Raw genomic sequence first — 57,671 nt, 5'->3', positions numbered from 1 at the left:
ATAAGTAGCGAGAAAACGCTCTCCCAATCCTTCGAACTGAGTTACCGATTCATCAAAACCGTATTCCGTAATAAGCGGAGCTTCTCCCACATCGCGACCGCCACCCATGTGCCATTTGCCAATATGTGCGGTGTAATAGCCTGCAGCCTGAATATTCCGGGCTACCGATGGAGCCGACAAATCGAGGTAATTTTTCATTCCCCGGTTTTCATTTGCTTTACGGTTGTCGATGTATGACGTTATTCCCCAACGCGCCGGATATTGCCCGGTTGTAACCGCTGTGCGCGATGGAGAACAAATTGGCGAGTTCACATAAAACTGGGTAAATAAAATCCCCTCTTTCGCCAAACGATCGATATTGGGAGTATGAACATCTTCGCGGCCATAACATCCTAAATCGGCAAAGCCCATATCGTCGATAAAGACAAAAAGTATGTTTGTTTTTTTCTGCGCCCAAATACTATTAATGCTTAAAACAAGAAGAATGACAAATGTTAATCCTTTAAATCTCATATCAGGTTTAGTTGGTTAGGTAATATTATTTTTTCTGTTGAGGGAAAATGCGTTGATACTCTTTCGCCCAAATCGCTGTCATTTCCTCAACCTTTTCAGGCATCTCTTCTGCAAGATTATTGGTTTCAGTGCGATCTTTTGCCATATTGAACAGCTCCCAACCACCTTTGCTTAACGACGATATTTTCCAGTCGCCGATACGTAATGCTTTACCTCCCTCGTGTTCCCAGAAAAGAGTATCATGCGTTGTAATAATTTCATTATTTAACATCGGCAAAATTGAATTACCTTCAATTGGAGTGGTTTCCAAACCATTCACTTCGGCAGGATATTTTGCGTCAGCCAATTCCAAACAAGTTGGTAAAATATCGATAACATGACCAACTCCCTGATTGATGGTGTTTTCTTTTCCTTTTAGTCCGTTAGGCCAGTGCACAATAAAAGGCGTGCAATTACCACCTTCGAACGACTCTTTCTTCCAATAACGGAACGGTGCATTAATTGATCCGGCCCAGGCAACTCCCAAATATCCCCAAGTCAATTCTGCGCCCGGATGTTCAAAATTATCGTAATCTATTTCTACGCCTTCACGGTTGTGTCCCGGACGATCGAAACCGGGTATGTATCCACGCTCGGGTGATGCACCATTATCTGCCAGAAATAGAATCACAGTATTGTCGTATTCCCCGGTTTCTTTCAGTTTCTGAATCAAACGCCCAACTCCCTGGTCTAAACGGTCTACCATTGCAGCATGGGTTTCCATATGATTAGCTTCCCACTCTTTACGTTCGCAATCGGCCCACAATTTTCCCGATTCATTTTTAGCCAGTGGAGCAATAGCCGGATCTACAATACCTTTTTCAACCAATCCCTGGTAACGTTTTTCGCGCAAAACATCCCAACCTTCATCGTACATACCCTCATATTTTTCAATATCTTCAGGCAATGCGTGCAATGGCCAGTGCGGTGCAGTGTGCGCCACATATAAAAAGAAAGGTTTATCATCTTTTTTGAATTCATCAATCATTTCAATTGATTTATCAGTAACAAAATCAGTCATGTAGAAATCATCCGGAACTTCTTTGATGGCTTCTTCGTTGTGCACCAGGCTAAACGGATCGAAATAATCAACCACTCCCCAAATTACACCCCAGTGTTCTTCAAAACCACGGTTTGCAGGATAAGATTCCAGCGGAGCAAAAATGCTGCTGTCTTTTCGGTGCGAGAGCCATTTCAACTGATCTTCTTTATTCGATAAAGCTTTGGTACGTGAAAGGTGCCACTTGCCCGCCATCCCGGTGTGGTAACCATTTTCTTTTAGCACTTCGGCTATTGTTGCGGCATTTCTTGAAAGTGTTTGTCCGTTTCTGTCGAGGCCAACCTGATGCGGATATTTTCCGGTAAGCAATGAAGCTCTTGTTGGGCAACATCTGGCCGCATTGTGAAACTGGTTAAAGCGAACACCATCAGCCGCCAAGCCGTCAAGATTAGGCGTGTGTATTTCTCCTCCGTAACATCCAATATCAGAATAGCCCAGATCGTCGGCCATAATGATAACAATATTAGGACGTTCTTCCTGTTTATCTGAATCCTGCTTTGGCGTACTTGTGCAGCTTATAACTACCAAGGCTGCAAAAAGTAAAACTAAATTTTTCATATATCTAAAATTATTTATTCTCCTATTTTCTTCTCTTTCCTTAGAGATCATTTGTTATTTCTCCGGTGTCCAGTTTTTAATTACAGACCCTGCTAAGTTTTCTTTATCCGGATAACGAGGATTCTGATGTTCCACTTTATTTCTATAAAAATGCTCTGCTACGGTTTGTAAACTCAAAACAAGCTCTTTGTTTTGTTCGGCAATATTAACCGATTCAATTTTATCCGTATCAATCCTATAAAGTTCGGTCTTTTCAAAGGGGCTGGTATTATCCCCGGCATTTCGCTCCCAAATTAGTTTCCATTCATCTGTACTCAGTGCCAAACGCTCGATCTTTTCTGATCTCTGATCAAAATAGGTGAACCAGTTGCGGTCTTCTAGATTCTCTCCCCTCATAGCATCTAATACATTAATTCCATCCAACTCATTTTCAACTTGCCCTTCATAACCGGCAATCTCCATCAATGTAGGAAGCACATCGATATATCCCATTCTTTCAGTAATTTTTTCTCCTCCTGAAATATTACCGGCCGGCCAGCGTGCTGCAGCAACAACATTAATTCCTCCCTGGTAAGGAGTAAGTTTCCATCCTCTTAAATCTCCATTACTTGCAACCCGCTGCACTCCTCCGTTATCACTGAAAAATAAAATAAAGGTATCGTCTACCTGTCCTCTTTTTTCAATACAGTTCAATATTTTTCCAATATTCTGGTCCATACAATCGATCATTGCTGCATAAATCTTTTTATCACCTGTCCTCTCCGGGTATTTTGCAATATCTTCAGTTTTTGCTTGAAAAGGCGAGTGAGGTGCGGTAAACGGCACATACAAAAAGAACGGCTCAGTTTCCGGGACTGAATTTATAAAAGTAACTGAAGCATCACCAACCAGATCGGTGGTGTAACCACTTTTTTCAGACGGTTTATCAAGTTCATGCCAATCCTGTTCACCTTCTCTTTCCTGGGTAAAATAATCGATTGCCCCATTGTAGCATCCTTCATAAAATGTGAAGCCCTGATTTTCGGGTAACCATTTTTTTTGCCGGTGGCCAAGATGCCTCTTTCCAACCATTCCGCGGTGTTTGTACCCGGCCTCTCCCAGCATTTCAGCTATTGTGAATTCCTCCGGAGGCATACCATATTCGCGGTACGGCGGTATTACTGCCCGCATTAATCCAAAACGATTTGGATAACGGCCGGTCATTAACCCCGCCCGGGTTGGAGAACACATCGGGCAAGCATAAAACTGGTCAAGCACAACTCCCTCTGCTGCCAAACGATCAATATTCGGAGTTTTAATATCGCTACCATGAAAACCCACATCTCCGTTTCCCAAATCATCAGCAAGAATGATAATGATATTCGGTTTCTGAATAGATCCGTTTCCTGCAAATGTTGATAATTCGACAATTGCAAGCAGGGCTAGAAGTATTATTCTGACAGAATACCGATTTTTCATCTTTTGATTACATGTTTACTTTTCCGCGTTCTTCTTACGGTATAACTCTTGAACCTGGTTCCAGGGAAGCACGTGGTTAGTCTTCGCCCAATTGTCATACATAGCAGCCATCTCCTCTACCTTTTCGGTTTCAGAAGAAGCCAGATCATGCATCTCTGAGCGATCGGTTTCCATATTGTATAATTCCCAGGTTGTTTCCTGCGCTGAATTCCATTTCGAAACCAGCTTATATTTGCCTAGTCGTACTGCTTTATTGCCTTCGTGCTCCCAAAAAATAGGTTCGGTATGAATGCGTTTATTTTCGCCTTTGAAAAGCGGAACCAAACTTTTACCGGGAGTAGAAACAATAGTATTTCCATCGTATTCTTTCGGATACGCTGTTTGAGCAACATCAACAAAAGTCGCCATTAAATCGGGCAGAAAACCATACTCCGAAATCATCTGACCTTCTTTTTCTTTTGGGATAACACCCGGCCAATGAACAATAAACGGCGTTCCAATCCCTCCTTCGTGCACCCAGTGTTTGTATTCGCGATACGGCGTATTTGAAGCATTCGCCCATGCTCCGCCATAAGTTAGGAAATAGCCTTCTTTTGTTACTAATTGGCGAGCCGGCCCGCCGCCTAATTCTCCTCCTTCGGCGCAGGCACCATTATCATTTAAAAATATGATCAATGTATTATCAAATATATTCTGCTCTTTTAAATGGTCAACCAGCTTCCCTATATTTTGGTCCATCCGGTCAACCTGTGCTGAGTAAGTGGCACGACGCAGGTCCATTTCTGCTTTCTTCTCCTCAGATAGAGAATCCCATTCTCTCCAATTCTGCGGAGAAAGGTCCCACCCCTGATCCACGATACCAATTTCTTTCATTCTTGCATAGCGGGTTTCCCTAAGTTTTGTCCAGCCATCCATGTAAGTTCCTTTGTACTTTTCAACATCCTCTTGCGGAGCATTTAAAGGCCAATGCGGCGCAGTGTAGGCCAGATATAAAAAGAATGGTTTCTCGCTATTCTCTGATTTGGCTTCGTCGATAAACTGAATAGCATAATCGGTAAATGCATCGGTTGTATAATAGTCTTCATCGGTAACCGAAATGGTGTCGTTCATATAAGTGATTCCACGCGGATAAACTGGTTTGAAAAAGTTACTTGCCCCTGGTATGAGCCCGTAAAATTTGTCGAAACCACGTTGCAAAGGCCATTTTGATTTATCGGAAATTCCCAGATGCCACTTGCCTGTCATCAGTGTTGTATAACCTGCATCTTTTAAAACTTCGGCAATGGTGACACAGTTTTTATTCAGGAATCCACGGTACTCCGGAATTCCAAGATCGTGCTGCGAAAAATCAGCAGGCGTATTCGTCATGTGGCCAATCCCGGTTTGGTGTGGGTAACAACCCGTCATTAAACTTGCTCGGGTTGGGCAGCAACGAGCTCCGTTATAAAACTGGGTAAACCTTAATCCATTTGCCGCCAGCGCATCAAGGTTGGGAGTTTCTACTTCGCCTCCATAACATCCCAAATCGGAGTACCCCATGTCGTCGGAAAGAATAAGAATGATATTTGGAGATGCTGATGATTGTGCACCAGCGTTATTATCTTTTCCGGCAGTACAACCGCTTAAAAGAAGTATTGCAAATGCAAATAGGCTTATTATTTTCATTGTTCTTTATAATAGGTGAATTCTGCCTCCCGATTTTGAGAAGCAGAATTCATTAATAATTAAAACACTAAATCACAAGTATTCATAACTAAACACTAATCTAGCAGTCCGGCTTTTTTATGAATTTCATAAAGTTTTTCCGGATCAATCTTCATTACTTTCCTATCATATGTAATCAGTCCATTTAATTCGCCCTCAACATCGGTAGTCTGAGTATATACACCGGCACTAATTCCTTTCTTTCTCAGTTCACCCAGTATTTCACAACTTTTGACGTAACGATCAACATACTCTTCGTGTGTTTTGGGTAATCCTCCATAACCCCAGTTATCTTTATTGGTATCCCAAATGTGATCTTCAACTGCCCAACCGTGGCCGCCAAATTCACCAACCACTTTTACGTAATCATCGTAAAGCTTCACATCCAAAGGAAAATCAGGGTGTGGATATTGATGCTGATCGGCAATATCCCCCACTTCAAAGAAATTACCTCCGCTGGCAATATTTAAAAGTCGCGACGGATCATAAGCTTTCACCCAGTTTCCAACTTCCATACTGCGATGTTGTCCCCAACGTTCGTTAAATGTCGTCCAGATTACGATTGACGGGTGATTGTATAGTACGTCAATCATTGTTTTCAACTCGTTTTTGTATAAGTCGTGCGCCCAATCTGGCCAGTCGGCATCAAGTGCATCTCCCTTTTTCCATTGTTGTGGCCTTTCTGCAACGTAATCCTCACGCTCCATATGCAATCGCTTCCATTTTGGCCATTCGCTGCCTCCACTTCCTCCCGAGGTCTGGTCTTGCCAAATAACAAATCCCATACGGTCGGCATGGTAATAATACCTGCGAATTTCAGCTTTTTTATGCTTACGAATCATGTTGAATCCTGCCTTTTTCAGAAAATCCATTTCCCAGACAATGGCTTCATCAGAAGGAGGTAACAGAAAACTTTCGGGCCACCAGCCCTGATCGAGCGGACCTAAATGAAATATTTTTTCACCATTCAAAGTAAATTGCCAGTTTCCATTTGCTTCACATTCCTTTCCCACGGTTCTAAAACCTGTGTATGAGGAAACTTCGTCCAGAACATCGCCGTATTCTCCAAGCAGCTCAATCTTTACATCATATAAGAAAGGTGATTTTGGTGACCAGAGTTTTGCATTTTTAACGCTTAGCAATACATTATCGGCTGTTCCTGTTTTTTCGGCAACAACTTTCCCTTCGTCGAGTAAAGTCACCTTAAGTTGCGTGTTCTGTTTTAGCCCGCCGGTGCATGCTTCAGCTTTTAATTCACCATACATATCGGCAAGTAACTTTATCGATTTAATGTAGGTTTGAGGTACAGATTCTATCCAAACCGGGGCCCAAATTCCTGATGACGGAGTGTACCAAATTCCTCCGTTATCGCGTTTCTGTTTACCTCGTAGTTGGTATAAATCAGGATCATCGGTTCCGTCAATTACCCTGAGTTTTACTTCATTTTCACCAGATGTTACCAAATCAGTTACATCAAATGAAAAAGGAAGATTGCCGCCAATATGCGATCCGGCTAATTTACCGTTTACCCATACCATACATTTATAGTCAACGCCTTCGAAATTCAATAATTGACGCTCATTCTCTTTTGCAGTTAACTCAAAAGATCTTTTATACCAGATCACCTCATTCGATTCAATTCTTCTTGCAACACCTGAGAGTGGTGTTTCCAGTGCAAAGGGAACCAGTATATCTTGTTCCCAATTTTCGGGTTTAACCGCGCGGTTAGATGTTACTGCATATTCCCAAAGCCCGTTTAGGCTTTGCCATTCCGATCGAACCATTTGCGGACGCGGATATTCTTTCCATACGTTCTCGGGAGTTACTTTTTCCGCCCAACGGGTTTTTATTTTATCACCGGCAGGTTGCCAGTTTTGTGCAAAAGTTGATGCGCTGATCAGCAACGCAAATAAAGTAAGTTTAAGTTTCATTCTGTTTTTCTTCTTTAAAAATATGGAATTACAATGTTATTATATTGAATGATTTTGGAACTGGAAATCCTATTAGAAAAAGGGTAAAATGATTCAGTTTTGTAGTATTAGCGGTCAAAAGGAGTTTCCAGCGTTGAATACTTATTTATTCTCTAACATTTTTATATAATATCCTCCAACGACTGAGCGAGCCTGAAAACCTACCTGCTTTGCATCGGGCGTTTCATACCAATCTGACATTGGAACACGATCAGGAGTTTCCGTCACAAAACCATACAAAGGATCAATAAACTTTTGGAAAGTATCTTTATCATCCGCTAAAGTAGCCGTCCAGATAATCCAGTCTGATTTTGTATATGTTCTGCGGTTATCAAGCGGCAAACCATATTTGTTTTGTGTAGTCAGATAATAGGCAATTTCCTTTCGAGTCACTTCTTTCGGAAATATACCAAGGTCAAGCAGCTTATCCCAAACAATATTGTATTTCTGGCTCCATGTTCCAGGCTTGTCAAAAGTCAAACGATAGTGGTCTCCATCGTCCGCCATTTTCATCCACTCCTTCGCCATACTTTTCGCTGCTGAAGTATATTTTTCTGCTACATCAGTTTTTCCGAGCATTTCGGCAAGTTTTCCGTAACCTGCAATTCCCATAATAGCTTTTGCAGAAAGGTTCACATTGTGTGCAAAGTGTCCGGCAAAATCGTCGGTACATAATTGATTTTCCGGATCAAGTCCATTCTCCAACAGGTAATTTGCCCAGATTGTTAGCACATCCCAGTGTTCAGCAGCGTAATCAGCATTTCCTTCAACAGTAGCAATGGCAGTAGTCAGAATCACCATGTTACCACATTCCTCAACCGGCATATCTCCGCCGTAGGTTTGGCCATTGGCTTTCGGATAAGTACCTACATCATGTGCTGCAAAAGGTTTCGTCCATTTTCCGCTTTCCGAATAATAGAAGATTGGATTCAACATTCCTTTTAAAAGTTCTGGATTGTATTTAAGGAATAAAGGAGCAGAAGGGTAAGTAACATCAACCGTTCCGATTGAACCGTTACTAAAGTTTTCTTTTGAAAGAAAAAGCGTGTTGCCTTTGGTGTCTTTTACTAATTTGTGTGCAGCAATCGACTGACGATAAGCAAGTATACACAAACGTGCATAATTTTCGCCTCCTGCAGCCAGTGCTTCTTCATATATTTTTGCATCGGTATCATCGCAACGTTCCATTACATCCTGGTAATTTTGAGTAGCAGAAGTTAATGCCTCATCAAAACTTACATGACCATCTTTTGTCCACCATGCTTTTAAGTTGTCTCCAAAATATTGGATGGATTCAATATCGTTGTATGCCAACATTATATATCCATTTGCTGGTTTTGCAGAAACTTTACCAATGACATCGGAGAAAACCAGCACCGGCATTGATTTCGATAAAACAGCTGTGGTTCTTTCTTGTCCACCTCCAACTTTTCCGCTCTCAACAAAAGCTTTTTTCATGCCTGTAAAATCACCGATTGCCATTATCTGATTTTCTTTTTCAGGCGATGCCAGGTAAAAATATCCCCAGTCTATGCGTACATTGTCACCTTTCTTTTCCAGAACGGCTTGTTCGGTTGTTCCTGTTTTTATGAAATTGATGTTGCCTGTTTTTCCACTTGTGACTTCCACTTCCTGATTTAATTCGTTAACAGCCCATTCAGGTGTCGCTTCGAAATAAACCTCCACATCGTGGGCTTTGCCATCGGTTGATAAAACTTCATAGTTAATGTAATTTACCGGACGTGAAAGTAAATCCAGATCATCCATTAACAACGGTGAAACAAATTCAACGTACAAATCTACAGGTCCACAGCTAAAATTATACTTGGTTTGGGTTGCAGTAATTTTCACACTGTTCTGGACGGCTGTCTGATCAAAAACAGATTGAATCTCTCCTTCTTTAAAAATACCAAAATCAACATAAGCTAAACCTCCGCGATCCCAACAATGCGCTGCAATAGTGTTTTTTCCATCACTATTCAATAAAGCTTTATCAAGTTTTAATATTGCCTCGCTTCGGGCACTGTTACCCGTGTTTATAATTTCTATTCCATTCAGATATAACTCAAAATCATCGTCGTGTGAATAAACCAGATACAAATCACTTTCGCTACTTACCTCAGGCATTGTAAACTCGCGACGTACCCATATATGCTCTGTTTCCCAGGAAGTAGTTGCCTGAAAAGTATTGGGTGTACCAAAAGCTGCTTTTCCGCTCTTCCAGGATGAATCGTTAAAATCTGATTTTTCCCAACCCGAAGCAGGTTTTTGGGTAAGGTATTTTCCTTCCCAGGTTTCGTATTTGGCATTTGGGACAACCGGTTCGAAGGGTATTTCTTCTTTACCCATAAAACGATAGGTCTTACCATCAACGCGAAGGGCACCAACCAGCGAGTGATTTTTTCCGGTCCAGTGTTTTACAGGTGTATCGAATAAGTGATCGGACATTGACCATGCACTGGTATAAGGATCAATGGTAACTAATGGATAGGCTGGTGCACGAAATTCCTGCCCCGCTTCTTCTTTTTGAATTTCAGACTGTGCACCGCAGGAAAAAAACACTAAGCCTAGCATTATAAATCCCCAAAAATTAGATATAAAATACTTATTCATAAAAGGTATATTATTATTATTGAATCGATTATTTATATCGAAGGGCAACATGATTCCACAATTATCTGTTAGCATTTACTCTCGTGCAGGATTGGCACGATCAGGAGTAAGAACAGGTAAATACATCCTCCAGGTAATCAATTTTTGTTTTAGGTCATTAACTAAATCCGGATGTTCTTCCGCAACATTTGATGTTTCATAAACATCGTTTTTCATGTCATATAACTCAACGTTGTTACTCTGATAATTCATTAATAATTTCCAGTCTCCTGAACGTATGGCCAAATTAGGGCTATGGTCTCGACCTTTTGGGTAGTTAAATGCATAACTATTCCGCCCATACTCCCAATACATATCCTTTTCTCGAGGAGAGTATTTTCCCAACAAAACAGATTCCCTATTTTCACCGTCGCCTTTATAATCTGCAGGTAAACTAGCAGAAGCAATTGACGCAAGAGTTGGTAAGAGGTCGGTACCATTTAACACTGAGGTACTATCCGTAACACCTTCGGGTACATGTCCTGGCCATTTTACAATAAAAGGCATGCGGATTCCACCTTCGTAAAGTGAAAGTTTAGTACCTCGGAGGCCTCCTGCACGGCTACCCTTAAAACTGGGTAATGGACCATTATCACTCGTAAAAATTATTATCGTATTGTTCTCTATACCTAACTTTTTAATTCCGTCAAGCAAACGTCCCATCTGGTTATCATACTCCTGAAGAACCATTTTAAATGATTTCTCCTCTTCGGGATTCATAGGATACTGACCAGTATAACGAAAGTCTACCTCAGGCACCCAGGGTGTGTGCATATCATCAGGCCAGAGGTTGACAAAACAAGGTTCTCCCTGATGCCGTTTCAGAAAATCCAATGTTTTATTGACGAAATACTTTGTTCTGTCCCATCTTTTTATACTATCTTCATTCGACCATATCCAATCTGTAGATGTTATTATAGAATCAGGATCGGGGCTTTCATAAGTACTGATATGCTCGTCAAAGCCATATTTATCAAAATTGGGAGCATTTTTAATATCTCTTCCTCCTCCCATATGCCATTTACCAAAATGGCCGGTAGCATATCCTGCAGACTTCATCACCTTGGCCATCGATGGTGCATTAACATTTAGATAATTAGCTTGTTCTGCACGAGCGTTACTTCGACGATCATTTAAAAAAGTAGTAAAATTCCATTCGGCAGGATACATACCGGTTAAAATACCAGTGCGTGATGGGCTGCAAATTGGTGCAGCGCTATAATACTGGGTAAACTTAACGCCTCTTTCAGCAATTCTGTCAATATTAGGTGTTGGTACAAAGTTTCCTCCAAAGCAACCAATATCACTATAACCCATATCATCTGTCAAAATCAATATAATATTAGGCTTCTCCTGGGCATGTACTCTTGTTAATGCAACTATGCTCAAAACCATCATTATCACTATTGTATTTCTCATCATCATTTTAGTTTTGTTTTTAAAATTTAGTGTCTGAGTGTATGAAGTTTGTCTCGACATCACCTCTTAACTGGCATTGCCATATCGGACTTGGAAGAATTTTACCCGAACCGTTAAAACGTAAAAATAGCAAGCTCAAGCATTCTTAAACTCTCATTTTTCATTCCCAACAGACTGAAATTAAATTTTTCTAATAAAAGGTGACTGGTTTTATGCCAGTCACCTCACTTTATTATTGTTTAATAACCAGGATTTTGTTCCAATAATGGATTTGCATCAATTGCTGATTGCGGAATTGGGAACCACACATGATTAGCTGTAGCATTTGTGATACCTCTGCTTTGAGCATTTTCAATGTACTGTCCCGTACGGATTAAATCTCTTCGTCTCTTCCCTTCGTACCAGAATTCCCAAAGACGTTCATTTAGGATTTGTTCTCTTAAGAGATCTTTCGATCCTAAATCTGTTAACGATTTATTTTCCAGTCCAGCTCTGGTACGAATTTGGTTTACAAGATCTACGGATTCCTGGGTAGGACCATTCAGCTCATTCAAAGCTTCAGCCCTACTCAACAGTATCTCTGCATAACGGATCATAGGCACGTCATTCCCATGTGAACTTCCCGATGCGTCAGGATCAGGAGGATATTTCATTGCCCGGGTACAATCAGTATAATCCAACAAATTAACTGTATTTCCCTGGGTATCAATATAACGTGTAAGAATTCTGCCTTTTCGCTGATCATTCGCTTCAAAACTGTTATAAAATGAATCGTATAAACGATAGTTGGATGCAAAATTTGACCATTTTTCATTTACTACTCCTTCTAATCCACCATCTAGTCCTTCCTTATAAACAGCAGGGAAAGATGGAGCTGCTGTTGCCCAGAGTGTATTGTTGTTGCCAGCATTCGCCAATTTGGTTTTTACAAGAATAAATTCTTCATTCTGCTCATTTTCCAGTGCAAACATGTCATTATAATCAGGATATAAACTGAAATATCCATCGGAAATAATATCCTGAGCAATATCGGCACAATTTTGCCATTGATGGGAATTTAAATACCAAATGCAAAGCAGTGCCTGAGCTCCCCCTTTATGGTGACGACCATAGGCCGGCTCATCTCCAGGTTCGGGCAGAATGGGAATGATTTCCTTTAGCTCAGCTTCAACAAAACTCGCGAATTCTTCATTTGTAGCACGAGGAAGCTCTAATTCATCAGCCTGACTTTTCCTTAACGGCATAGGACCATATTGATTCCATAGCTGATAATAAGACCAAACTCTTAAAAACCGGGCTTCTGCAACTATCTGGTTTTTATCCTGTTCATTATTAAAATCGGATACGTTATCTACACTCTCAAGAATAATATTGGCATCTCTAATCACCTGCCAATAATTCATCCAGTCAAAAGCCTCTAACGTACTGGAAGGATCCCATCTAAATCCAATTAAAGGTGCTGCAGTTCCATTCTCTCCACCTCCTGATTGCCATAAAATATCAGCGGTCATTTCTTCCCGTTTGACAACATCTCGGGTCATAATTACATTATTATTCCTTGCATAGGCATCAGCCATAAGTGATTCAATACCTTTTTTAGTACTTAAGAGGTTTTCCGAGGCAAATTGCGATTGAACAGGTTCTTCAAGAATCGACTCGCAACCATGCAACAACAAGATTGCAATGAAGGCGATTAATATATTTTTTAATTTATATAATGTTTTCATTTTTAATTACTTTTTAGTTTAAGATTAAAAATCAAGTTTTACTCCAAATATTAAAGTCCTTGCGGTTGGATAGGCATTAAAGTCGATCCTAAAATTGGCATTATTATTTGGGTTTACAGCCGGATCTAGTCCTATATAATCCGTTATGGTGTATAGGTTCTCGCCCGTAACATATACCTGTCCAGACTTAATAAATTTATTTATACGAGGTAAATTATAGCTCAATCTTACGGTTTTGAGTCTTACATAAGATGCGTCAAGCAGCGTATTCGAATTCGCTACTTTTCTACCAAATTTTAAAGGATCAACAAAAGAAGGATATTCATTAGTTGGATTATCAGGAGTCCAACGATTCAGGTATATCTCGGCAATTTTGTTCCTTCTGAAATTGATAGGGAAATAATTATCAATTACGTTTCCGTTCAACATGTCTACACCTTGTACTCCTTCAATAAATACGAATAAGCTAAAATCTTTATAATTAAAGGTATTACCCATTGACCATTGGAAATCGGGAAATGAATTCCCTAAAACAACTCTATCCTTATCAGTAATTACACCATCTCCATCCTGATCAACATATTTTAAGTCTCCGGGCTGATAATCCTCGGTAAACTGACTATAATCGTCTCCTACCTGCCAAACACCATCAACTTCATAGCCGTAATAAGAGTTAAGAGGTAAACCCGGTTTAATAATAGCAACCTGCTCTACGTGTGTATATCCTGCACCAACAATAATTTCAGAAATTCCTCCCAATTCCTTAACCTCATTTTGCATTGTAGTAAACGTAAAATCTGTTCTCCAACTAAAATCCTGAGATGTTACATTAACTGTGTTTAGCGACAATTCCCATCCTCTATTATCAATTCGACCTACATTTGATAAAATGCTGCTAAATCCTGTAGATTGTGGAATTGGTAAATAAAGGAGCATATCTGTTGTCTTTTTCCTGAAATAATCAACACTTCCATTTACTCTGCCTTCAAAAAGGCCAAAGTCTACTCCAAAATCTATTTGCTCTGTAGTTTCCCATTTTAGATCAGGGTTTGGGATTCGAAGAGGTGCTGTTCCGGTTACCTGACTGCCATTCCAAATTGCGGTTCCACCTTCACCAAAGGTACTCAATGAAGGGAAATTACCAATTTCCTGGTTACCTGTTTGTCCCCAGCTAGCTCTTACTTTCAGATTACTTATATAATCAACACTCTTAATAAAATCTTCATTAGAAGCCTTCCATGCAAATGCAGTTGATGGGAAATATCCAAATTTATTATTTGTTCCGAAGCGCGATGATCCGTCAGCACGAATGGTTGCTGTAAGAAGGTATTTATCATTCAATGAATAATTTACCCTTCCAATATAAGATGCTAGCCTATTACCAGTCAAGAAGTTACTAATTTCAAAGGTTGATTGGTCTCCAATTCCAAGGTTATTAGCTCCCAATGATTCATTTGGAAATCCTTTAGCCACATTACTCAGACCATTCGTAACGAAGCGTTGATAGGTTGTTCCTGCCATTGCACTGATAGAGTGAATATCAAACGTTTTCGAATAATGAATCGTTCCTTCAACCAAGTAATTGCTTTTCTCAACATTTTGATTTGAGGCTACTCCTCCATTATTGCGGCCTTCTTTAGTAAGACCGTTAATAAAGCTTTTACGACTTTCATTTACAAAATCACCTCCAATATTCAGTTTTGCATATAAATCAGAAGTAAAATGATATTCTCCATACATAGAAGCCATCATACGGTTCGTATTTGACTCTGAACTCATACCTTCAGAAACGGCAACGGGATTATCTACCGTTAAGAAAGGAGATAGTGCATAGTCTCCATTATCATCGAATACCGGTAAAGTTGGGTCGAAATTATAGGCAGAGTATAAAGGTCCGGCATGCTCATTTATTCCAAAACCATTTGCAATAAAGTGATCCTGTGTGTATGTCCCAGTTGCATTAAAGCCAATATTGAATTTGTCTGTAAGATCCGATTTCAAATTAATTCTTGCACCGTATCGGCTAAAATCGGTATTCTTCATAATCCCTTCCTGATCCATATAGTTTAAGGATATATAGTATGAAGTCTTTGGGGTACCCCCAGAAAATGAAAGTTGATGATCGTGTACCAAAGCATTTGCGTTATTGATCTCATCCTGCCAGTCCGTGCCTAAACCGCCATTGGCAATATCTCCTACTATCGATTCCTCATTTCCTCCTCCGGCTGCAATAATTTCATTCATTACTGTTTTATATTCTTCAGCGTTCAATAAGTCAAGTTTCCGTGAACGATTTTGAATTCCCAGGTAGCCCTGATAACTAACTTTCATATTTTCATTCTTCCCTGATTTAGTTGTTATCATTATAACTCCATTAGCTCCTCTTGATCCATAAATAGCAGTAGCAGATGCATCTTTTAATACCTCAATAGATTCAATATCTGAAGGGTTAATTGAAGCTAAAGGATTTCGAGGACTTCTATTTCCTCCAAAAGCATCAATTGAACCAGAACTTACTGGTCTTGAATTATCAATTGGTAATCCATCAATAACATAAAGCGGACTATTTCCTGCATTAACGGAACTTGCCCCCCTGATATTAATAGAAATACCTCCGCCAGGTTCTCCACTACTTTGAACAACATTTACACCGGCACTTTTCCCAAACAGCATCTGATCAACCGAGGTGGTCACACCTTCCTGTAATTCATCGACCTTAACCGACGAAACTGATCCGGTAATATCACTCTTTTTTATTGTACCATAACCAATGGCCACAACTTCTTCAAGTCCGATAGCATCTGCTTTCAATGTAATATTGATTTCGCTTTGGGCACCTACCTCCACTTCCTGTGAAAGCATCCCCACAAAAGAAAATTGTATTACATCAGTAGGTGAGATACTGGTCAGACTATAATTTCCATCAAAATCAGAAACTGTTCCACGTGTTGTTCCTTTCACAACAATTGTTACTCCCGGAAGAGGCTCTCCGCTTTCGTCGGTTACAGTTCCTTTAATTGATGATTGATCTTCCACAACCATTTCGTTTTCAGCAATAGGTGTTACGGCGATGTACCGATCGATTATCTCGTATTTGTATTTGTCTGCATCAAAAAGTTGTGAAAGCACATCATTGATATCTGCATCATTAAAAGTAACATTTACATGTTTGTTCATCAGATGCTCATCATACTTCAGCATGAAATAGAATTCAGTTTCATTTTCAATTTGCTCAATCACTTCTTTTACAGTAGCCTGTTCCATTGCCATGGTAATCTTTGTGGTTTGGGCATAGGAATCAGCAAATACGTTTAAGGTCAATAATAGGATTAGAAATGTAGTTAGTTTCATAATCATTAAAACTTTTTTTAGTGGCCCACATAAATAAGGGCACTTGTCTGTTTTTTTCATAAATTTGACATGTTATTGGTAAATACTAAGTTTTATTTATCAATGCTTTGCAGGTATTGGCTTACCTGTTAAGCTGAGCAGGCTAAAAATATTTCCAGTATTTTTGGCCTGTCGTTTTTTAGGAAGTATCTTTTTGTTTCATAAGTCAGTGATAAGTTTGATTCGTTTTATAATTTCATTTCTTATTTCCAGTAAATTAAAGTCGGCTTGTTCGCCCTGGGGACAATCTCGTATTCCAGCGAAGTCGTTAATTTAAGCACATCGAGAATCTGATCTATTGGCTTGTTCTTCAAAATAGTACCGAAATACCGCTCATCACACAAACCTTCTTTTTGAATTATTATCTCTACGTTATACCAACGTTCGATTTGTTTGGCGATGTAATCCATTTTTTCATTTCTGAAGGTCACCAGACCATCTTTCCATGATGTATACATTTCAGTATCTACTTTTCGAATTTCTATACTTGCTGTACTATCATTAAAGAATGCTTTCTCTCCAGGTTCCAGTTTCGATAGTTCATAGCCATTTTTATCAAGAAGGCCGATACTACCTTCAATTAACGTAGCTGTAAATTCCCTATCCTCGGGATAAGCCTGAATGTTAAACGAAGTTCCATATACACGTACGCCTAAGTAGTCAGATTTCACAGTAAACGGATGCTCAACATCCTTTTGAACATCGAAAAATGCTTCTCCTTCGAGATAGACTTCACGTTTCCCTGAACTAAATTCTGAATTGTATTGTAGACTAGTTCCTGAATTCAGCATTACTAGTGTGCCGTCGGGAAGTTCAATATTCGTCATTTGTCCGGCCGGGGCTGTAACAGCGAAAGACCTAGCATAAACATGCTCGTCTTTCTCGCCAAAGAAAAAATACTGTGCAATGGCACCAATACCAATTAACAAGATAAATACAGCGGCATTTTTTATGAATGAATAAAGGAATCGTTTTTTAACTGGTTTAGAGAATTCCGGTTGTATATCGCTCCAGCTTACTCCTTCTTTATTTTCAAATTTCGACGTTAACGCCCAGATCTTTTTTAATTCAATAAACTCATTGCGGTGTTTTTCACTCTCATCGAGCCATTGAAAAAAGGTTTCTATTTCAGCCTCACTAGCTGTTCCCTGTAGGTATTTTATGATGATATTATTATCCATTTTTGTCTTTCTTGCTATATGTACACATAAATAAGATGATACCCTGTATATTAATTTGAAATTTTTCAATTTCGATTGAGAAACTGTGAAGAAGAGCCAGAATTTAAGAAGAAATATGATCGATCAGGACAACTTGTTAAAGCATCCATAAAACGAAAGGAAGTATATCTCTGAGTTCTTTTCTTAGGATCTTTATGGCGCGAGTAATGTTTGACTCAACTGATTTTATCGCGATACCAAGTTCATCAGCGATCTCTCTGTTTTTTTTGCCTTCAAATCGACTTTTTTCAAATACGATCCTACATCTTTCGGGGAGTTTTTCAAGAGCCAACTGAATCATTCCTTCTAATTCCTGATATTCTAGTTTATTGAAATGAAAAGATTCAAGGATTTGACGATTTAAAAGATTCTCCTTTATTTTAAGTGTATTTTTCTGATACTCTGACTTATACTTTTCATGCCTTAAAAAATTAAGACATTCTGTTTTTGCCGCGGTGTATAAGAATGCACAAATTCCATTAATGGTATTAACTTCCTCTCGGTTTAACCACAACTTCACAAAAGATTGTTGAGCTATATTTTTGGCCTCTTCCCGATCAGGAATAAATTGTAGACAAAAACCAACGATCCGGTCATAATTGTCTTCGAAGATGATTTTAAAAGCATGCTCATCGCCCTTTTTAAACGAAGTTAAGTCGGGCAAAACCATATTTGAGTCAGCTAAACTCATTATTCATTTTATGAAAGTTCAGTTAGTAGCCGTGAAAATAGAAAATTAATTAGACTTGATTACATCTTACGCTATTAAGTCAATTAAATGGAAAGATTAAAGTATGGTGCTTCATACTTTCCTGGTATTTAATTTTGTAGTATCAGCGGATCAAAATGCTTGCCTTGCCGGGCATTCTTCAATTCTTCCCTCGAATCAATTTCTGCTCCGGGATCGCCTTGTGCTTTCATCCATTCATCCAGTTTTTGTGAAAGATTTTGTTTTATTTCTCCCAAATCATCACGCCCGATCAGATTTTGCATTTCATTCGGATCGGCAGTCAAATTGTATAATTCTTCTGCTGGACGATTCTGGTAACGGGTTACCAAATCCAGTATCTCAGGATCGTCAGAAGCATCAAAAACCCATGAAGGCCAATACTGATTGAGAGGCATTCGTGCCATCAGGTGACGTTCTATGTATAAGCTTTTCGGGCTTAGATTCCGGATGTAATGATAATTACCATCTGTAACCGAACGTATTGGATATGCCGGTCCTTCGGGTACATTATTATGCATGAAATACGCATATTCGCGATGCGTTTCTTTTTCGCCTAATAACACGGGCAGAAAACTTGAACCGTCGAAGTCTGTATCCGATGTGTTTCCTAGGGCATCAAGTAATGTTGGTAATACATCGTTGTATTGGACAAGCGCATCCGTGCGACTGCCACTATTTACTTTACCGGGCCAGCGTACAATAAATCCGGTATGCACACCATTGTTCCAGTTGGTCCATTTACAAAAAGGTAATTGCGCACCTTGTTCAGATGTAAAAATAACGATGGTATTATCCGAAATTTTCAGCTCATCAAGCAATGCTATAGTTTCTCCAACTTGTTGATCCAGCACCTCAATTTCAGCCAGGTATTTAGCGAATTCGCGCCGAGTTTCTTTGTTGTCGGCAAGATAAGATGGAAGTTTCAATTCTTCGGGATTGAAATGTGACGGGTCGCCAACTGTCCATGGAATATGAGGCACCACCAATGCAGTTATCAAACAGAACGGTTGTTCCTTATCTCTTGCCATAAATTCTTTTAGTCCGGCAGGATCATAATTCGCTGTTTCCGAAACGCAGTTGCGCTCCACTCCTTCAACCATTTCAAAAGGATAAACTTCGCGAGGATCGGCATGAACTTTACCTGCAATACCTACCCGATAGTTTAATTCTCCCAAATATTGAACAATACTTTGAGTTCCCGTGCGTGCAATGGCATGGTTCCAGCAAACACCACTGTTAACCGGTTGCAAGCCCGTGTACAATTCGGCACGACAAGGCACGCACATCGACATGGTAACAAAGGCATTATTAAAAGTCATCCCCTGCGAGGCCAGTTGATCAATATGTGGTGTTTTTACATTTTGTCCACCGTAAAGTGACAGATCACTATGGGTGCAATCGTCTGCAATAACAATTAATATATTAGGCTGCCCCTTTCTATTAACATCACTGGCATACAAATGAAATCCAAGCAGAATTAGAAGGAGGATAAAACAATATCTTGAAGTTTTTGTCATAAAATAATTTCGTTTAGTTCAATTAATATACTCAAAAAAAAATGATCTTACCTTCGTCATTTTTGCTCCATTATCGGCACTATTACTTTATCTTCTTTTACCTTGAATTTGTAAACATTATTGGCAGCATCCCATTCTTTTGCCACCGGCACTATTCGTGTCCTCCTTGGACTCACCTGATCCTGACCAAAATGAACATGGTATACATAATAGAGCTGGCCATTTAAACCTTCAAAAAAATCGCCATGCCCTGAACCATTTTCACCAACAATGGATCGATGAATAATCGGACTGTTTTCCTGCTTTATCCATGGGCCATAAGGCGAATCGGCAATTGCATACCCCACAGCATAGTCGATATTTTTAAAGTGATTTGCCGAATAAAACAGGTAATACTTATTCTTTAGTTTGATAACGGTCGGGCCTTCCATAATTGGTGCCGACTCAAAATTGGGTGTGGCTTCCCATTCTTCGGTCTGGTTGAAACATTTTGTAAGTGTTTCAGGCTTAATCTTTCCTTTTTTCAGATCAAACTCTGCTACCCAAAGAAAGTTACCATTATTAAAGCGGACATGATAGAGGTAAAACTTACCGTTATCATCTTTGAATATGAATGAATCGATATTCTTCTCGGAACCATCAATTGGTGCAACTTTTTTTTGACGATACGGCCCTAACAGCGAGTTTGACTTAGCTAGTACCGTTTGTTCATTTGCAGTATAAGTGAAAAAATACGTATCGTTGTTTCGAAATAGTTGTGGCGCCCAAAATCCCCGTTCGCCGTATACATGATCTCCCTTAGTTAGCAGCATGTGAACAGAACCGCTTGTACTTGCAGGTTGCGACCAGGTTTTTAGGTCTTTCGATTCCAGAATAGAAAATCCTAAAGGCTGGTCTTTTTGTCCGCCTGTACCGGTAAGATAGTAGGTATCGCCATCAACATAAATCGTTGGATCGGCAAAAAACAATTCTTTCTTTTCTTGTGCTGAAATCCTTACAACAACCAGTATAATAAGCGCCCAACTAAGAATAAATTTCATTTCGCTTTTCGTTTAATATTATTTGTTTAAATCTACTACCATACATTAAATGCATGTGTTTTTACATCATCAGTATTTATTCCGAGTCCAAAATAATCCGTACCAATGCTAATGGAGGGATCGTATATTTTACAGTGTTTCCTTTCACCGTAATTTTGTCGAATACTGGAGCTATCGTTTCCGGATTCTCCCAACTATTTCGTAATGCAAGATCATTACTTTCTATCATCATGAGTGCGGCTTCTTTTTTGGGATTGAATCCTTCAATGGTCAGCTCCACTTTTTGTGCTGTTTCTGCATCGCGGTTACAGATAAAAATTGAGGCAGAATTCCCTGTTTCATCCAATAAAGCAGATGCATCTACTGTGGAAATATTCTCCTTATTGATCACATATTTTCCGGTGCTGGCAAATACTGGTGAATCAGTTTTAACATCTAACGGAATGGTTCCGTTTTGACTTGAATACATAAAATGACTCCAGTATACCGGCTGTGAATAGATAATTCCACGGTCTTTTCTTAAACCGCCGCCGTGGTTCATTAATGCCGATCGGGTCACCAATTCAACCAAGCCATTGCTTCTGATACAGGTATTTATTATTCCCGAATACCACAGGGCACCACTAATACTGGTTACATTGCCAACGGAACGAGGTTGTGGCCAATCCATAAGTTCTGTTATTGCAACCTTTGGTTTAACATTTGCCTGCTCCATCGGTTCAACAACCAGATTGTGTAAGAAATCAGGGTAATTTTCAATAAAAGCAACCAGGTCTTTCCAGGCTTCAACGGGATCGGCATTCTCATCGACTGCCCTACCAACTAAAGAATGAACTGAAACAGAACGCACCAAATTACCGTTGTGTTCCATTAGTTTGTAATTCCATTCCGGATCAACTCCCCGGCTTATTAACTCGGATTTTTCCAGCACCTGAATCAAACCATTTGCAACTAAAGAGATGCTCGAATCAGCTTTCAACAATTGCGGAGCAAACATGGCATAACGTCTGGCGTAATCATCGCCATCAGTAAATCCAATCTGCCATTCGCCGCAAAGTTCGTTACCAACTTCCCAAATTTTCACATTAAATGGTTCTTTGTGCCCGTTTTCGGCTCTTAATTTCCCCATCGAAGTGTTGGCCGGATCATTACAATACCTCACCCAATTTGCCGCTTCCTCGGCCGTTCCGTTTCCTGCATTCACACAAATCATTGGCGTTGCCCCAACCAACCTGCATAAGTTTATCCATTCATCGGTTCCCACATGGTTCCATTCCATTCCGTGCCAGGCCGGATTTGGAAGCACCGGCCGCTCATCAATCGGCCCCACACCGTCCATCCAGTGATAACCACTCACAAAATTTCCACCAGGAAAACGCAGTAAAGGAAGTTTCATATTTTTTAGTAATGCCACCAATTCCGGTTCCCAACCATCGATATGGTCATCCGGGAAACAAAGAATCCTTGCAAACTCGGTTACAGTGCCCGGCTCAACCAGCAAACGCAGTAAATACGCGTCACCTTTCTGATGTTCAGATGTCCTAACTTTTATTGTCTTTTTATTGGTTTCCCAGGCTGAATTCAGTTCAAAATTTGTTTCACCTAAAACGTTTTCATCAAGATCCAAAATCTGCAAAGTCACTTTTGTTTGATTGTTGGAACGGGCTCTTAAAGTCAGCTCGTAACCTTCGGTTCGGTGTAGGGGTAAAAATACCCCACTTTGAATATAACCAACTTCATCTCCAGTTTCGATCTGCTGAAAATCATGAATTCCTTCTTTTAGCAACCGGCCATGCAAGTTGTCCGAGGAAGCCCAGTAAGCTGCAAAACCATTTCTTGAATCATTTACCAGATTAGTCAGCTTAAAAGTCTCTTGAGATTGCTGAAGTTTCTGTTCCATCATGTTTCCGTAATCACGAACCGGCCAATAGCTTGCCGGCACAAATTCGGGATTCTCAACAACCTGCGCCCACGCTCCACCATAAACGTTTCGCCCCAGATGCTCGGTAAACAAGCCAAATAAATTTCTGGAAATGGGCTTGTCTTTTTTGTTGACACCAACAGTTATTTGTACCTGCGCAACAACGTCTTGCATAAGTGCAAAACAAAACATCAGCGTTAATAATTTTACCATTTTCATTTTGTAAGCTGCTAATTTTGTAAAATTAAACGATCGGAATAAGTTCTGTTATCCGCAATAACTTTTACAAGATACATCCCATTTGTGAGATGGTGTAATTTGACTGTTCCCGACTGAACAGCTTGCAGTGCTGTTACAGCACTGCCATTAATATCAAACAACTGAAATTGTCCTTCTTCTTCCAGTACTTTTGCAGTGAATTGAATACTTCCGGCAGCTGGATTAGGATAGAAAAGTTTAAGATCCGATGGATCTGAGATCGTGTTTACAGCCGTTTCCTGATCTTTAAAACTGGCTGCAATCCCTTCGCTCATTATCGATTTAATTTGCTTCGGGCTAAGTACTTCACGGGTCCAGAATAGCTCGTCCAGGCTTCCGTACAGGAAAGCCCTTTCTTCATTTTTAAAAGCACCTAATACAAAAGCCCCAACCGATTGCTCGGTTCCAAAATCAGCAATCCCTTTTAATTCTCCGTCCACATAAAGGCTTTTCAGTCCTTTCTCGGCATCGTGAACAACTGTAAGATGATACCAGATTCCCGGTTTAATAACATCTGAACTTTGCGCCCTTAAACCACTTTCGAAAGTGCCGGGATAATCGCCATTTAATATTTCCATCATAATCCTTCCGGGAGGCGTTCCACCGGCCGGATCTTTTTGATGCAGAATTGTCATACCGGCGTTGGCCACACTGGTCGATTGATCCATTTTCACCCACACTCCAAGTGTACTGCTTTCTGATCCTACATTTATCAATGCATCCTGCGTTGTTACGTATGCCGAATTATTAAAACTTAATGCTTTGCCGAACTTTCCTTCGGTATACGTTTCACTTCCCTTTGTTAAGTTGAATTCAACATTTTCGGGCGAAGCATCTGCCAGGTTTTCATCAAATTCGAACTGCATAAATATTTTTGATGGATCCGCTGGCGGGACTTCATTATTTTCACCAGTTTCAACTTCCTGAATTTTAAAAAAATCGTCGATAAAGCCATAATTAAACTGATTAGCACCTGTCTCAGGGTCATCCTCTACAGTCGTTCCATTAATAATATTATTCAGCAGCCAGGGCACTGTGTTTCCATCGAAATTTGTTCCCCAACTAATCTGGTAGGAATAAGTAGCCACATTAAACGATTCATATTGGCTAAGCAGCTCGTATACTTCCCATAAATAATGTTTTCGCTCTTCGAACCACGAACAACTACTCAAAAAATCATCCCATTCTGCTTTCGGACGACGGTTGTTCAATGCTTCGTAAATGTATTGATGCACTAACATGTCGGATGAATAGCCATACTTTGTAGCGAATTCAGCAGGAATAAGGTCGCGGGTATGATCTTGCCAATAGAAAACCAGCGAAAATTCGGTCATCAGAATTTTCTGATCGTCACGGATTCTGGCATCAGCATAGCTGTACATCGAAACAATATCGTTATTCTCTTTATGGTGAATGTGCAGATCAATACCCTCTATCCACGGCGTTTCTTTTACAAAGTCGAGCATAGTAAGCACTCCCTCAGTATCGCGGTAGAAATCGTATAAACGGTTAAATGCCCCAAAATAAATCGGTATATTCTCTTTCTCTTCCCGGTATTCATTTACCCGGTTACACATGTACTGATAAAAAGGAGCCAAACGCGTGTTTCGTTCATCATTATTCATCGATTCGATAAAGGGTTCGTTTCCCACAACGATAATATCGATCTTGCCCCAAACACGATCCAGAAAGTTTTGGAGAAATTCATTGTATTCTTCAATTTCAGTGCTCGTAGTATCGGGGTACGATTTGTTATGAAAATTCCATTTAATATTCAAAATGGTTTTGTACCCTTCACTTTTCAGGTTCAAAAAATCTTCGAGCTGATCATCTACATCAGTCAAACGGTCCTGATCTTCGAAATAGGGAAAGAAATCAAAAAAGCCTCTTACCCAGGTAGTCTTTGTCCGGGCCAGTTTTGTAACATCCTCTGCTTGAAAAAGCGATTCGTTAAAATTTACGCCCATTTCTTGGGCGTCAATCTTCAACGTTATTATTATCAGGCAAATGGCAAGAAAACCTTTTAATGCATTTAATTTCAAATTCATAATATTTCAGTTTTATGATGTGAAAAAAAGGGCTGCATACGATGAATCCCATGCAGCCCCGATAACTAACCAAACTAAACTATCTATTAATAACCTTCCCGTTGGTCTAATGCTGTATTGGCATCAACCTCTGCCAACGGATAAGGGAAATATACCTGTTCAGGAGATGTGGTTAAACCACGATCTTCTGCGTATTCCAAAAATTTACCATGACGGATCAGATCCTCCCTGCGTTTTCCTTCTGAGAAGAATTCCCAGCCACGTTCATCCAAAATCAAATCCCTGAAACTAGCTTTGTCGCCAACATCTGCTAAAGTGTATGGCGTAACTTTTGCTCTGTTTCTAATTTGATTGATCAGATCAACTGATTCCTGTGTCGGTCCGTTTAACTCATTCAATGCCTCGGCTCTACATAGTAAAATATCGGCATAACGGATATAAGGTACATCGCATCCACTGAAGTTACCTGTCTGCTCGTTATCAAAATATTTAAGACTTCTGCAGTTATCGGTGTTTGCAGTTCTTAAATTAACAAGATTTCCTCCTGCGTTGTAATAATCCTCAATAATAGTTTGTTTTCTGGCATCATTAGGATCAAAAGAATCAACAAAACCATCGCGCATACTAAACTGAGTTGGCCAATTTGCCATTCCTACAATCCATTCAAATTCGGGAATATTATCCGAGGTTCTAAATCCCGGAGGGAATGCACCGTTCTGATAATCGTTATTGTAACCACCACTTTCGTTTTTCAACGACCAGGTTACAATCATTTCTTTATTCGCAGCATTGGTCTGTGGTTCATTTACAACAAAGAAGGCCGCCCTGTACTCAGGAAACAATTCGTAATAGTTCAAATTCATTACATCCTGCGTAGCATCAACAACCTTGCTCCATTGTTTCGTATTCATCAAAAATTTTGTAAGTGCAGCGTAGGCATGGCCTTTTGTAGCTCTTCCTACCTGAGTTTGTGCCGCAGGATCCAATAAATCCTGAGCAGCTGCATTTAATTCTGTTTCTATAAAACTGCGGAATTCTTCCTCTGTTGGCAATCCCAGTTCTTTTGGCTGGACCGTGAGATCTGCAGTGGTACGAAGCGGAACCGGTCCAAAATATTTATACATATCTGTATAGCAGTATGCACGAATGTACCTGGCTTCAGCCACAACCATTTTTTTGAAATCCTCATCAACATCAGAATTGTCGATATTATCAAGCAAAGTATTTGCATTTCGAATTGCAGTATACGGACGAGTCCAGAATAAACCTCCAAGATGGTTGGTAGATGCATCCCAGTTGAAATCCATAAAAGGCTTCATTTCTCTTTCTACTGCCCCGATTCTTACCCGCCCAACATCGGTAGTAACTTCATTAATAAGAATATCAGTTCGAACAGAAGAGCCCGGTGTATAATTATTGTAAGCAGAAAAAAGTAATGCTTCAATTCCGTCTTCATTCTGCAGAGCATTTCCAGGAGCAAACTCAGCTACCGGATACATTTCCAGTTGGTCTTCACATGAAACAAGTGCACCGATTATGAGCAATGTTCCAAATATCTTTTTGAATATATTTTTCTTCATTTTAGCCATTTTTAAAATTCAACATTTACACCTAATAAATAGGTACGTGGGATAGGATAAGCATTAAAGTCGACTGCAAGCGTATTACTTCCGCTGGCATTAGATGCCGGATCAGTTCCCAGGTAATCTGTGATAGTAAATAGATTTTGGGCCGTTACATAAAAGGAAAGTTTATTTAAGAAGTTGATATTTTCAACAGCAACATCATACCCCAATCTTACCGACTGTAAGCGTATGTACGAAGCATCTTCAACAGTAATTGAATTGATAAGTGCAGAAGTACCTCCCGAAGCAAGCGGATTTACGTACGACGGATATTTATTTGATGGATTTTCAGGAGTCCAACGCTCGAGCAATGGTGTTGCTATCCGGTTTTGTCTGAAGTTATTTGGGAACATTGAATTGGCTAAGTTTCCATTCAACTTATCCATTCCCTGCACACCCTGCATAACAACATCGAGTGAGAAATTTTTGTACTGCAAATTACTGGTAAGTCCCCAAGTAAAATCCGGAATTGGATCGCCAATAATAGTACGGTCCTCTGAGTTTATAGTCCCATCAGGAGTAATATCCCTAAACTTAATATCGCCAGGACTTACGTTATCATTTGTTACGCTAAAATCATCGTCTGTCTGCCAAATTCCGTCAACAATATATCCGTAGTATGAATTCAAAGCTTCACCGGGTGTAATAATAGCAAAATCGGGAAGTTGAGAAAGACCTCCGTGAATTATATCTCCGCGGTCGCCGATGTTCAACACTTCGTTTTTCAAGGTTGAGAAGTTACCTGAAAGGTTCCAGTATAAATCTGTTGTTCGAATAACGTCGTAACTTAAAGTCAATTCAAATCCCTGGTTACGAACACCCCCCATATTCTGTATCTGGCCAGTAAAACCGGTGTTCATTGGTTGTGGAATACTTACCAAAAGGTCAGTAGTTTCTTTATTAAAGTAATCAAACGAACCGGTTAATCTGTTCTCCCACAACCCAAAATCGAAACCAACGTCAATTTGAACTGCTTTCTCCCAGGTCAAATCAGGATTGGAAATTCGCGAAGGCACAATTGTGCTGTAAAAACTGTCGCCAAAAAGCACCTGGTTACCGGCAGAAAATGTTTGATAAGTCAGCTCATTTCCAATTGATGCATTACCGGTACTACCAATACTAAATCGTGGTTTAAGTTCTGAAACCCACTCAGCATCACCCATAAAACCTTCTTTATGCATTTTCCATGCAATAGCTGCCGATGGGAAATAACCGAATTTATTGTTTTCACCAAAACGTGAAGAACCATCTGCCCTGAATGATGCAGTTAAAAGGTATTTGTCTTTTAACGAATAATTTACCCTGGCCAAATACGAAATGAATTTAGCCTGTGTGCGGCCACTGCCAAGATTATTGAGCAAAGGATCGCCGGATCCAATCGCATTGGTTCCCAGATCTGGTAGTGCAAATCCACGTGCATCACCGGCAAAAGTTTTCGTTTGAAAATACTCGTAGGTTGTACCAACTACACCACTCAAACTGTTCTCGCCAAATTGTTTGTTATAATTTAACGTTCCTTCAACAGAAACATAGTCTTTTCTACCGGTTTGAATAGAAGCGATACCACCTGTTCCGGCTCCCGACACTGTATAAGGTTGAATAAAAATATCTCTTCTTACATTCTGGACATCGCCTCCAAGTTTTGCCTGTGCTGATAATTCAGGCAAAATAAAATACTCAAGAAAGGTGTTTCCAAAGAAGCGGAATGTTTCGGCAACAGCATCTTCTCCATTAAGAATAGCAAGAGGATTATCACCTACAAAAAAATCAGACTTTCGATAACTGCCGTCTTCTGTATAGGGAGCAATTACCGGATCGTAATTTATTGCCGTGTAAATGGCTCCGCCATTTTCGTTAATACCCAGACCTGTTGATGCAAAATCATCGAAAATATAAGAGCCATTCAGATTCACTCCTGCTCTCATTTTTTCTTTATCATCATAGTTCAGGTTAATGCGAGTATTGAATCGTTCCATACTGGAACCTTCTACTAAGCCTTCCTGCTCGAAATAATTAATCGATGAAAAATAAGTTAGATTTGCAGCACCACCTGACATAGTAATGTTATGATTTTGAGTTTTTGCTGTCCTGTAGATCAGGTCCTGCCAATCTGTTCCGCCGCCTTCAATTTCATCAATACGTTGCAGTTCATCTCCACCACCTAAATCAATAATTGAGTTCAGAACATCTTTGTATTCGGTAGCTGTTAAAACATCCAGAGGTTTATATACCTGCTGAATACCGTAATAACCATCGTATCCAACCCGTAGTTTTCCTTTGCTACCTTTTTTAGTTGTAATTATTACTACACCATTCGATCCTCTTGAACCATAAATTGCAGTTGCAGAGGCATCTTTTAAAACTTCGAGCGATGCAATGTCAGAAGGATTCAATGAGTTTAATGGGTTTCTTGGATTTTGATTACCGGTAAAGCCAACCCCACCGGTACCGGCAACACTACCATTATTAACGATAACCCCGTCAACAACATACAGTGGTTCATTACCAGCCTGGATCGAACCTGATCCCCTGATACTGATACTTAAACCACCACCAGGCTCGTTACTTTTTTGCGAAATCTGTACACCTGCAACCCGACCTTGCAAAGCCTGTTCTACTGATGCATTGGCACCAGGATTCAGATCTTCAGCTTTTACAGATGTTACGGAACCGGTAAGATCACTTTTTTTAACCGTTCCATATCCGATTACCACTACCTGTTCCAACTCTTCAATATCCTGCTTCAATACAACATTGATTTTCGACTGTCCGTTAACCGGAACAGTTTGAGATAAGTAACCGATAAAACTGAATACCAGGTTACCATCGGCAGGTGCGCTAATTGAATACTCTCCATTAAAATTTGAGGTGGTTCCCTGAGTTGTCCCCTCTACAATAATTGTTACACCGGGAAGTTCTTCTCCGTCGTCGCTTTTAACCACACCAGTAATATTATTCTGCGCAAATAACGTTACTGGGAGGATAAACAAGACCAGAGATAATAGTTTTAGCTTGTTCATAAATTGATTAATTTAGTTTATACAATATTAAAATCTGTTTGTTTTTATCTTCTTGATAATGCTTCATAAATACTGGAATCTGAGTTAATCAGGATTTTCACTCATCCTTGAACTTCAGAAAACCAGCATCTATACTATTCTTTGTTGTATCAAAGTTTTCAAATCTTTTTTCGCCGTTAAAATCTATCGGGAAAGCATTCTTTAAGGTTCCTGCACCAATGGCAGCAGAACCTTGTTCCAGGCGGAAATCATTCTTGTCGGGGTTTACAAAAAGAGGTTTGCCTTCCCGGTTTTCTGAAGCCCAGCTCTCTGCATTCATTTCAGTCACTGTTTTATAGTCGTCTGCTTTATATGAATACCTGCAAAGACTAAGGATCTGATTATCGCAAAAAAGGTTGTTTTGAATTTCGGTCCATTGTTGTTTACGTGCCGAAGTAGGATCGGCCCCCTCGTATGCGTCAGCTACAAAAAGTGCTGCGCCGTAATTATTTGCAAAAATGGAATTGATTATACGGTTTTGTGCAGGCACACGACCTAACTGAGCGATGGCTGCACCTTTAGACATACCTCTATTATTTACTACTGTGCAATGACTCATCAGAAGAGTTGCACCACCATTCATTACAATATTTCCTCCTTCAAGCAGGGTAAAATTGTTATTCAGTAAACAGTTGATAAAACGCAGTGTGCCGGTCTGCTTTTGATCGGTAACAAACCACGCAATACCTCCATTCTCTTGTGCTTTATTATTGCTGATGTTGCAATTATAAAAACGAGTGTGGTAGCTATTATCGGCATTACAATTCACGTACACCGCACCTCCGTTATTGTGCGCTTCGTTGTTAATAATGTCACAACCAACAAACAACGGACTGGCGCCATTTGTAACATAAATCCCTCCACCGTTTTTTGCTGCGTAATTATCGAAGATGGTACAGTTAACAAACCGAACTGATTCGCCGCCATTCTCCAGCCAAATTCCGGCACCGTTTCCTTTTGCCGTTTCGCCGGTATTTTTACCACCTGTTATGGTTAACCCATCAATTCTGATGTATTCTGAATTTGTTATTGTGAGTACATGTGAAGTCTTTCTTTCTCCATCAAGTTTTGTAGTTGTCAATTCTGTTCTTTCTGACAGCGCTTTTTCATTTCCATTGAAACCACCATAGATATAAATCGCTGTTTTTCTTTCGATAGTTAAGGTGGTTCCATAACTGCCTTCCGCTACCCATATTTGTGTTCCGGGTTCAGCCGCATCAACAGCCTCTTGCAATGATGTAAAACCTGACTGCCATGATTTTCCATCCGCGTTATTTCCGTTCTCAGATACAAATATTACAGGCATATTTTCGGTGGCTGCAGAAGGGTAAGGAATAACCGGCATAAGGTGGCTTTGCTTATCCATTTTCATCTGAACCAGGGCAGCATTTTCGCGCCACTGGGCAGCAGCTTCATCATTGCCGAACATGGTTGCCCAGGTGTTTCCGTCAAAATCATCGAAGATCATATTATGTCCGCCATGTGAAATGGCAATGTACGCTTCAGAATATGGCCCGGTAATATTTTCAGACATCGCGATCATACAATCATATCGCCCATCGGCAACGCGCCGGTTAACATCTGTGTTACCAAAAACGTGGCCTTTTTTAGGACTTTCGGTATTCCATTCGGCAGCCATCAGGTAATAAATACCATTCTTGTAGTACATATTTACCCCTTCGTAACCCACTTCTTTACCACTGGCATCTTTTGGGAATACTGGTGGTTCATTGTCGGCAAACCCCATCATATTGGGTTTTAGTTTTTTCATATTCCCAGGGCCCCAAATGTACCAAACGGTACCATCAACATCTTTAAATAAAGTGGCATCGATTCCCTTTACCATCGCACCATCTTTTTTAACATCTTCGTAAGGTCCTTCAGGTTTTCCTGTGGTGCTTTTTAACAATCCGGATCCGTAACCACCGCTAACGGAATAGGTAATCCAGAAGTTATTGTTGATATAATGAATTTCGGGTGCCCAAATGCCACGAATCATGCGTCCATTGGCAATCTTTATTTTTCGTTGTGCATCATTACTGGCATCTTTATCAAAGGTCCATACAAAACCATCTTCGCCAATCATTTGCCAGTCTTTTAAGTCTGATGATTCCCAAATACGAATTCCTTCGGCAACTCCCCAGTTATCGTCGGTAGTTCCGGTTAAATAATATTTTCCACTGGGAGCTTTGCATACTGCCACATCGCGCAAGTGGTATTTAAATAATGGTGAAACAACAGGCAGCGGTGGTTCGATACTGTCGATGGCACTCTCGAACATCGCCGACACCTTTGGATTTAATGTTTGACCTTTTAACGTTCCGTGGGCAAAAACAATGAAAACGATTAAAAGATATAAGCTTGATTTGATTCGTTGCATAAGTAAAAAGTTTGATGCAAGAATCGGAAATAATGTGATTTAGATACTGGAATTTGGATTAAAAAACAGGGAAAATAAGAAATACCAATTCTTCGAATCAATTCATATTCAAGCCCTTAATTTTAGCCAGCAATTCTTTACGGTAAACGGTTGGTGTTTTCTTGTACACCTTTTTAAATACCTTACTGAAATAATTAGGATCGGTGAAACCTACTTCATAGGCAATGTCAGAGATATTGCGGTTGGAATCGGCCATTAATTCAATCGCCTTTTTAAAACGCAACGACTGAATATAATCGGAACCGGACATATTGAGCAGCTTTTTCAGTTTCAGGTAAACCAATGTTTTACTCATGCCCAATTTTTTGGCCAGTTCTTCGGTATTTAGGGTTTCGCTTTCAATATTTTCGTTTATGATCGTTGATACTTTCTCAATAAAATCTTTGTCTTTATCCTGAAAATTCAACTTCTCCAAATCAATATGAGCGCCGGTAACCACTTTCTCTTTCAGCTTTTTACGCATCTCTATAAAATTGCGCACATGCAAATCCAACTCATTCAAGTCGAAAGGCTTACGCACGTATGCTTCCGCACCGGCCTGTAATCCTGCAATCTTATCTTCGTGAGTGGTTTTTGCTGTTAGTAATATAACTGCAATATGACTAGTGGTCTCGTCGGCCTTAATTTTTTTACAAAACTCAATGCCATCCATTTCGGGCATCATTACATCGCTGATAATAATATCGGGTTCTTCGTCCTTCACAATTTTCAGGGCCTCTATTCCGTTTTGAGCGCACTTCACATCGAAATTTCCGGAATAATGCTCCTTTAAAACTTCGGCCAGGTCAACAGTATCTTCAACAATTAAAAGTTTAAACTCTTTATCGCTATCTGCCTTATGTTTTGCAGGAAGCTGTTTCGAATTCACTTCAGCAATGCTTTCCAACTCAAGACTCCGATTAATGGCTTCCTTATTGTTCTCCAGTTTAATATTTGAAATCCCCTTATAATCAAGCGGTAATCGAATTTTAAACCGGGTTCCTTCGTTTGGTCTGCTACTCACTTTAATTGTTCCGTGCAGGTATTCTACCAAACTTTTTACCAGCGTAAGCCCAATTCCGGAACCGCTTTTTTGTTCGTTATGCTGGTAATTCATGTAAAAAGGCGTGAACAAATTTTGTTGTTCCTCTTCTGAAATTCCTTTACCTGTATCCGAAATACAAATATTCAAGCTTTTCTGTTCTTCATAAATTACATCATCGATAATTCTCACCTCACAAATAATCCTTCCATGTACAGGTGTATGTTTCAAGGCATTCGAAATAAGATTCACAATGATCTTTTCAATTTTATCTGGGTCGAACCAATATTCATAGCCTTCACGATTAGCCTTGAATTCAAAATTTACGCGGTGTTCATCGAACAATGGCGTAAATACCAAACACGATTCACGTAAAAAGTTGATAATGTCACCTTTTTGTAAAATAAGTTTGGCGTGTTTTGTTTCAATTCTTCGGAAATCCATTAACTGGTTAAAAAGAAAAGAAAGTCGTTTTGAGCTTCGACTCAGTCGCTGAAAGCGTACTTTCAAATCATCCGAAACATCTTTTTGCCCAAATATTTGGTCAATGCTCGAAATGATTATGGAAAGCGGTGTTTTAAATTCGTGTGAGATATAGGTATAAAAATTAAGTCGTTGCTGATTTAACTCCTTAATTTTTTCCTTTTCCATTCGCTCCATATCCAGTGCAGCCTTTTCTTTTTCTTTGTCGATAGTAATTTTGCGATAGAGAATAAAAATTCCAACAAGCAGCAAAAAATACAATAGAAAAGCACCGGTAGACAAATAAAACGGTGGACGGATTCGAATAGCAAGACTTTTTGTGTTGGCACTCGAAACACCATCGTTGTTCTCGGCTTTTAAATGAAATGTGTATTTACCCGGTAACAAATTGGTATAATTTACACTTGTTTTGTTACCCATCTCATTCCAATCCTCATCAAAACCCTCCAGGTAATAATAAAACTTATTATTTCCGGCCGAGATGTGATTGACTGCAACAAAATTGATGGAAAAAGCTTTCTGAGAATAACTTAATGTAATTTTTTCAGTTTGATCAATAGGTTGAGTTAAAATACCTTTTTCAGCAACTCGTACACTTTCGTTTGCCAGTTTAAAATCGGTAAATACCAATTGTGGTTTTACTGTATTGTCGACAATTTCAGTCGGATTAAAATAAGTCAAACCGTTTACATGACCGAAATAAAGCGTACCATCAAAATCTTTGTAGTACGAACCGAAGTTGAATTGCATTTGTGCTAGTCCGTCGTTGCGGTTGTAATTTCGGAATGAATTGGTTTCCGGATTATACATGGACAATCCCTGATTGGTACTTAACCACATATGCCTATTGGCATCTTCCAGGATTCCGTATACCGTATTATTGGGCAAACCATTCTCCATACTAAGATGATCAAACGAGTCAGTTTCAGGATTGTAAATATTAACACCTCCATCAACCGTTCCAAACCAGATTTTCCCGTTGCTGTCTTCGTTTACTGCAATGATTTTATTTGTTGATAGGAATTCGTTTTGCCTGTAAAAACTGATGGATTCGCTTTCTTTGTTGAGACGGGCAATCCCACCATGCCGTATACAAAACCACATATTCCCGTTCCCACCTTCCAAAACACTGTAAATAAACAGATTGCCCAACTCATCTTTTTTAACCGGCAGTAGTTTCTCCGATTTATAATCGTATTTGTATACGCCCTTCCGTGTACCTACCCATATTTCATCTTTAGTGTCTTTATAAATACTATACACCGAGTTTTCTGATATACTATACCGTATATCAGGAAGAATCGAAATATTTTTAAATCGGTTGGTTTTAGGATTAAAAATGTCAATTCCGGTCATAAAATGTCCAAACCAAATATTCCCATTTTTGTCTTCGCAAATGGCATGAATATTATTTGAACTGAGTCCATCATTTCCCTTATGCTGATAATATTTGAGAATTTCTTTGGTTTTGGTATTAAAGGTACAAACACCTCCATCTTCGGTTGCAATCCATAAAATACCGCTCGAATCTTTATAGAGTTTATTAACAGCCTTACCTCTAAGCTCATTTTCACCATCGCCAGGATAGATATTGAAAAATCCTTTAAAATTGCTTAGGTTAGTATAGTTTATTCCTCCAAAGTAGGTCCCGATCCACATCATATCTTCCTTGCTTCGGAACACACAATAGGTAGCATTGTCGTTTAACGAATATTCCGAACTCTCCAAAGAATGCTGAATGTTCACAGTTTCAAATGTGGATGGATCGAGAATAAAAATTCCAATCTCACTACAAATCCAGATATTTCCTTCTGCATCCTCCTCAATATCCCGAACTACTGTAGTTTCATCCTGTTCGGATTCCGCAAGCCGAACTTTCGAAAACTTATTCTGCAATTTATCAAACAGGTACAAACCACGATTCTCCGTTCCTACCCAGTAATTACCTGCCTTATCGATATAAATCTTATTGATTATATTGGTTTGAAGTTCCGAAGTATTGCCAGTGTTAAAATACTCGAGTAAAACACCGTCGGTATTTAAAATATAAATTCCTGAGTTAGTTGATACATAAAGCGTCTTTGTATCACTTTCTGCAATTGATGTAATGCTCTCATTCTGTAATGAAATGAACCGTACAATGGAATTCTGTTTTGGGTGATAGGCATAGATTCCCTGATAAGTTCCTATTAAAACAACACCGTCAGAAGTTTCAAATAATGTAGTTATCCCCGGCAAATTATTTTCATCGAACAATATCGGCTCAAATTTGTCAAAACGACGGTTGTATTCAATCACCCCCCTGTCGGTTCCGGCAAACAGACGGTTGTTTTTTGTAATCAGAACTGAAGTAAAAAAGTTGGATGGAATACCTACATTATCTTCTTTGTAATAGCGCCGAATGTTATAACTGTCGTATTTATTGAGTCCTTGTTTCGTTGCAAACCAGATAATTCCTGACTCTTCCTGGGCAATATCATGGACAGTATTGTAAGTCAGCCCGTTTTCGTTGTTCAGTTTCTTGAAAACGTAACGCTTTTCGATTGCATTGACTGTAACACTCAACAACAATAAAACTAGAATATAAATGATTCCCCTTCCCATTCTACCTCAAAAATACGATTTACCTGAAACTTCCGTCTTTTTTGGCGAAAACAGAAAATAGAAAAAGATCAAGAGCTTCATTTTATTGGCTAATTATACGCGTGCAATAAAACGAAATATTATTTCATATTTCGGTAAATTGATTTAGAATTACTGGAAAATGATTCAGATTAATCGCATTAACCATTGGCACAAAATCCTGGTTTTTAATGACAACGATAAAATATCAATTTCCTTATAATCTTAGAACCAAATCCAAGAACGTGAGATGAAATTGTTGCGCGTATAATAAAGTAGAAAATAGGAAGCATTTAAAATCAAGTTTTGTTAGCGAACTAGCCATTCTTATGATAACGTGAACTTAATATTAATGCACTTTTATCTCTCAAAATTATTGGAATCAAGTCATCACTTCTCGATAAAATTTGATAAATTTAAATGATATTTGAATAATTAAACAACAAGTATTTATAGAGTTACCCAAAAGAGAGCATAAGAAAAAAGGAAAGTTATATCACTGACTTTCTGCACACTAAAAAACTAATCGTATCCTTGTCCTGGGCACCTTTCAATAGTCAAACAAATACTTTCCTAACTATAATTCATGCAAACCTTTTAACTCACTACACTATGTATCGATTCAAAATATTTATGATCAATTTAAAAGAAACTATATCGAGAACAAAAGAACGATGAATTCCAATTCACAAAATTGCCTTCAATTCTTTCATATCATCCGATATCTTCTTATCAACAATTCGAGCATATACTTGTGTTGTTTTTAAAGAATTATGCCCTAACATTTTTGATACCGTCTCTATCGGTATTCCATTTGAAAGAGTAACAGAGGTCGCAAAAGAATGCCTGGCAACGTGCATTGATAAGTTCTTTTTAATTCCACAGATAGTTGCCAACTCTTTAAGATAAGCATTCATTTTTTGGTTCGAACGAACTGGCAATAATAAGCCTTGTGATTCACTCCAGGCATAATCTTTATATTTTCTCAAAATTTTTAAAGCATTAGGAAGTAAAGGAATACGACATCGGTTCTTTGTTTTGTTCCGATCGATAATAATCCAATCTTCACCATCATCACCTTTATGAATGTGATGATAGCTCAACTTTGCAATGTCAGAGTACGACAAACCGGTGTAACACGCAAAAACAAAAACATCCCGCACAATGACAAGCCTATCAATCTGAATACGTTTTTTCTCTATTTTTTTAATTTCTTTTAGTGTAAGAAAGTCCCGATTTGCATCACCTCTTTTTACTTTGAAATTTTCATAAGGATTACGAACAATTAGCCCCATAGAAACCGCATCATTCAACACCTTTTTCACATGCCTATGATATCCCCACACTGTGTTTGTGCCAATATTGTGTTTAGATTTTAGGTAAATGTCAAAAGCACTCAGAAAAGTATAATCTACCTTTTTTATCTCAATATCTTTCCGAAAATAAAATTCCTTAACGAAATCTTTCAATCGCGTTAACGACGTTTTATAGTGCTTTAAAGTACCTTTAGAATAGCCCTTCCCCAACTTCTTCTCAATCGAATCGACAACTGACTCAAATAGCTCAATAAAATAATCTTTCGAACTTGTACCCGTAATTTTTTCTTTGATGGTGTAAATATCAAAATCATCCCTGCCCGCTTCCAACTGATTATAGATATCATAAATACCAGATACAAATTTCAATAAGCGATTATTTAGAATTCTAACTTCATGAGAACTTCCGGCAATTTCCTGCCTTGTTTTATCCCAATTATCTACATCCACTAAAATTGACGTTGACAGCTCAATTCTTCGTCCATCCATCACACAACGCGCATAAACAGGGCATTTCCCGCTGTTTTTACTCTTTGATTTCTTTAACAGAAGACTAATTCTGATTCTCATAACTCCTAAATTTTTAAGTTTTAGGGTCTCTTTAGGTCTCTTTTTGGGTAAAATTACCCTAAAAAGTGCCGTCTCACAACAGCAAAAGAGACCAATTCAGACCAAATTAAATTATGAATATCAGAGAGTTACAAAAAAGAGACCTATTTTTTAGCCAAAATTCGATGGGTCTCGATTTAGTCCCCTTTTTTTTGGTGTTTTTTGACTTATTATGAATTACCACAAAATAACAAAGCGCTGTAAATCAACGATTTAAGCGCTTTTGGTTCGGAATGATTTCCGACTTGGTGACTCAGCTGGGGCTCGAACCCAGGACCCCATCCTTAAAAGGGATGTGCTCTACCAACTGAGCTACTGAGTCATCCTTGTAGTACCTTTGTTTCTCAAAGGCGGGTGCAAAAGTAATTATTATTTTTTTTCATACAAATAAAGTAGCAGTAACTGCTGGATTTTCATATAAAAACTCCACCCTTCCTTCCTGCAAATAATCTGAAAACGAGGCAATTTAGGGTAGCTAAAATATTTGCTTAAAATATCAAATCCCCCAGGTTTTAGAACTGATCCATTTTAGAACTGATCCAAATTTTTGCAGCGTATTGGCAAAATGTAAATAAAAAAAAGCTCCGAATTTCTTCGAAGCTTTTTTGTTTGGTGACTCAGCTGGGGTTCGAACCCAGGACCCCATCCTTAAAAGGGATGTGCTCTACCAACTGAGCTACTGAGTCATCCTTGTAGTACCTTTGTTTCTCAAAGGCGGGTGCAAAAGTAATCATTATTTCTTTTCACACAAATCACAAAGCTATTTTTTTCAAAAAAAATGAAATTAGTAACTTATTGTCGCCACCATTTTCAAGAACCACACACCTCAGCGCTCTCGAATAATTCATCCACCATTCACATTTACAACAAATTACAATTCGTTTGGTTTTTGTTTCAATTTTATTTCAGACGATTTATTTGAGAGAAAAAATTTTAATATTAGTTTTGATTTTTCTTGAAAACTAAGTTTGAACAGAGCAACAACTTAATACCGCATCAATTTGATTAGTACCGAAGGATATATTGTACTCGCAATTGTATTGTTAACGATTATCGCCCTTGCAAAAGAGTTGATGCGTCCGGGACTCGTTTTTTTCTCCTCGGCAATCATTCTAATGGCAACAGGAGCAATAAGCGACAAAGAATTGCTGGCTGGTTTTTCAAACAAGGGAATGATTACCATTGGCATTCTGTTTATTGTTAGCGAAGGTGTGCGGCAATCGGGCATTCTAAACCGATTGGCACAAACCTACCTGCCAAGAAAGAGGAGAAAAATGGTTTCACTTATTCCGCAAATTATGTTTCCGGTTTCGGTGTTGTCCGCTTTTCTGAACAATACACCCGTGGTTATTATTTTTGCGCCTATCATAAAAAAATGGTCGGAGAACCTTAACCTGTCATCGAAGAAATTTCTGATACCACTTTCGTACGCTACCATTTTTGGAGGCATGTGTACCCTTATCGGCACTTCTACCAACCTGGTAGTTCACGGTTTAATTCTGGAGAACGGATACGAAGGTTTCAGCATGTTTGAACTGGCAAAGATTGGTGGCTTTATTGCCATTGCCGGTACTATTTACATGACTGTATTTAGCAACAGGCTGTTACCCGGCGAAAAGATATTCTTTAATTCAAAAAGCTCTACCGAATACAAGGATTACCACTACGACATTATTATTACCGAAAATAGTAATCTGATTGGCCTGGAAGTTAAAAATGGACGAATGAAAGAGCTAAAAGGCCTGATCATTCAAACCATTAATCGCAACGGTAATATAATTGAAACTAAAAAAGGTTCGTTTAAACTTCTGGCCGACGACATTCTGCTTGTGGCCGGAAAATCAGATCGCCTTAACTATATCCTGGCGAATTCGAATGTAAAGTTAAGTGGAATCGATTTGATAAAAAACGTACCAAAAGAAAACCTGAAACAATACGAAGCTGTTTTATCTCCGCGCTTTCCGGCAATTGGCAAAAATATTCACGAGTTTAACTTTTACGACCATTACCAGGCGGTGGTACTTGCCATACACCGCAACGGAGAGCGTATTACCAGCAATAAAGACAAGCTGCACCTGAAAACCGGCGACAACCTGGTTTTGCTTACCACCGAAAAGTTTATCGAAAACTGGGGCGACTCAAAAATCTTTCTGCTCACCTCCTACATTCGCGATTACCGCAGCACGGGTACTTTCTGGAAAAAGTGGCTGGCATTTATCATTTTGCTGGGTATGATTATTGGCACAACTGTTGGCAAATTCCTCTCGTCGCCCGATGGCATAACTTTAGATATGTTCTTTTTTGCCTCTCTGGCTGCCATGCTGTTGATCTGGCTCAAAATTATGCCACATCAGAAATACACCAAAGCTATCAGTTGGGATGTACTAATTACCATTGCCTGCGCTTTTGCCCTAAGCAAGGCCATGCAAAACTCCGGGGCAGCCGAAGCAATTGCGCGTACTACCATTAATTTCTCAAAAGGATTTGGACCGATCGGTGTAATGGCAGCACTTTATATTATCACAGCAATTTTTACCGAAATCATTACCAATAATGCAGCAGCGGCACTTGTATTTCCGATTGCACTAGCAGCTTCGCAACAGCTAAATGTCGATCCGAAACCATTTTTTGTAACCATAGCCATAGCTGCATCGGCCAGCTTTTCAACACCAATCGGTTATCAAACAAACCTTATTATTCAGGCTATCGGAAATTACAAATTCCGCGACTATGTAAAAATTGGCCTTCCGCTGAATTTAATCGCATTTATCTTGTCAATGCTTCTTATTCCCTACTTCTGGAGTTTCTAGCTTACACCCCATTTTGTCTCTTATTTAAATTCATTCTTAAGAAAGAAATCGATCACCTGACAAAAGCTTTCAATCCTTAAGCCAACCGGAATAAAATTCTATATTTGCATTCGTTTGAAGAGAAAAAATTAATATAGCTACAGCCTACTATTGGTAGATATCAGCAACATCCCCCAAAAAGTAATCATACCAGGCTGTTAAAAACTAAAATAGAAAAGAATGGATAATTATTCATTAACCAACCTTCGCGAACTGGAGGCAGAAGCCATCCACATCATCCGCGAGGTGGCAGCCGAGTTCGAAAATCCAGTAATGCTTTATTCCATCGGGAAAGACTCGTCGGTGATGGTTCGCCTGGCCGAAAAAGCATTTTATCCCGGTAAAGTTCCGTTCCCGTTGATGCATATCGATTCGAAATGGAAGTTTCAGGAAATGATCGATTTCCGCGACACATATGCGAAAGAAAAAGGCTGGGACCTGATCGTTCATCACAATAAAGAAGGTTTCGAAAGTGGCGTTGGTCCGTTTACCCACGGAAGTAAAGTTCACACCGATATTATGAAAACACAAGCCCTGCTTGGTGGTCTGAATAAATATAAATTTGATGCTGCTTTTGGTGGCGCCCGTCGCGATGAAGAAAAGTCGCGTGCGAAGGAACGTATCTTCTCGTTCCGCGATAAATTCCACCAGTGGGATCCGAAAAACCAGCGTCCTGAGCTGTGGAATATCTACAACAGCCGCGTGCAGAAAGGTGAATCTATTCGTGTGTTCCCTATCTCGAACTGGACCGAGCTGGATATCTGGCAGTACATCCGTTTGGAGAATATCCCTATCGTTCCGTTGTATTACGCAAAAGAACGTCCGGTAGTTAATATGGACGGCAGTTTAATTCTGGTTGACGACGAACGCATGCCAAAAGAACTGCGCGACAAAGCTGAAATGCGCAAAGTTCGTTTCCGTACGCTGGGTTGTTACCCGCTTACCGGCGCTATTGAATCGGAAGCCGATACTATTGAAAAAATTGTTGAAGAAATGATGACTGTTACCGTTTCGGAACGTACAACACGTGTAATCGACTTCGACCAGGAAGCAAGTATGGAACAGAAAAAACGCGAAGGGTATTTCTAGACTGGATACCGGATTCTGGATACTAGATTCTTGACAGATCGAGTATCCAGTATCAAGCATCTAGTATCAAACATCAAGTATCAAAAAGATGACTACAAAAAAATTAAACATACAAGAGTTCCTGGATCAGGACCAAAAAAAAGACCTTTTACGCTTACTGACAGCCGGATCGGTTGACGATGGCAAATCAACGCTTATCGGACGCTTGATGGCTGACAGTAAAATGCTTTACGAAGATCAGCTGGAAGCTTTACACCGCGACAGTAAACGTATTGGCCATGCCGGCGAGGAAATTGACTACGCCCTGTTGCTCGACGGTTTAAAAGCCGAGCGCGAGCAGGGAATTACCATTGATGTGGCTTACCGCTACTTCTCTACTGCCAAGCGTAAATTCATTATCGCTGATACTCCGGGACACGAGCAGTACACCCGTAACATGATTACCGGCGGATCGACGGCCAACCTCGCTATTATCCTGATTGATGCCCGTCATGGGGTAATTACTCAGACCAAACGCCATACTTATCTGGCCAACCTGCTTGGAATTAAACACATTGTGGTAGCCATTAACAAAATGGATTTGGCCGATTACAAACAGGAACGTTTTGAGGAAATTAAAGCCGACTACAAAGCTTTTGTTACCCAATTGGATATACCCGATGTAAACTTCATTCCTCTGTCGGCATTAAAAGGCGATAACGTTGTGGAAAAAGGCGACAATATGGATTGGTATCACGGTCCTTGTTTGCTTGAATTTTTGGAGAATGTACATGTAAGCTCCGACCGTAACTTCGACGACCTGCGTTTCCCGGTTCAATATGTGTTGCGCCCCGATATTAAATTCCGCGGATTCTCAACATCTGTGGCTTCAGGAATCATTAAAAAAGGCGATGAAGTAATGGTGCTGCCTTCGATGAAAAAGTCGAAAGTGGAGAAAATCGTAACTTACGAAGGAGAACTGGATTATGCTTTCCCGCCACAATCGGTAACAGTTACACTGGAAGACGAAATTGATATTTCGCGTGGCGATATGTTGGTTCACCCGGATAACCTGCCACGCGTGGAGCGCCAGTTCGAGGCCATGCTGGTTTGGATGGATGAGACCGACATGAACCTTTCTACGCAGTTCTATATCAAACAGGCCAACAACAACACAAAGGCCCGCATCGACGAAATTAAATACAAAGTAGATGTAAACACGCTTGAAAAATCGAACATCGAGAAATTCAAGCTGAACGAAATTGGCCGCGTGGTAATTACCACTACCAAGCCACTTTTCTTCGATCCGTATAAAAAGAACAAACAAACCGGTTCGTTTATTTTGATTGATCCGGTTACACATAATACCTGTGCTGTAGGTATGATCATCGACAAACTGGGTAGCAACAGCCTGCCATCGCGTATTACCGATGTTGACAAGGCAAAAATTGCTAAAGGTGAGCCGCTTGTGAAAGCTGAAGAATACATTCAGAAATACAATCAGAAAGGAGAAACCATCTGGATTACCGGCCTTCACGGCTCGGGTAAAAACGAGTTGGCTTTCAGTCTCGAGAAAAAACTGTTCGATAACGGTGCAACAGTTGTACTAATCGACGGTAGTTCGGTACGTTCAGGCCTTAGTCGCGAGCTGGACTTCTCGCCTGCCGACCGTGCGGAAAATCTACGTCGTGTAGCACACATTTGTAAAATGCTGAACGACCAGGGTATTATTACTATTGCTTCATATATCTCGCGTAACGAATCGTTGCGCGAACAGGTTGCGGAAATTATTGGTAAAGACCGTTTCCATATGTTCTACATGGATGCTGATCTGGACTATTGCAAAAACAATAAACCGGAATTATACAAGCTGGTAGAAGAAGGAAAAACGACCGGTTTGCCGGGCGCTGATCTGGAATACGAAGCACCAACCAACGCAAAACTGGTTTTCAAACCGGAGCAAAACGAAGAAAACCTGGATGCGATTTTGGATTATTTAGCTCAGAACAAAGTATTCCCCAACCACTAGGAATTTGAAATGAAGATATTAGTTACTGGAACAGCGGGATTTATAGGGTTTCACCTTACCAATAAATTATTGGAACAAGGAGTTGAAGTTGTTGGTATCGACAATATCAACGACTACTATTCTACCGAGCTGAAATATGCCCGTTTGGCCGAAGCAGGAATTTCACGTGATGCTGAGAACTGGCATAAAAAGGTGGTGAGCACCAAAAATCCGGCGTATTCCTTTGTTCGCATGAACCTGGAAGACCAGGAGCAGATCAATCAGCTTTTCGAAACCGAGAAGTTCGACAGGGTTTGCAACCTGGCAGCTCAGGCAGGCGTGCGTTACAGCCTCGAAAATCCACGTGCTTATATCGATAGTAACATTGTTGGTTTCATTAATATTCTGGAAGCTTGCCGCCACAACAATATTCAGCATTTGGTTTACGCCAGCTCGTCGAGCGTGTATGGCAACAGTGCCAAAATGCCTTTATCTGTTAACGACGTAGTGGATAACCCGGTGAGTTTATACGCCGCTACTAAAAAGAGCAACGAGTTGATGGCGCATACTTACAGTCATTTGTTTGGTATCCCAACTACAGGATTGCGCTTTTTTACGGTTTATGGCCCCTGGGGACGGCCGGATATGGCGTATTTCTCGTTCACGAAAAATATACTGAGCGGACAGCCCATAAAGATTTTCAACCATGGCGACTTGTACCGCGACTTTACCTATATCGACGATATTGTTGAAGGAATCATTAAGATTCTAAACGCTCCACCACAAAAAGCTACAAGCCACAAACCACAAGCTTCCAGAATCCAGAATCCAGAATCCAGTATCCCATACAAAGTGCACAACATTGGCAACTCCAGTCCGGTGAAACTGATGGAGTTTATCGAAACCATTGAAAAAGCACTGGGGCAGGAAGCTGTTAAAGAATACCACGATATGCAACCCGGCGATGTGTATAAAACCTACGCCGACGTAAGTGCGCTGGAAAAGGACTTTGGCTACTCGCCTGATACGCCGCTGGCGGAAGGAATTGGCGAGTTTGTTAAATGGTTTAGAAAGTTTTATCAATAGTGGATTGATTTTCAATCTTCACTTAAAAGATCCGATTCATGTTCCGAAAAAACAGAATCGGATTTTTTGTTTTTATACTCGTTAACAAGCAATAACAGTTCATTAACAGAATTGCGATTCAGGATATCTAACTTTATGAAATAACTCAAAATACAATTTTATGAAAACGTTTACCCTACTGCTGTTTAGTTGTGTAGTACTTCTTTTCAATGCGCCTTTGGCACAGGCTTCAACGCGTCAGAAAAAGAAGGTTCCTGAGGTTGAAAAACTCGATAATGCGCCCAACCTGTATAAAAGCAACAACATGTTTTTTAGCGGTCAGCCCAATCTCGAAACTTTTGAATGGTTAAAACAACAGGGTGTTGATTTGGTGATCAATCTTCGCACGGAGGGAGAAAACGAGGATTTTGCCGAGGAAGCATTTAACGAAGAAGTTTTGGTTGCCAAACTGAAAATGAAATACGTTTCGTTACCGATTGCTGGTTACGATGGCTACACGCCCGAAAACCTAAAGAAATTTGCGGAGGCATTAGATAATGCTAAATACAAAAAGGTGTTAATTCACTGCGGAAGTGCCGGCCGGGTAACCTATTTTATGATGGCTTACCTGGTTGAATACAAAGATTACAAACTGGCAGATGCCATAGCATTTGGCGAGCAGATCAAATTTTCGTTTCCGCTGGAATATTTGCTTAAAGAAGAGGTTGACTGGCAATTAAAATAATAGCGGGCAACCTGATTAAACAGATTACCCGCCTTTTACCCTCTGAAATATGCCTGAACAGGCACAATTGCTATATGGCAAACACTATTATTATCACGTTTAACTTTATTCCGATTTATCGAACCGTGCTTTGGCCACCTCCTCTTTCAACATTTTGCCCGGTGTAAAAATAATTTTCACGTTTTTTATCATATTCGATTTAAAGTTCTTTTCCTGCTCTGCGCCTTCACTACTTAAGGTTAGGCGAAAAGATCCAAGGTCGCCCAGACTAACCGTTTGTCCGTCGAGCAGGTACTTCGGTATCTGGTCAACCAGGTTATCCAACACATTACTGATATCGCCACGGCTAAGCGACGATTTGTCTTCAATATCGCGGCTAATGGTTTTACGGCCCGATGATACATGCGAGGCGTAAAACTTTTTAGGTGCAGTTAAATCCCGTGGATTCGCTTTTTCAATGAGCTTGTACTTTAGCATTTTAAATGAATTTGATGATTAAAAAATTAAACTTTACTGAAGCCGTTTGGGGCTTTCCTGAAGTTGTTGACATAAAATTACACCAGATTCCTTTTAAACAAAATGTTTTACAGCATAAGCTATTCATCATAAAGCAAAAAGGCAAACATTCCCCATGCTTATCTGTACGAATATTTTTGTCTTGATATTTGTATTTTTTTCACTTGACATCTTTCTCTCAATCACTTGACTTCTTTTAAAAGTTCACTTGTCATTTCTAGTTTAATCACTTGACATCTTTTTTGTTATCACTTGTGATAAATACTATATATAAAAGTCCTCATTTTGGCATCAAAAAATAATTTCTATTTACCTTAATTTATATACAATATAAATAACCTGTTATAATTGTTCTTTTGCTTTTTAACATATATTTTTGACATTAGTTCCTGGTGACACAATAAGTGAAAAGCCACCCCGAATTATGTAGAATAAGCTGACAATATCTAGACAATAACCTTTGAATTATGCCTGAAATGAATGGAAAAACACTTCGCCTTGTAAATTTCCTGATAGACTCTGCAATTTACTTCCTTATTATGTTTGGCATTTTGATACTCTTTAAGGATGTTATTCCTCAGCAAAATGTTAAATGGATTTCAATTATTGTCTATTTCCTGTACTATTTTATACTTGAAAGCACGACAGAACAAACGATTGGAAAAATAATTACCCGTTCGAAAGTGGTTTCATCAACAGAATCAAAAAATTACTTTTTCTTAAGAATTATCCTCCGAACGATGACAAGATTTATCCCTATCGATATTCTGACTTACCTCTTTTCTTTCAGGGGATTACATGATTGGATTTCGAAAACAACAGTGAATAAACTGTAGTTACCCTAATGTATAATTTAAAACGTATTAAAATGAAAAAGAAAATTTTCAACTTTTTGGCAATGGCCCTTGTTGCGATTATGATGTCGAGTTGCGCCACCGTATTTGGTGGTAAAGTTTCTGAATGCCAAAGGACGAAACCTGCACCGGGAGAACCTACAAGAGCCATTCGCGGAGGTGCACTTATCGCAGATGTATTGTTATTCTGGCCGGGTGCCATTGTTGACTTTGCAACAGGAGCTATTTATAAGCCTTGTGATAAAAATTAAGAAAGAATTACAGTCTGATTTTATTTTCAGACTGTAATTTTTACACCAACAACATGCAACAAAGCTAAACCAATAACATACTTATGAAAAGAAAACTAATCACAATGGGACTTTTAACAGGTCTCATTATCATGTTATCTGGCTGTGCCAGTATTGTAAGCAAAAGCAGCTATCCCTTCTCGATTAACAGTTACCCATCAGAAGCAAAAATTATTATTACCAATAACAATAGCTATGAAATATTTAGCGGCACAACACCTGCCACTATAAAACTAAGAGCCAGCGATGGTTATTTCACCAAGGCACAATATCAGGTTAAGTTTACAAAAGAGGGATACGAAACGAAAACAGTACCTGTTTACTTTAAGCTTGATGGCTGGTATTTTGGAAATATAATTTTTGGAGGATTAATTGGATTACTCATCGTTGATCCGGCAACCGGTGCAATGTATAAAATTGATACAGAATTCTTAAACGAAACATTAACACCTGTAACAAATCTTGCGTCAACCGAAGAATTAAGAATTTATACCTTAAAAGAAGTCCCCGAGGAGTGGAAACAACACCTCGTTTCACTATCAGAGTAATACTCATTTCCCTGCAACTACAATGCTAGTTTAAAACAATTCAGCGGGTGACTAAAAGTTAAAACAACTAGTCACCCGCTGAATAAAAAAAGGCAAGCCTGTAAGCCGGGTCCTGTCAATCCTGACATTTATCGTCAGGAAAGCTTTATCATTTATCTAGTCACGACATCACTGCCGTGATCCTGCAGCCTACCCCTCCAAAGTCTCTTGTGCGTTGAGAGCAAAACGGGCCGTTTCGCTGTACCGCAACAGCGGCAAACACTTTGGATATACATGGCTTTGCAACCCGTAAGACGTACGGCTAACGATGTTACCACCATCACCGGTGCGCTTTTACCGCACCTTTTCACCCGTTCTCCCGATAAATCGGGAGTGGTTATTTTCTGTTACGTTGCTATCCCCTTTCAAAGATCTTCCCGCTAGGAAGCACGGTGCCCTGTGTTGCCCGGACTTTCCTGACTGACAGTAATCGTCAGCCCGATAAAGCGGCTTGCCCGTGCAAAAGTACACTTTTAGTTTAGAGTTTAGTGTTTTCTGTTCAAAGTTTCTCTATTTCAAACCACTATTATCCGGTTAAAATAATCTTAGGCCAAGAGATTGCTTCACTTCGTTGCCAGTAACGGTGTTATCAGTCGATTAGAGAACCATTCTCTCCCTGACAAATCCTTGCATCATGTCTCTTTCGAACTGCACGAAGCAATCTTAAAGGTTATCAGCATTACTGATTTCAATGCTCAAATGCTTCAATTATAGAAAACTTGAAACTTTGTGAAACTTCGGGCTTCCTTTGTGCAACTTTGTGGTAAAATACAAACTACTTCCGCAAAATCACCATCGTTGCCCCATAGCCATACTCCTTAAACGAGGCATCCTGGAAATAATATTTTTTGAATTTGCGTTTCAGCAGGTTGGTCACCTCCTGTTTTAAAACGCCCTGCCCCACACCGTGAATAAATACAATTCGTTTTGCATGATTCTTAATGGCCAGGTTCATTTCCGATTCAACAGTCTCCATCTGAATATCCAGCATTTCGCGGTTGCTTAAGCCTTCCGGTTCGTCGAGCAGCTCGGTAATATGCAAATCAATCACCACCTCTTCGGTATTGCGTTTGCGTTCTTTACGTTTAGGGGCTTCAGCAGTTTCCTTTGCCTTTACCACCTTTTTGAAATCATCCTGGGTTAGTTTATCCAGTTCAGTCTGAAATGTATCAGACGTAATCTTCAGCACAAAAGCATTCTTTCTGAAATAGGAGTTCGCACGGAAAGTCGACTCTTTGTAAAACTTCACCGGGTTAACGCGGAACTTCTTCACCATGGGCAAATTCCATTCACTTTCTGTTTCGCGGAAATAAATGAGCTGAAAACCAAAGTCGGGCAGATCGGTAAAATCTTCCTGAACCAAAGCATCAATCTTCTCGCGTGAATTGGAACGTACCGTCCCTTGTTTAATGGCCTCAACGCCATCGGTTTTTATATACGAATAATTGAACAGAACCGTATAGTTACTGTCGTTTACCAAAAACAATTCGATCTCGCCCGAAAGCGGATTCTTGGGATCGGTAGGCACAAAACAAAAATAAAATTCAGCAGCGTTTTTACCGTTAATAATTTCGCCTTTGGGTTCAATATATTCTGGTTCGGGCTGCACTTCCGCAGGCGTTTCCTGTTGTACTGATGCAGTACTGCCTGCATTAAGTTCCGGAGCACTAATATTTACCAGTTCTTTTATCAGGCAAGGCACTTCAAAACCATCATCGCCTTCAACATTTACCGTGGTTTTATTTACAAAACCGGTTACTACCCCACCACCAACATCGTTTAAAAACTTAACCTTATCGCCTACTTTTATCATGACTTCTTACTTTTCCGACAAAAGTAACATTAATATTTTTCATTAAGGGCTAAAGCCCATTCAGGTTCGCATTTACTAACCCCGGGCTTAAGCCCGGGGTTAAGAAAAGCAGCTTTCAAACTGGGCTTCAGCCCTTAATTTCAACTTGGTTACAACAAAAAAGAAATTCTTACTTTTGCAGTCCTAAAAGACAATTGGTTTGAACAGATACAAAGACATAAAGATTAGCGATTACACGTATAATTTGCCCGATGAGCGAATTGCCAAATACCCGCTTAACGAGCGCGACAAATCGAAATTATTAATCAGGCAGAACGGGACTATCCAACAGGATATTTTTGAAAACTGCGCCAATTATCTTCCGGAAGATGCGCAGCTGGTTTTTAACAATACCCGCGTAATTCATGCCCGTTTGTTTTTTCACAAAGAAACCGGTGCCAAAATCGAAATCTTTTGTCTGGAGCCTGTTGAACCGGCCGACTACCAGGTAGCTTTTCAGGAAACCGAAGAAGTGACATGGAAATGTATGGTGGGCAATTCTAAAAAGTGGAAAGAAGGTTTCCTTACCCAAACTTTCGAAATTGATGGGAAAACAATAGAACTAACTGCTGCAAAAATCGGGCAGGAAGGCAATTCGTTTCACATTCGTTTTGTGTGGAACGGCGGCGTACATTTCTCCGAAATTATTGAGCACATCGGGCAATTACCCATCCCGCCGTACCTGAACCGCGACACCGAAGAAAGCGACGAGGAAACATATCAAACTGTTTATGCTAAAATCGATGGTTCGGTGGCAGCGCCAACAGCAGGTTTGCATTTTACCGATCCGGTGATTGCGCAACTGGCCGAAAAAAACATCACCACCAACGAAATTACGCTGCATGTGGGAGCCGGTACTTTTCAGCCCGTAAAATCGGAAACCATCGAAGGGCACACCATGCACCACGAGCAGGTAATCATCCCGATAGAAATTCTGCGTTCTTTTCTCGAAAATCCTAAAAATATCATTGCGGTGGGAACCACTTCGGTGCGCTCGCTGGAAAGTTTGTACTGGATTGGCCTGCAACTGGAAGAAAAACGTTTCGATCCGTTTCATCCCGAGGTAAAACAGTGGGAACCTTACACAAATGAGGCCACGATTTCGCTCGAAAAAGCCCTGCAGAACATCATTTATTTCCTGGCCGAAAACGATGAAAAAGCCATTCGCTTTTCAACACAAATTATCATTCTGCCGGGCTACGATTTCAAACTGATCAGTGGTATGTTTACCAATTTTCACCAGCCACAAAGTACGCTGTTGCTTTTAATCAGCGCTTTTCTGGGCAACGACTGGAAAAAGATTTACGACTACGCCCTCGCCAACGACTTCCGTTTTTTAAGCTATGGAGACAGTAACCTTTACCTAAAATAAACCACTATGCACTGAAAGTTTATAGGTTAAAGATTGAATGAAATTGAAAATGAACAAAGAATCGGATATGAGTAGAAAGTAATGAGTAGTGAGAGAAGAATAGAGACACGTATAAATTTCTCAATACTCAAATCTCGGTACTCAATTCGAAATCCAATAAAAAAAGTTTATAGAAACTAAAGTAGCTGCAATAATCCCGAAGTTTCGGGAGCAGGGTTTTAACCAATATCCATAAAAAAATCGACAATGAAACTCAGATTAAACCTAATCCTCCTTGCATTACTGATTTCAATTTCAGGCTTTGCACAAAACAAAGAAATAAAATGGTGGAGCCCCTCCGAAAACAGTTTCGACGTGATTAACGGGCAAGGCTGGACAAACGGACTGGAATCGCCTTACGACCGGCTTCCGGCAAAAGCAAAAGGCACCGTTCGCGATGCCGTGTGGAACCTTTCGAAACATACGGCCGGGTTAAAGATCCGCTTTCGCAGCAATGCCTCCGAAATTAAGGTCAAGTATCAGGTTGGCGGAAATTTAAACATGGCGCACATGCCCTCAACCGGTGTCAGTGGCTTGGATTTATATGCAAAAAATGCCGATGGCGAATGGTTGTGCTGCCGCGGGCATTATTCGTTTGGCGATACCGTAACCTATACATTCCGAAACATCACACCCAATGATAACTACCACAAGCTTGGCCGCGAATATCACCTCTACCTTCCGCTTTACAACTCGGTAAGATGGATGGAAATCGGGGTAGCCGACGAGGCTCTTTTCGAGCCTATTCCTTTGCGTAACGAAAAACCAATTGTGGTTTACGGAACTTCCATTGCACAGGGCGGTTGCGCCTCGCGTCCGGGTATGGCATGGACTTCCATCCTGGAACGGGAAATGGATAATCCACTCATTAACCTGGCCTTTTCAGGAAACGGGAGACTGGAAGACGAAGTTACCCAACTACTTAGCGAGATCGATGCCAAAGTGTACATTTTAGATTGCCTCCCCAACCTGACTTTAGGAGAAAAATATTCGGAAAACGATATTTATCAGAAGGTGATGAATACCGTAAAAGCCTTACGCGCAAAATCATCGGCGCCAATACTATTGGTAGAGCACCCCGCTTACGGTTTTGAAAGCAGCAACAAAGCGCAAAAGGAAGGTACCGACAGATTAAATGCAGCGCAGTCAAAAGCTTTTGCCGATTTGATGACAGAAAGCTACACCAACATAACGGTGCTAACTCAAAAAGAACTCAACCTGGATTTGAATAGTTTTGTTGATGGCGTGCATCCTACCGACCGTGGAATGGAACAATATGCGCTGGCCTACGAAAAGAAACTTCGTGAATTTCTGAATGAACCTAAGGGAAAAATCTCTACTACAATTCCAGTAACACAATCGCGCGAGCCGGCCAGCTATAACTGGGAAGCCCGCCACAACAAACTGCTGGAACTGAATAAAACCAATCCGCCAAAAGTTTGCTTCTTTGGCAATTCCATTACGCATTACTGGGGCGGCATTCCCGAAGATCCACGAAAAAACGGTGCTGATTCGTGGAACAAATACCTGGGCGACCTCTCGGTGCATAACTTTGGCTTTGGCTGGGACCGCGTTGAAAATGTACTTTGGCGCATTTATCATGAAGAGCTCGACGGATTTCAGGCCGGGCAAATTGTTTTCATGCTTGGAACCAACAACCTGCATCTAAACACCGACGAAGAAATTATAGCCGGACTAAAACTGGTTTACGAAGCTGTTAAAAACCGGCAATCCCATGCCCGTGTTTTAATTTTGGGTATTTATCCGCGCAGAGACAACGAAGAACGTGTGGCCGGGCTGAACTTAAAAATAACACAGTTAGCAGGCGAAATGCAACTTGATTATTCCAATCCGGGCACTGTTCTGCTTCAGGAAAATGGAAAAATTGATGAATCGCTCTTTTCCGACGGGCTTCATCCCAATGCTGACGGCTACAATAAACTGGCGCAAAAAATCAGGAAATTGTTAACTCAGCAATAGAAATTATGACAGCCGCAAGAGCTGACAATAACATTTTTTAATACCAAATATTTGCACAGAAGCGTGCTTTAACCATATTTGCAGCATTATGCAGAGAGATAAAATCGATAGCTTTTCCTCCTTCATTTCCGAGTCGGTAAAAAAATATGCCAACAACAAGGCACTTGGTTTTATTGATGGCGACTACCTTACTTATGCCCAAATGGGGAGAAAAATCTCCGCCGTTCAGGCCTATTTGGAAAAGCTGGGTATTGGTGCTGGCGATAAAGTGATCATTTACAGCCAAAACATGCCCACCTGGGGCGTTGTTTATTTTGCCTTGCAGTGCTCCGGAATTGTTGCCGTTCCTGTTCTTCCCGATTTTAGCCCGGTTGAACTGGAGAATGTGATCAAACATTCCGAGTCGAAAGCGATGTTTATCTCTTCAAGCCTTCAGTATAAATTGAAAGAAGCTGACGCATCAACGCTGGATGTTATTATAAAAATAGACGATCTGAGTCTTCTGAAAACAGAAGACACTTCGGTGGTTTTTGATGAAAGAGCAAGCAGCAACAAAACCCATCAACCCAAAGAAAATGAGCTGGCGGTATTGATTTACACCTCCGGAACTACCGGAAATTCGAAAGGGGTAATGCTGTCGCAGAAAAACATTTTGGAGAATATTATTCAATCGGCGGCAGTTCAGGAAATAAAGCCTCATTTTCATTTTCTATCGGTGCTGCCCTTATCGCACACCTACGAAAACACCATTGGATTTTTGCTGGCCATGTACAAAGGAGCCAGTGTAACTTATCTGCACAAACCGCCTACGGCAAGTGTACTTTTACCAGCGCTGAAAAAGATTCGCCCGGAGATTATGCTCACGGTACCAATGATTATTGAGAAAGTGTACAAAAGCAGCATTTTACCGGCGATTAATAAAAAAACGGTAACACGATTGCTACATCGTTTTAAGCCAACACGAAAACTGGTTCACCGTATGGCGGGCAAAAAATTATACGAAACGTTTGGTGGCCGACTTGTATTTTTTGGTATTGGCGGTGCAAAACTCGATGGCAAAGTGGAACGTTTTCTGCGCGATGCAAAATTCCCATATGCCATTGGTTACGGCTTAACCGAAACCTCTCCTCTTGTGGCGGGATCAAACCCAACAACAACACGTTTCAGAGCCATTGGCCCAAAAGTAATTAACAGCGAATTAATAATTCACGATCCGAACCCGGTAACCGGCGAAGGTGAAATCTGGACAAAAGGGCCGAATGTAATGTTGGGTTACTACAAAAACCCCGAAGAAACAAAACGTGTATTAACCGACGATGGCTGGTTTAAAACCGGCGACCTTGGTGTTTTTGATAAAGACGGCTGGCTAAGCCACAAAGGTCGCCTGAAAAATATGATTGTTGGTGCCAACGGCGAAAATATCTACCCCGAGGAAATTGAATCGATCATCAATAATTTCAGGCACGTGGTGGAATCGATTGTGGTTCAGAAAAAAGGGAAACTGGTGGCACTGGTTCATTTTAACAGAGATGAACTGGAGCAAAAAGTGAAAGAAATGCGTTCTGAACTGGGAGATAAAATGGATGAAATCTCGCATCAGGTAGATGAAAAAATTGAAGAGTTAAGCGCTGAACTAAAAGAATATATCAATTCGCGGGTGAATAAGTTTTCCAAAATTCAGGATTTTATATCGCACCCTACCCCTTTTATAAAAACGGCTACGCAAAAAATAAAACGCTACCTGTATCATTAAACAGGCTTTTACCGATAATCGCAAGGTGTTCAACCCTTTCGGGGCTGAGATTGTATTCTTCAACTACCACCGGCTTTACCGGCGATTATTCACATTAAGTCCTTGCAGGACCACCCGCAATACTATTGATTCCCCAGGCCTGCTAACCGGAAAACACCATAAAATTTACAGCTAATCTTTAAGGATAATTTTCTTCCATGCAAACAACAATGTCCAGAAAGAACTAAATACGAATAACCGTGTGTAAAACGCACGGAAAAACAAAACTCAATCGCGTCTCTGCCCTGAAGGGGTTGAATAATTTCCTGAAAAGCCAGGAACAATACAATCTGTTATTAATTCGCGAAAAATTTATTTTAGCTCCTTATTTAGAATCAACCCTAAGAGATAAAGTTTTAAATTCGTAGGGTTAATTTAAAATTCAAAAAACTTATGTCTGATTATTTCAAACAATACCCAAATAAAGAGGGATTTTACAAGGAATATGGTGGCTCGTTTATTCCACCCGATTTGCAAAAAGAAATGGATAAAATTACCAAAGCCTATTTCAGCATCAGCAAATCGCATAATTTTATTTCGGAACTTCGCAGCATTCGCAAACACTTTCAGGGCCGGCCAACTCCGGTTTACTACTGCCAAAATTTGTCGGCAAAATACGGTGGCCGCATTTACCTGAAACGCGAAGACCTGAACCACTCGGGCGCCCACAAATTAAACCACTGTATGGGCGAGGCTTTATTGGCCAAGCACCTGGGCAAAAAGAAACTGATTGCCGAAACCGGCGCCGGACAACACGGTGTGGCACTGGCAACTGCAGCAGCTTATTTTGGTTTGGAGTGCGAAATTCACATGGGCGAAGTTGACATTGCCAAAGAACACCCGAATGTGGTGCGGATGAAAATTCTGGGAGCCGAAGTAATTCCGGTTTCGCACGGATTAAAAACGCTGAAAGAAGCGGTTGACTCGGCTTTTGAAGCCTATTTAAAAGATCCCGAAAATACCATCTACTGTATTGGTTCGGTTGTTGGCCCGCACCCTTTTCCGATGATGGTTCGCGATTTCCAGCGCGTTGTAGGAATTGAAGCACAAGAGCAGTTTTATGAAATGACCGGCGAAAATCCCGATCACGTAGTGGCTTGTGTGGGCGGCGGAAGTAATGCCATGGGAATGTTCTCGGGTTTCCTCGATATTGAAGATACACAGCTACACGGTGTGGAGCCGGGCGGAGTTGGCACAAAACTGGGCGACCACGCCAGCACCATTACCTACGGAAAACCGGGCATGCTTCACGGTTTTAAGTGCTATACCTTGCAGGATGAAAAAGGCGAACCTGCACCGGTTTATTCGGTGGCCAGCGGTTTGGACTACCCGGGTGTTGGACCGGAACACAGCATGCTGAAAGATATGGGCAAAGTAAATTACGGCATTGCCAACGATGCCGAAACCATCGATGCTTTTTTTGAACTAAGCCGTCTGGAAGGAATTATTCCGGCACTGGAAAGCGCACACGCAGTGGCTTACGGTTTAAAACTGGCCCAGGAAAACCAACAGGAATCAATTTTGATTAACCTCAGTGGCCGTGGCGACAAAGACATCGACTTTGTGATTGAAAAATATGGGTTGCCTGAATAAGAAGACTTCTGATTACGATATTGAAAAGTCCGGTTTTGCCGGACTTTTTTTCTGAAAGTCACTTTGGTAAAAACAAAAAAGTTCACGCAGAGTAGATCACTAAGTTTTCGCAAAGCACGCAAAACAGATTCTATACCTTTGCGAATTTTGCGCTTCTTCTTTTCTTTGCGTGAAACAATATTAATATCCTTTCATCCCTCTTGGTGATTTCGGGAATCATGAATGTTTTATTGTAAGAAATCAGTAAATAATGGCTTATTGGCAGAGTGTACTCTTTTTCGTAGGCAAATGCGCTTAGTGGTTTCAAATCGCTTGTAATAAAGGGATCCGATCCTTATCAGTTTAAAAGAATAAGGACCGGATCCTTAAGTCCCCATCATTCTTATCTGTATTGTCTTTTAAAATAATACACTATACGAAGTGTTATTAAAAAATAAGATTTGATGGCAGAATAACGGGCAATTGCGAGTTGTACACTCATTGTATCCCTTAGCCTTGAAATCTGCGAGCGGCGAAACATTCCCCGCTGGTGCGGATTTGTAATTAGGAGTGTTCGGAAGAATCCCCAAGGCACACGATTTTCAAAAAGCCTAATTCAGCGAAAAACTAAACTCGGATCTCCACCACAGTGCTTTACTATCATTTTTATAATTAACTCATTA

Annotated in this window: 34 protein-coding genes, 2 tRNA genes and 1 other RNA gene (1 of these 37 running past the window's edge); 12 read left to right on the top strand and 25 right to left on the bottom strand. The window is 40.1% G+C overall.

Features of this window, described 5'->3' with window-relative positions:
- The 22 genes from BMW53_RS15540 to BMW53_RS15435 form a co-directional block, all read right to left on the bottom strand.
- Nucleotides 1-513, bottom strand: partial view of a sulfatase-like hydrolase/transferase gene (locus tag BMW53_RS15540; RefSeq protein ID WP_038555165.1) — the 5' portion only. 897 nt of this gene lie to the left of the window's left edge; 513 of the gene's 1,410 nt are visible here — the first part of the coding sequence; the start codon lies at nucleotides 511-513; the stop codon falls past the left edge of the window.
- A 25-nt stretch (nucleotides 514-538) separates the two neighbouring features.
- Nucleotides 539-2,170 (bottom strand): arylsulfatase, encoded by a 1,632-nt coding sequence (locus tag BMW53_RS15535; protein WP_038555168.1) that lies wholly within the window; start codon nucleotides 2,168-2,170, stop codon nucleotides 539-541.
- Nucleotides 2,171-2,224: 54 nt separating this feature from the next.
- The gene (locus tag BMW53_RS15530) at nucleotides 2,225-3,628 is read right to left on the bottom strand and encodes a sulfatase-like hydrolase/transferase (RefSeq protein ID WP_051567549.1); all 1,404 of its coding nucleotides are present in this window, start codon (nucleotides 3,626-3,628) and stop codon (nucleotides 2,225-2,227) included.
- A 15-nt stretch (nucleotides 3,629-3,643) separates the two neighbouring features.
- Nucleotides 3,644-5,293 (bottom strand): arylsulfatase, encoded by a 1,650-nt coding sequence (locus BMW53_RS15525; RefSeq protein WP_038555171.1) that lies wholly within the window; start codon nucleotides 5,291-5,293, stop codon nucleotides 3,644-3,646.
- Nucleotides 5,294-5,388: 95 nt separating this feature from the next.
- The gene (locus BMW53_RS15520) at nucleotides 5,389-7,263 is read right to left on the bottom strand and encodes a glycoside hydrolase family 2 protein (protein ID WP_051567550.1); all 1,875 of its coding nucleotides are present in this window, start codon (nucleotides 7,261-7,263) and stop codon (nucleotides 5,389-5,391) included.
- 141 nt (nucleotides 7,264-7,404) lie between these two features.
- Nucleotides 7,405-9,915, bottom strand: coding sequence for a glutaminase domain-containing protein (locus BMW53_RS15515; RefSeq protein ID WP_051567551.1), 2,511 nt, complete (start codon nucleotides 9,913-9,915; stop codon nucleotides 7,405-7,407).
- Between the two features lie 75 nt (nucleotides 9,916-9,990).
- Nucleotides 9,991-11,379, bottom strand: a complete 1,389-nt coding sequence (locus tag BMW53_RS15510) for a sulfatase-like hydrolase/transferase (protein WP_038555177.1) — start codon at nucleotides 11,377-11,379, stop codon at nucleotides 9,991-9,993.
- 233 nt (nucleotides 11,380-11,612) lie between these two features.
- Entirely contained in the window at nucleotides 11,613-13,100 is a 1,488-nt protein-coding gene (locus tag BMW53_RS15505; protein WP_038555179.1) for a RagB/SusD family nutrient uptake outer membrane protein, read from the bottom strand.
- Nucleotides 13,101-13,124: 24 nt separating this feature from the next.
- The gene (locus BMW53_RS15500) at nucleotides 13,125-16,511 is read right to left on the bottom strand and encodes a SusC/RagA family TonB-linked outer membrane protein (protein ID WP_081804749.1); all 3,387 of its coding nucleotides are present in this window, start codon (nucleotides 16,509-16,511) and stop codon (nucleotides 13,125-13,127) included.
- A gap of 182 nt (nucleotides 16,512-16,693) precedes the next feature.
- On the bottom strand, nucleotides 16,694-17,671 hold the full coding sequence (locus BMW53_RS15495; RefSeq protein WP_038555183.1) for a FecR family protein: 978 nt from the start codon (nucleotides 17,669-17,671) through the stop codon (nucleotides 16,694-16,696).
- A gap of 136 nt (nucleotides 17,672-17,807) precedes the next feature.
- A complete protein-coding gene (locus tag BMW53_RS15490) occupies nucleotides 17,808-18,401 on the bottom strand; it encodes an RNA polymerase sigma-70 factor (RefSeq protein WP_051567553.1) in 594 nt (197 codons plus the stop codon).
- A 128-nt stretch (nucleotides 18,402-18,529) separates the two neighbouring features.
- Nucleotides 18,530-19,957, bottom strand: coding sequence for a sulfatase family protein (locus tag BMW53_RS15485; protein ID WP_038555186.1), 1,428 nt, complete (start codon nucleotides 19,955-19,957; stop codon nucleotides 18,530-18,532).
- A gap of 56 nt (nucleotides 19,958-20,013) precedes the next feature.
- Nucleotides 20,014-20,997, bottom strand: coding sequence for a glycoside hydrolase family 43 protein (locus tag BMW53_RS15480; RefSeq protein WP_038555192.1), 984 nt, complete (start codon nucleotides 20,995-20,997; stop codon nucleotides 20,014-20,016).
- Between the two features lie 76 nt (nucleotides 20,998-21,073).
- Nucleotides 21,074-23,137: an alpha-L-arabinofuranosidase family protein gene (locus BMW53_RS15475; protein WP_038555194.1), complete on the bottom strand. Its 2,064-nt coding sequence runs from the start codon at nucleotides 23,135-23,137 to the stop codon at nucleotides 21,074-21,076.
- Nucleotides 23,138-23,148: 11 nt separating this feature from the next.
- Nucleotides 23,149-25,224 carry a LamG-like jellyroll fold domain-containing protein gene (locus BMW53_RS15470; protein ID WP_038555196.1) on the bottom strand — a complete coding sequence of 692 codons (2,076 nt, stop codon included), beginning with the start codon at nucleotides 25,222-25,224 and terminating at the stop codon, nucleotides 23,149-23,151.
- A gap of 86 nt (nucleotides 25,225-25,310) precedes the next feature.
- The gene (locus BMW53_RS15465; RefSeq protein WP_074780937.1) at nucleotides 25,311-26,804 is read right to left on the bottom strand and encodes a RagB/SusD family nutrient uptake outer membrane protein; all 1,494 of its coding nucleotides are present in this window, start codon (nucleotides 26,802-26,804) and stop codon (nucleotides 25,311-25,313) included.
- 11 nt (nucleotides 26,805-26,815) lie between these two features.
- Nucleotides 26,816-29,869 (bottom strand): SusC/RagA family TonB-linked outer membrane protein, encoded by a 3,054-nt coding sequence (locus tag BMW53_RS15460; RefSeq protein ID WP_038555198.1) that lies wholly within the window; start codon nucleotides 29,867-29,869, stop codon nucleotides 26,816-26,818.
- 97 nt (nucleotides 29,870-29,966) lie between these two features.
- Nucleotides 29,967-32,288, bottom strand: a complete 2,322-nt coding sequence (locus BMW53_RS15455) for a family 43 glycosylhydrolase (RefSeq protein ID WP_038555200.1) — start codon at nucleotides 32,286-32,288, stop codon at nucleotides 29,967-29,969.
- A gap of 97 nt (nucleotides 32,289-32,385) precedes the next feature.
- Nucleotides 32,386-36,417 (bottom strand): hybrid sensor histidine kinase/response regulator transcription factor, encoded by a 4,032-nt coding sequence (locus BMW53_RS15450; protein ID WP_168136383.1) that lies wholly within the window; start codon nucleotides 36,415-36,417, stop codon nucleotides 32,386-32,388.
- 743 nt (nucleotides 36,418-37,160) lie between these two features.
- Complete coding sequence (locus BMW53_RS15445) at nucleotides 37,161-38,360, bottom strand: site-specific integrase (protein WP_038555218.1); 1,200 nt, start codon at nucleotides 38,358-38,360, stop codon at nucleotides 37,161-37,163.
- Nucleotides 38,361-38,645: 285 nt separating this feature from the next.
- A tRNA-Lys gene (locus BMW53_RS15440) sits at nucleotides 38,646-38,721 on the bottom strand.
- A gap of 288 nt (nucleotides 38,722-39,009) precedes the next feature.
- A tRNA-Lys gene (locus BMW53_RS15435) sits at nucleotides 39,010-39,085 on the bottom strand.
- Nucleotides 39,086-39,400: 315 nt separating this feature from the next.
- Between BMW53_RS15435 and BMW53_RS15430 the strand changes: the two genes are divergently transcribed.
- From BMW53_RS15430 to BMW53_RS15410, 5 genes are all read left to right on the top strand, one after another.
- Complete coding sequence (locus tag BMW53_RS15430) at nucleotides 39,401-41,209, top strand: SLC13 family permease (protein ID WP_051567556.1); 1,809 nt, start codon at nucleotides 39,401-39,403, stop codon at nucleotides 41,207-41,209.
- Nucleotides 41,210-41,428: 219 nt separating this feature from the next.
- Nucleotides 41,429-42,337 carry a sulfate adenylyltransferase subunit CysD gene (gene cysD / locus BMW53_RS15425; RefSeq protein WP_038555231.1) on the top strand — a complete coding sequence of 303 codons (909 nt, stop codon included), beginning with the start codon at nucleotides 41,429-41,431 and terminating at the stop codon, nucleotides 42,335-42,337.
- 79 nt (nucleotides 42,338-42,416) lie between these two features.
- Nucleotides 42,417-44,345, top strand: a complete 1,929-nt coding sequence (gene cysN, locus BMW53_RS15420; RefSeq protein WP_051567557.1) for a sulfate adenylyltransferase subunit CysN — start codon at nucleotides 42,417-42,419, stop codon at nucleotides 44,343-44,345.
- 9 nt (nucleotides 44,346-44,354) lie between these two features.
- Complete coding sequence (locus BMW53_RS15415; protein ID WP_038555237.1) at nucleotides 44,355-45,410, top strand: NAD-dependent epimerase; 1,056 nt, start codon at nucleotides 44,355-44,357, stop codon at nucleotides 45,408-45,410.
- 160 nt (nucleotides 45,411-45,570) lie between these two features.
- A complete protein-coding gene (locus tag BMW53_RS15410) occupies nucleotides 45,571-46,134 on the top strand; it encodes a protein tyrosine phosphatase family protein (RefSeq protein WP_051567558.1) in 564 nt (187 codons plus the stop codon).
- A 105-nt stretch (nucleotides 46,135-46,239) separates the two neighbouring features.
- Here the strand turns inward: BMW53_RS15410 and BMW53_RS15405 are convergent, their stop codons facing one another.
- Nucleotides 46,240-46,611, bottom strand: a complete 372-nt coding sequence (locus tag BMW53_RS15405) for an HU family DNA-binding protein (RefSeq protein WP_038555248.1) — start codon at nucleotides 46,609-46,611, stop codon at nucleotides 46,240-46,242.
- 506 nt (nucleotides 46,612-47,117) lie between these two features.
- On the opposite strand from BMW53_RS15405, the gene BMW53_RS21530 reads away from it, so the two are divergent.
- The 3 genes from BMW53_RS21530 (at nucleotide 47,118) to BMW53_RS15385 (ending at nucleotide 48,342) form a co-directional block, all read left to right on the top strand.
- Nucleotides 47,118-47,486: an RDD family protein gene (locus tag BMW53_RS21530; protein ID WP_051567559.1), complete on the top strand. Its 369-nt coding sequence runs from the start codon at nucleotides 47,118-47,120 to the stop codon at nucleotides 47,484-47,486.
- A gap of 32 nt (nucleotides 47,487-47,518) precedes the next feature.
- On the top strand, nucleotides 47,519-47,755 hold the full coding sequence (locus BMW53_RS15390; protein ID WP_038555262.1) for a hypothetical protein: 237 nt from the start codon (nucleotides 47,519-47,521) through the stop codon (nucleotides 47,753-47,755).
- Nucleotides 47,756-47,838: 83 nt separating this feature from the next.
- Nucleotides 47,839-48,342 carry a hypothetical protein gene (locus BMW53_RS15385; protein ID WP_074780931.1) on the top strand — a complete coding sequence of 168 codons (504 nt, stop codon included), beginning with the start codon at nucleotides 47,839-47,841 and terminating at the stop codon, nucleotides 48,340-48,342.
- 85 nt (nucleotides 48,343-48,427) lie between these two features.
- On the opposite strand, the gene rnpB is transcribed toward BMW53_RS15385, so the two are convergent.
- Nucleotides 48,428-48,839, bottom strand: an RNA gene (gene rnpB, locus BMW53_RS15380) — RNase P RNA component class A.
- Between the two features lie 317 nt (nucleotides 48,840-49,156).
- Nucleotides 49,157-50,194 carry a DUF2027 domain-containing protein gene (locus tag BMW53_RS15375; protein WP_038555268.1) on the bottom strand — a complete coding sequence of 346 codons (1,038 nt, stop codon included), beginning with the start codon at nucleotides 50,192-50,194 and terminating at the stop codon, nucleotides 49,157-49,159.
- Between the two features lie 199 nt (nucleotides 50,195-50,393).
- Between BMW53_RS15375 and BMW53_RS15370 the strand changes: the two genes are divergently transcribed.
- From BMW53_RS15370 to trpB, 4 genes are all read left to right on the top strand, one after another.
- On the top strand, nucleotides 50,394-51,605 hold the full coding sequence (locus BMW53_RS15370) for an S-adenosylmethionine:tRNA ribosyltransferase-isomerase (RefSeq protein ID WP_038555271.1): 1,212 nt from the start codon (nucleotides 50,394-50,396) through the stop codon (nucleotides 51,603-51,605).
- A gap of 246 nt (nucleotides 51,606-51,851) precedes the next feature.
- A complete protein-coding gene (locus tag BMW53_RS15365) occupies nucleotides 51,852-53,624 on the top strand; it encodes an SGNH/GDSL hydrolase family protein (RefSeq protein WP_038555274.1) in 1,773 nt (590 codons plus the stop codon).
- Nucleotides 53,625-53,712: 88 nt separating this feature from the next.
- Nucleotides 53,713-55,377, top strand: a complete 1,665-nt coding sequence (locus BMW53_RS15360; RefSeq protein ID WP_038555277.1) for an AMP-binding protein — start codon at nucleotides 53,713-53,715, stop codon at nucleotides 55,375-55,377.
- 432 nt (nucleotides 55,378-55,809) lie between these two features.
- Nucleotides 55,810-57,009 carry a tryptophan synthase subunit beta gene (gene trpB / locus BMW53_RS15355; RefSeq protein WP_038555280.1) on the top strand — a complete coding sequence of 400 codons (1,200 nt, stop codon included), beginning with the start codon at nucleotides 55,810-55,812 and terminating at the stop codon, nucleotides 57,007-57,009.
- Nucleotides 57,010-57,671: the final 662 nt, after the last annotated feature.

The sequence above is a fragment of the Draconibacterium orientale genome (assembly GCF_900111425.1).
GTDB classification, from domain to species: domain Bacteria; phylum Bacteroidota; class Bacteroidia; order Bacteroidales; family Prolixibacteraceae; genus Draconibacterium; species Draconibacterium orientale.
Note: the sequence above shows the minus strand (reverse complement) of the source record. Positions and strands in the feature narration are given on the sequence as shown.

Bases quoted from the DNA above. Each gene is read 5' to 3' on its own strand.
- BMW53_RS15535 (WP_038555168.1), bottom strand. From the start codon at position 2,170: ATGAAAAATTTAGTTTTACTTTTTGCAGCCTTGGTAGTTATAAGCTGC.
- BMW53_RS15530 (WP_051567549.1), bottom strand. From the start codon at position 3,628: ATGAAAAATCGGTATTCTGTCAGAATAATACTTCTAGCCCTGCTTGCA.
- BMW53_RS15525 (WP_038555171.1), bottom strand. From the start codon at position 5,293: ATGAAAATAATAAGCCTATTTGCATTTGCAATACTTCTTTTAAGCGGT.
- BMW53_RS15520 (WP_051567550.1), bottom strand. From the start codon at position 7,263: ATGAAACTTAAACTTACTTTATTTGCGTTGCTGATCAGCGCATCAACT.
- BMW53_RS15515 (WP_051567551.1), bottom strand. From the start codon at position 9,915: ATGAATAAGTATTTTATATCTAATTTTTGGGGATTTATAATGCTAGGC.
- BMW53_RS15510 (WP_038555177.1), bottom strand. From the start codon at position 11,379: ATGATGATGAGAAATACAATAGTGATAATGATGGTTTTGAGCATAGTT.
- BMW53_RS15505 (WP_038555179.1), bottom strand. From the start codon at position 13,100: ATGAAAACATTATATAAATTAAAAAATATATTAATCGCCTTCATTGCA.
- BMW53_RS15500 (WP_081804749.1), bottom strand. From the start codon at position 16,511: ATGAAAAAAACAGACAAGTGCCCTTATTTATGTGGGCCACTAAAAAAA.
- BMW53_RS15495 (WP_038555183.1), bottom strand. From the start codon at position 17,671: ATGGATAATAATATCATCATAAAATACCTACAGGGAACAGCTAGTGAG.
- BMW53_RS15490 (WP_051567553.1), bottom strand. From the start codon at position 18,401: ATGAGTTTAGCTGACTCAAATATGGTTTTGCCCGACTTAACTTCGTTT.
- BMW53_RS15485 (WP_038555186.1), bottom strand. From the start codon at position 19,957: ATGACAAAAACTTCAAGATATTGTTTTATCCTCCTTCTAATTCTGCTT.
- BMW53_RS15480 (WP_038555192.1), bottom strand. From the start codon at position 20,997: ATGAAATTTATTCTTAGTTGGGCGCTTATTATACTGGTTGTTGTAAGG.
- BMW53_RS15475 (WP_038555194.1), bottom strand. From the start codon at position 23,137: ATGAAAATGGTAAAATTATTAACGCTGATGTTTTGTTTTGCACTTATG.
- BMW53_RS15470 (WP_038555196.1), bottom strand. From the start codon at position 25,224: ATGAATTTGAAATTAAATGCATTAAAAGGTTTTCTTGCCATTTGCCTG.
- BMW53_RS15465 (WP_074780937.1), bottom strand. From the start codon at position 26,804: ATGAAGAAAAATATATTCAAAAAGATATTTGGAACATTGCTCATAATC.
- BMW53_RS15460 (WP_038555198.1), bottom strand. From the start codon at position 29,869: ATGAACAAGCTAAAACTATTATCTCTGGTCTTGTTTATCCTCCCAGTA.
- BMW53_RS15455 (WP_038555200.1), bottom strand. From the start codon at position 32,288: ATGCAACGAATCAAATCAAGCTTATATCTTTTAATCGTTTTCATTGTT.
- BMW53_RS15445 (WP_038555218.1), bottom strand. From the start codon at position 38,360: ATGAGAATCAGAATTAGTCTTCTGTTAAAGAAATCAAAGAGTAAAAAC.
- cysD (WP_038555231.1), top strand. From the start codon at position 41,429: ATGGATAATTATTCATTAACCAACCTTCGCGAACTGGAGGCAGAAGCC.
- BMW53_RS15415 (WP_038555237.1), top strand. From the start codon at position 44,355: ATGAAGATATTAGTTACTGGAACAGCGGGATTTATAGGGTTTCACCTT.
- BMW53_RS15410 (WP_051567558.1), top strand. From the start codon at position 45,571: ATGAAAACGTTTACCCTACTGCTGTTTAGTTGTGTAGTACTTCTTTTC.
- BMW53_RS15405 (WP_038555248.1), bottom strand. From the start codon at position 46,611: ATGCTAAAGTACAAGCTCATTGAAAAAGCGAATCCACGGGATTTAACT.
- BMW53_RS21530 (WP_051567559.1), top strand. From the start codon at position 47,118: ATGCCTGAAATGAATGGAAAAACACTTCGCCTTGTAAATTTCCTGATA.
- BMW53_RS15390 (WP_038555262.1), top strand. From the start codon at position 47,519: ATGAAAAAGAAAATTTTCAACTTTTTGGCAATGGCCCTTGTTGCGATT.
- BMW53_RS15385 (WP_074780931.1), top strand. From the start codon at position 47,839: ATGAAAAGAAAACTAATCACAATGGGACTTTTAACAGGTCTCATTATC.
- BMW53_RS15375 (WP_038555268.1), bottom strand. From the start codon at position 50,194: ATGATAAAAGTAGGCGATAAGGTTAAGTTTTTAAACGATGTTGGTGGT.
- BMW53_RS15365 (WP_038555274.1), top strand. From the start codon at position 51,852: ATGAAACTCAGATTAAACCTAATCCTCCTTGCATTACTGATTTCAATT.
- BMW53_RS15360 (WP_038555277.1), top strand. From the start codon at position 53,713: ATGCAGAGAGATAAAATCGATAGCTTTTCCTCCTTCATTTCCGAGTCG.
- trpB (WP_038555280.1), top strand. From the start codon at position 55,810: ATGTCTGATTATTTCAAACAATACCCAAATAAAGAGGGATTTTACAAG.